This is a genomic window from uncultured Comamonas sp. (assembly GCF_964277875.1).
Lineage (GTDB): Bacteria > Pseudomonadota > Gammaproteobacteria > Burkholderiales > Burkholderiaceae_C > Comamonas > Comamonas sediminis.
In genome coordinates this window covers 57,672-113,778 of record NZ_CAXYJV010000009.1, presented here as the reverse complement: position 1 = coordinate 113,778, position 56,107 = coordinate 57,672, and the positions used below count along the sequence as shown (strand labels likewise).

At 65.5% G+C, this 56,107-nt stretch carries 49 protein-coding genes (1 of these 49 running past the window's edge); 29 read left to right on the top strand and 20 right to left on the bottom strand.

Going from position 1 to position 56,107, the window contains the following annotated elements; genetic code table 11:
- Nucleotides 1–357, top strand: the end of a protein-coding gene (gene dnaB, locus ACHWUQ_RS04445) for a replicative DNA helicase (RefSeq protein ID WP_133855424.1). Its footprint begins 1,056 nt before the window's first position; only the last 357 of its 1,413 coding nucleotides appear in the window; the start codon falls outside the window, past its left edge; it ends in the stop codon at nt 355–357.
- Nucleotides 358–390: 33 nt separating this feature from the next.
- Here dnaB and ACHWUQ_RS04440 read toward each other — a convergent pair whose 3' ends face one another.
- A complete protein-coding gene (locus ACHWUQ_RS04440; protein WP_230775087.1) occupies nt 391–1,293 on the bottom strand; it encodes a LysR substrate-binding domain-containing protein in 903 nt (300 codons plus the stop codon).
- 289 nt (nt 1,294–1,582) lie between these two features.
- Here ACHWUQ_RS04440 and ACHWUQ_RS04435 point away from each other — a divergent pair, with 289 nt between their 5' ends.
- Nucleotides 1,583–3,115, top strand: coding sequence for an aldehyde dehydrogenase family protein (locus ACHWUQ_RS04435; protein WP_394680453.1), 1,533 nt, complete (start codon nt 1,583–1,585; stop codon nt 3,113–3,115).
- A gap of 361 nt (nt 3,116–3,476) precedes the next feature.
- On the top strand, nt 3,477–5,168 hold the full coding sequence (locus ACHWUQ_RS04430) for a thiamine pyrophosphate-binding protein (RefSeq protein ID WP_394680452.1): 1,692 nt from the start codon (nt 3,477–3,479) through the stop codon (nt 5,166–5,168).
- A gap of 115 nt (nt 5,169–5,283) precedes the next feature.
- Here ACHWUQ_RS04430 and ACHWUQ_RS04425 read toward each other — a convergent pair whose 3' ends face one another.
- The 3 genes from ACHWUQ_RS04425 to ACHWUQ_RS04415 form a co-directional block, all read right to left on the bottom strand.
- The gene (locus tag ACHWUQ_RS04425) at nt 5,284–7,062 is read right to left on the bottom strand and encodes a PhoH family protein (RefSeq protein WP_394680451.1); all 1,779 of its coding nucleotides are present in this window, start codon (nt 7,060–7,062) and stop codon (nt 5,284–5,286) included.
- A gap of 288 nt (nt 7,063–7,350) precedes the next feature.
- On the bottom strand, nt 7,351–7,839 hold the full coding sequence (locus tag ACHWUQ_RS04420; RefSeq protein ID WP_239809163.1) for a peroxiredoxin: 489 nt from the start codon (nt 7,837–7,839) through the stop codon (nt 7,351–7,353).
- 154 nt (nt 7,840–7,993) lie between these two features.
- On the bottom strand, nt 7,994–8,374 hold the full coding sequence (locus tag ACHWUQ_RS04415) for an Mth938-like domain-containing protein (protein WP_312461984.1): 381 nt from the start codon (nt 8,372–8,374) through the stop codon (nt 7,994–7,996).
- A gap of 198 nt (nt 8,375–8,572) precedes the next feature.
- On the opposite strand from ACHWUQ_RS04415, the gene ACHWUQ_RS04410 reads away from it, so the two are divergent.
- The 7 genes from ACHWUQ_RS04410 to ACHWUQ_RS04380 all read left to right on the top strand — a co-directional run bounded on the left by ACHWUQ_RS04410 (nt 8,573) and on the right by ACHWUQ_RS04380 (nt 17,646).
- Complete coding sequence (locus ACHWUQ_RS04410; protein WP_239809161.1) at nt 8,573–9,868, top strand: pyridoxal phosphate-dependent aminotransferase; 1,296 nt, start codon at nt 8,573–8,575, stop codon at nt 9,866–9,868.
- 79 nt (nt 9,869–9,947) lie between these two features.
- The gene (locus ACHWUQ_RS04405; protein ID WP_239809160.1) at nt 9,948–11,282 is read left to right on the top strand and encodes a homoserine dehydrogenase; all 1,335 of its coding nucleotides are present in this window, start codon (nt 9,948–9,950) and stop codon (nt 11,280–11,282) included.
- Nucleotides 11,283–11,525: 243 nt separating this feature from the next.
- Nucleotides 11,526–13,706, top strand: a complete 2,181-nt coding sequence (locus tag ACHWUQ_RS04400; RefSeq protein WP_394680450.1) for a M48 family metalloprotease — start codon at nt 11,526–11,528, stop codon at nt 13,704–13,706.
- Nucleotides 13,707–14,006: 300 nt separating this feature from the next.
- Complete coding sequence (gene thrC / locus ACHWUQ_RS04395; protein WP_394680449.1) at nt 14,007–15,431, top strand: threonine synthase; 1,425 nt, start codon at nt 14,007–14,009, stop codon at nt 15,429–15,431.
- A gap of 72 nt (nt 15,432–15,503) precedes the next feature.
- On the top strand, nt 15,504–16,064 hold the full coding sequence (gene mobB / locus ACHWUQ_RS04390) for a molybdopterin-guanine dinucleotide biosynthesis protein B (protein ID WP_312835352.1): 561 nt from the start codon (nt 15,504–15,506) through the stop codon (nt 16,062–16,064).
- Nucleotides 16,065–16,124: 60 nt separating this feature from the next.
- A complete protein-coding gene (gene glp, locus ACHWUQ_RS04385) occupies nt 16,125–17,357 on the top strand; it encodes a gephyrin-like molybdotransferase Glp (RefSeq protein WP_394680448.1) in 1,233 nt (410 codons plus the stop codon).
- A gap of 28 nt (nt 17,358–17,385) precedes the next feature.
- Nucleotides 17,386–17,646 carry a MoaD/ThiS family protein gene (locus tag ACHWUQ_RS04380; RefSeq protein WP_373449965.1) on the top strand — a complete coding sequence of 87 codons (261 nt, stop codon included), beginning with the start codon at nt 17,386–17,388 and terminating at the stop codon, nt 17,644–17,646.
- Nucleotides 17,647–17,652: 6 nt separating this feature from the next.
- Here ACHWUQ_RS04380 and ACHWUQ_RS04375 read toward each other — a convergent pair whose 3' ends face one another.
- A complete protein-coding gene (locus ACHWUQ_RS04375) occupies nt 17,653–17,991 on the bottom strand; it encodes a hypothetical protein (RefSeq protein ID WP_239809155.1) in 339 nt (112 codons plus the stop codon).
- Nucleotides 17,992–18,031: 40 nt separating this feature from the next.
- Nucleotides 18,032–18,283 carry a hypothetical protein gene (locus tag ACHWUQ_RS04370; protein WP_394680447.1) on the bottom strand — a complete coding sequence of 84 codons (252 nt, stop codon included), beginning with the start codon at nt 18,281–18,283 and terminating at the stop codon, nt 18,032–18,034.
- 199 nt (nt 18,284–18,482) lie between these two features.
- On the opposite strand from ACHWUQ_RS04370, the gene moaE reads away from it, so the two are divergent.
- The 7 genes from moaE (at nt 18,483) to ACHWUQ_RS04335 (ending at nt 27,138) form a co-directional block, all read left to right on the top strand.
- Nucleotides 18,483–18,953 carry a molybdopterin synthase catalytic subunit MoaE gene (gene moaE / locus ACHWUQ_RS04365; protein ID WP_394680446.1) on the top strand — a complete coding sequence of 157 codons (471 nt, stop codon included), beginning with the start codon at nt 18,483–18,485 and terminating at the stop codon, nt 18,951–18,953.
- Nucleotides 18,954–19,186: 233 nt separating this feature from the next.
- Nucleotides 19,187–21,793 carry an ATP-dependent chaperone ClpB gene (gene clpB / locus ACHWUQ_RS04360; RefSeq protein ID WP_239809152.1) on the top strand — a complete coding sequence of 869 codons (2,607 nt, stop codon included), beginning with the start codon at nt 19,187–19,189 and terminating at the stop codon, nt 21,791–21,793.
- A 150-nt stretch (nt 21,794–21,943) separates the two neighbouring features.
- Entirely contained in the window at nt 21,944–22,285 is a 342-nt protein-coding gene (locus ACHWUQ_RS04355) for a hypothetical protein (RefSeq protein WP_239809151.1), read from the top strand.
- A 45-nt stretch (nt 22,286–22,330) separates the two neighbouring features.
- Nucleotides 22,331–23,806, top strand: coding sequence for an aldehyde dehydrogenase family protein (locus ACHWUQ_RS04350; protein ID WP_394680445.1), 1,476 nt, complete (start codon nt 22,331–22,333; stop codon nt 23,804–23,806).
- Between the two features lie 387 nt (nt 23,807–24,193).
- Nucleotides 24,194–24,724 (top strand): GNAT family N-acetyltransferase, encoded by a 531-nt coding sequence (locus ACHWUQ_RS04345; protein ID WP_021025922.1) that lies wholly within the window; start codon nt 24,194–24,196, stop codon nt 24,722–24,724.
- A gap of 141 nt (nt 24,725–24,865) precedes the next feature.
- Nucleotides 24,866–26,086: a methyltransferase gene (locus ACHWUQ_RS04340; RefSeq protein ID WP_394680444.1), complete on the top strand. Its 1,221-nt coding sequence runs from the start codon at nt 24,866–24,868 to the stop codon at nt 26,084–26,086.
- 56 nt (nt 26,087–26,142) lie between these two features.
- Nucleotides 26,143–27,138, top strand: coding sequence for a tRNA dihydrouridine synthase (locus tag ACHWUQ_RS04335; protein WP_394680443.1), 996 nt, complete (start codon nt 26,143–26,145; stop codon nt 27,136–27,138).
- Here ACHWUQ_RS04335 and ACHWUQ_RS04330 read toward each other — a convergent pair.
- Nucleotides 27,135–28,967, bottom strand: coding sequence for a phosphatidylserine/phosphatidylglycerophosphate/cardiolipin synthase family protein (locus ACHWUQ_RS04330; protein ID WP_239809147.1), 1,833 nt, complete (start codon nt 28,965–28,967; stop codon nt 27,135–27,137). The two genes, ACHWUQ_RS04335 and ACHWUQ_RS04330, sit on opposite strands and share 4 nt — an antisense overlap.
- A gap of 250 nt (nt 28,968–29,217) precedes the next feature.
- Between ACHWUQ_RS04330 and ACHWUQ_RS04325 the strand changes: the two genes are divergently transcribed.
- A complete protein-coding gene (locus tag ACHWUQ_RS04325; RefSeq protein WP_394680442.1) occupies nt 29,218–29,469 on the top strand; it encodes a hypothetical protein in 252 nt (83 codons plus the stop codon).
- A 129-nt stretch (nt 29,470–29,598) separates the two neighbouring features.
- Here ACHWUQ_RS04325 and ribD read toward each other — a convergent pair whose 3' ends face one another.
- Nucleotides 29,599–30,723, bottom strand: coding sequence for a bifunctional diaminohydroxyphosphoribosylaminopyrimidine deaminase/5-amino-6-(5-phosphoribosylamino)uracil reductase RibD (gene ribD, locus ACHWUQ_RS04320; RefSeq protein ID WP_394680441.1), 1,125 nt, complete (start codon nt 30,721–30,723; stop codon nt 29,599–29,601).
- Between the two features lie 181 nt (nt 30,724–30,904).
- Here ribD and ACHWUQ_RS04315 point away from each other — a divergent pair, with 181 nt between their 5' ends.
- Genes ACHWUQ_RS04315 through ACHWUQ_RS04290 form a run of 6 tightly spaced genes read left to right on the top strand, consistent with a single transcriptional unit; the run spans nt 30,905 to nt 37,958 of the window.
- Entirely contained in the window at nt 30,905–31,483 is a 579-nt protein-coding gene (locus ACHWUQ_RS04315; protein WP_394680440.1) for a GspH/FimT family pseudopilin, read from the top strand.
- Between the two features lie 20 nt (nt 31,484–31,503).
- Nucleotides 31,504–32,190 carry a type IV pilus modification protein PilV gene (gene pilV, locus ACHWUQ_RS04310; protein ID WP_394680439.1) on the top strand — a complete coding sequence of 229 codons (687 nt, stop codon included), beginning with the start codon at nt 31,504–31,506 and terminating at the stop codon, nt 32,188–32,190.
- 1 nt (nt 32,191) lies between these two features.
- Entirely contained in the window at nt 32,192–33,091 is a 900-nt protein-coding gene (locus ACHWUQ_RS04305; RefSeq protein WP_394680438.1) for a PilW family protein, read from the top strand.
- Nucleotides 33,088–33,879, top strand: a complete 792-nt coding sequence (locus ACHWUQ_RS04300) for a pilus assembly protein PilX (RefSeq protein ID WP_312835364.1) — start codon at nt 33,088–33,090, stop codon at nt 33,877–33,879. Before ACHWUQ_RS04305 ends, ACHWUQ_RS04300 begins: the two co-directional genes overlap by 4 nt.
- A gap of 9 nt (nt 33,880–33,888) precedes the next feature.
- A complete protein-coding gene (locus tag ACHWUQ_RS04295; protein ID WP_394680437.1) occupies nt 33,889–37,518 on the top strand; it encodes a pilus assembly protein in 3,630 nt (1,209 codons plus the stop codon).
- Nucleotides 37,519–37,529: 11 nt separating this feature from the next.
- Nucleotides 37,530–37,958, top strand: coding sequence for a type IV pilin protein (locus ACHWUQ_RS04290; RefSeq protein WP_394680436.1), 429 nt, complete (start codon nt 37,530–37,532; stop codon nt 37,956–37,958).
- A gap of 43 nt (nt 37,959–38,001) precedes the next feature.
- Here the strand turns inward: ACHWUQ_RS04290 and ACHWUQ_RS04285 are convergent, their stop codons facing one another.
- From ACHWUQ_RS04285 to ACHWUQ_RS04275, 3 genes are read right to left on the bottom strand one after another with little or no spacing between them, the layout of a single operon-like run.
- Complete coding sequence (locus tag ACHWUQ_RS04285; protein ID WP_239809138.1) at nt 38,002–38,427, bottom strand: RNA-binding S4 domain-containing protein; 426 nt, start codon at nt 38,425–38,427, stop codon at nt 38,002–38,004.
- Complete coding sequence (locus ACHWUQ_RS04280) at nt 38,414–39,883, bottom strand: sensor histidine kinase N-terminal domain-containing protein (RefSeq protein WP_312527743.1); 1,470 nt, start codon at nt 39,881–39,883, stop codon at nt 38,414–38,416. Before ACHWUQ_RS04280 ends, ACHWUQ_RS04285 begins: the two co-directional genes overlap by 14 nt.
- Nucleotides 39,873–40,568: a response regulator transcription factor gene (locus ACHWUQ_RS04275; RefSeq protein WP_394680435.1), complete on the bottom strand. Its 696-nt coding sequence runs from the start codon at nt 40,566–40,568 to the stop codon at nt 39,873–39,875. The genes ACHWUQ_RS04280 and ACHWUQ_RS04275 overlap by 11 nt, the downstream gene beginning before the upstream one ends.
- A 134-nt stretch (nt 40,569–40,702) precedes the next feature.
- On the opposite strand from ACHWUQ_RS04275, the gene ACHWUQ_RS04270 reads away from it, so the two are divergent.
- The 4 genes from ACHWUQ_RS04270 (at nt 40,703) to ACHWUQ_RS04255 (ending at nt 45,051) form a co-directional block, all read left to right on the top strand.
- On the top strand, nt 40,703–41,662 hold the full coding sequence (locus ACHWUQ_RS04270; RefSeq protein ID WP_369460823.1) for a Bug family tripartite tricarboxylate transporter substrate binding protein: 960 nt from the start codon (nt 40,703–40,705) through the stop codon (nt 41,660–41,662).
- Between the two features lie 156 nt (nt 41,663–41,818).
- Nucleotides 41,819–42,403, top strand: coding sequence for a tripartite tricarboxylate transporter TctB family protein (locus tag ACHWUQ_RS04265; RefSeq protein ID WP_312527750.1), 585 nt, complete (start codon nt 41,819–41,821; stop codon nt 42,401–42,403).
- Nucleotides 42,403–43,917: a tripartite tricarboxylate transporter permease gene (locus ACHWUQ_RS04260; RefSeq protein ID WP_313335384.1), complete on the top strand. Its 1,515-nt coding sequence runs from the start codon at nt 42,403–42,405 to the stop codon at nt 43,915–43,917. The genes ACHWUQ_RS04265 and ACHWUQ_RS04260 overlap by 1 nt, the downstream gene beginning before the upstream one ends.
- A 192-nt stretch (nt 43,918–44,109) precedes the next feature.
- Nucleotides 44,110–45,051: a rhodanese-like domain-containing protein gene (locus tag ACHWUQ_RS04255; RefSeq protein ID WP_394680434.1), complete on the top strand. Its 942-nt coding sequence runs from the start codon at nt 44,110–44,112 to the stop codon at nt 45,049–45,051.
- Nucleotides 45,052–45,070: 19 nt separating this feature from the next.
- Here ACHWUQ_RS04255 and ACHWUQ_RS04250 read toward each other — a convergent pair whose 3' ends face one another.
- The 6 genes from ACHWUQ_RS04250 to ACHWUQ_RS04225 all read right to left on the bottom strand — a co-directional run bounded on the left by ACHWUQ_RS04250 (nt 45,071) and on the right by ACHWUQ_RS04225 (nt 50,689).
- Nucleotides 45,071–46,318: a putative Na+/H+ antiporter gene (locus ACHWUQ_RS04250; protein WP_394680433.1), complete on the bottom strand. Its 1,248-nt coding sequence runs from the start codon at nt 46,316–46,318 to the stop codon at nt 45,071–45,073.
- 220 nt (nt 46,319–46,538) lie between these two features.
- Nucleotides 46,539–47,582, bottom strand: coding sequence for a transporter (locus ACHWUQ_RS04245; RefSeq protein WP_394680432.1), 1,044 nt, complete (start codon nt 47,580–47,582; stop codon nt 46,539–46,541).
- Nucleotides 47,583–47,684: 102 nt separating this feature from the next.
- The gene (locus ACHWUQ_RS04240) at nt 47,685–47,849 is read right to left on the bottom strand and encodes a hypothetical protein (protein WP_239809129.1); all 165 of its coding nucleotides are present in this window, start codon (nt 47,847–47,849) and stop codon (nt 47,685–47,687) included.
- Between the two features lie 15 nt (nt 47,850–47,864).
- Nucleotides 47,865–48,962 carry a YeeE/YedE thiosulfate transporter family protein gene (locus ACHWUQ_RS04235; protein ID WP_394680431.1) on the bottom strand — a complete coding sequence of 366 codons (1,098 nt, stop codon included), beginning with the start codon at nt 48,960–48,962 and terminating at the stop codon, nt 47,865–47,867.
- 83 nt (nt 48,963–49,045) lie between these two features.
- Nucleotides 49,046–50,005 carry a rhodanese-like domain-containing protein gene (locus ACHWUQ_RS04230; RefSeq protein ID WP_312413245.1) on the bottom strand — a complete coding sequence of 320 codons (960 nt, stop codon included), beginning with the start codon at nt 50,003–50,005 and terminating at the stop codon, nt 49,046–49,048.
- A 141-nt stretch (nt 50,006–50,146) separates the two neighbouring features.
- On the bottom strand, nt 50,147–50,689 hold the full coding sequence (locus tag ACHWUQ_RS04225; protein WP_312527764.1) for a DUF4256 domain-containing protein: 543 nt from the start codon (nt 50,687–50,689) through the stop codon (nt 50,147–50,149).
- A gap of 106 nt (nt 50,690–50,795) precedes the next feature.
- Between ACHWUQ_RS04225 and ACHWUQ_RS04220 the strand changes: the two genes are divergently transcribed.
- Nucleotides 50,796–51,686, top strand: coding sequence for a plasmid replication/partition related protein (locus ACHWUQ_RS04220; protein ID WP_239809125.1), 891 nt, complete (start codon nt 50,796–50,798; stop codon nt 51,684–51,686).
- Nucleotides 51,687–51,716: 30 nt separating this feature from the next.
- Here ACHWUQ_RS04220 and ACHWUQ_RS04215 read toward each other — a convergent pair whose 3' ends face one another.
- The 3 genes from ACHWUQ_RS04215 to hemH all read right to left on the bottom strand — a co-directional run bounded on the left by ACHWUQ_RS04215 (nt 51,717) and on the right by hemH (nt 56,085).
- Nucleotides 51,717–54,437, bottom strand: a complete 2,721-nt coding sequence (locus ACHWUQ_RS04215; protein ID WP_394680430.1) for an AAA family ATPase — start codon at nt 54,435–54,437, stop codon at nt 51,717–51,719.
- A 94-nt stretch (nt 54,438–54,531) separates the two neighbouring features.
- The gene (locus ACHWUQ_RS04210) at nt 54,532–54,999 is read right to left on the bottom strand and encodes a GNAT family N-acetyltransferase (protein WP_394680429.1); all 468 of its coding nucleotides are present in this window, start codon (nt 54,997–54,999) and stop codon (nt 54,532–54,534) included.
- Between the two features lie 36 nt (nt 55,000–55,035).
- Nucleotides 55,036–56,085: a ferrochelatase gene (gene hemH / locus ACHWUQ_RS04205; protein ID WP_394680428.1), complete on the bottom strand. Its 1,050-nt coding sequence runs from the start codon at nt 56,083–56,085 to the stop codon at nt 55,036–55,038.
- Between the last annotated feature and the right edge of the window lie 22 nt (nt 56,086–56,107).

The following is a 56,107-nucleotide window of genomic DNA, read 5'->3' as shown; positions in this document are numbered from 1 at the left end:
AGCTCGGACAACCGGGCGACCGAGCTGGGTGAGATCTCGCGGGGTTTGAAGATGCTGGCCAAGGAGCTGCAATGCCCGGTGATTGCGCTGTCGCAGCTCAACCGCTCGGTGGAGCAGCGCACCGACAAGCGCCCGATGATGTCCGACTTGCGGGAATCGGGCGCCATTGAACAGGATGCGGACATCATCATGTTCATCTACCGCGATGACTACTACAACAAAGAGAGCAACGAGCCCAATGTGGCCGAGGTCATCATCGGCAAGCAGCGTAACGGCCCGACCGGCACGGTCAAGCTGTTCTTCCAGAAGAACCAGACCCGCTTTGAAAACCTGGCGGTGGGCGGCGACGACTATTGATGCCGGGCAGGGCCGGGCAGGCTGGCGCAGCGCTCAGTCCTGCTGCCCCTGGCTTTGCTGGATCACCCACTGCTCGAAGGCCTGCAGCGCCGGCGAAGGCTCGCGGTACGTAGGGTAGCTGAACCAGTAGCTCTGCGTGCCCGGCAAGGTCTGTGTATGGGCGGGAATCACCTGGCCGGCGTCCAGCGCGGTTTGCACCAGCACCTCAGGCACCAGGCCCACGCCCAGGCCGGCGGCAGCGGCCATGATGACCATCGAGAACAGCTCATAGCGCGGACCGCGCGAGGCCTGTACCGAGTAATCCCAGCCCAGGCCGCTGTACCAGTCGCGCCAGGCGGCGGGGCGGCTTTCCAGGCCGATGTGCACCAGTTGCTGCCAGTCCTCCTGCGTGGCCAGTGCATGCTGCGCCGCAAAGGCGGGGCTGCAGATGGGGATGCAGGCACCATCGCGTGCAATGCGCTGGCCCTGGGTCTTGGACCAGAGGCCGTCGCCCGAGTAGATGGCGCCGTCAAAGCCGCTTTCCTCGAACGCAAACGGCTCGGAGCGCACCGACAGGTGGACGTGGATGTCCGGGTGCTGCTGCGCAAAGGCCGGCAGGCGCGGCACCAGCCACTGCGTGGCAAAGCTGGAGACGACGGCCAGGTGGATCGCATAGCCCTGCGCGCGGCTGTTGGCGATCTCTTGCGTATCGCGCTCCAGGCCATTGAGGTGCACGCGCACGCGCTGCGCATATCGTTTACCCGCATCCGTCAGCATGACGCGGCGTTTGTGGCGCACAAAAAGCGGCACGCCCAGCCGGTCCTCCAGCGCCGCCACATGGCGGCTGACGGCACTGGCGGTCAACGCTAACTCATTGGCAGCGCGGGAGAAATTGCCGTGCCGGGCCGAGGCTTCAAAAGCCATCAACAGGCCGATATTGGGAATCGCGTTGCGCATGGATGGAGACTTTGTTCAAAAAACGCACTATGTCTCACCATTTTCTCATTTTGTTGTTCCTGATAGTTCACATAGTATTTTTAAGTTCGGCACTTCAGCCCGCGCGCCGTGCTTGCTGACTGCCGCATGCCCCGATGTGCCGCCCTGTCACCGGCGGGGTGTACCAAGGGCTGTGCCTGCGTCTGTGCCTGCCGCGCCTTAAGCTGCAGGGCAGCGCCCCCATCATGGTTCGGGCCCGCCGAGTGGACCGGACAGTTTCTGTTGTGATAGTGAATAGGAAAGACGAGCGATGACGCAATCCACCCAACGTTTGAACGATATCCTGAAGGCGCTTGCGCTCGATCTGAAGCCGCTGGCAGGCCAGGACATCACCAGCCGCTCGCCTGCCGATGGCGCCACCCTGGCCGTGTTGAAGGCCCACAGCGCGCAGCAGGCGCAAGACGCCATTGCCGCCGCCCACCAGGCATATCTGCAGTGGCGCACCGTGCCCGCACCGGTGCGTGGTGAGCTGGTACGCCGCTTTGGCCAGACCCTGCGCCAGCACAAGGCCGCGCTGGGCGCGCTGGTGTCGATCGAAGCGGGCAAGATCACCTCCGAAGGCCTGGGCGAAGTCCAGGAAATGATCGATATCTGCGACTTTGCCGTTGGCCTGTCGCGCCAGCTCCATGGCCTGACGATTGCCAGCGAGCGCCCTGGCCACCGCATGATGGAAACCTGGCACCCGATGGGCGTCGTGGGCATCATCTCGGCCTTCAACTTCCCGGTGGCCGTCTGGTGCTGGAACAGCGCGCTGGCGCTGGTCTGCGGTGACTCGGTGGTCTGGAAGCCGTCCGAGAAGACCCCGCTGACCGCCGTGGCCTGCCAGCACCTGCTGGAGCAGACCATTGCCGCCTTCAACCAGGAGCAGCCCGGCGCCGTGCCGGCCGGCCTGGCCCAGCTGCTGATTGGTGCCCGTGAAGTGGGCGAGGTGCTGGTGGACAGCCCCCTGGTACCCGTGGTCAGCGCCACCGGTTCGACCCGCATGGGCCGCCAGGTCGGCGTCAAGGTCGCCGAGCGCTTTGGCCGTTCCATCCTGGAGCTGGGTGGCAACAACGCGATGATCGTCACACCGTCGGCTGACCTGGAACTGGCCGCCCGCGCCATCACCTTTGCGGCGGTGGGTACCGCTGGCCAGCGCTGCACCACATTGCGCCGCCTGATCGTGCACAAATCGGTGGCCGACCAGCTGGTGGCCCGCCTGGAAAAGATCTATGGCAGCGTCACCGTCGGTGACCCGCTGACTGACGGCACCCTGGTGGGTCCGCTGATCGACAAGGCCTCGTTCGACGGCATGCAGGCCGCACTGGCCCAGGCCAAGGAAGAGGGCGGCACCGTCATCGGCGGCCAGCGCGAGCGCGAAGACCTGGGCCAGGACGCCTACTACGTGCGTCCCGCGCTGGTGAAGATGCCGGCGCAGACCAAGGTGATGGAGCACGAAACCTTTGCGCCCATCCTCTACATCGTCACCTACGAAGGCAGCGCCGACGATGCGATCGCCGTGCAGAACGCCGTGCCCCAGGGCCTGTCGTCGGCCATCTTCACCAGCGACCTGCGCGACGCCGAGCGCTTCATGTCGCCGGCCGGCAGTGACTGCGGCATTGCCAACGTCAATATCGGCACCTCGGGTGCGGAAATTGGTGGCGCCTTCGGCGGCGAGAAGGAAACCGGCGGTGGCCGCGAATCCGGCTCGGACGCCTGGAAGGGCTATATGCGCCGTGCCACCAACACCATCAACTACAGTGGCGCGCTGCCACTGGCGCAAGGCGTACGCTTTGACGTGTGATGAGCGGGCAGCTGCCGTCTGGCACAGCGGGCATGCAGCCCGCTGCCCGGGCTGGCAGCGCTCCCAACCGGGGCGGCCGCTGCGCCGCCGGGTATGTGCTGCCAGCGCAGGCCACTGATATGCCTGTGCCCGGTGCGGCTTCCCGCCCATACAGGGGCTCGGCGCTCCTGCCTCCTACCACTCCAGCATCCGCCAAGGGCTGGCCTGCCACTGCTGCAGGCCAGCCCTTGGTGCATCCGATGCTGCCGTTTTTTGCGGCGCTGCGCAGCCTTTTGCTGCGCTGGCGCAATGTGTATCCCGGCCAGATGCGGTCCAATCCCCCGCTTCTGGCGCATCGATGACAAAACCAAGGAGACAAGACATGGCAGACAAGCAACAAGCACGCACCGGTGGCCAGCTGGTGGTAGACCAGCTGCTGATCCACGGCGTGCAGCAGATTTTCACGGTGCCGGGCGAGAGCTTTCTGGCGGTGCTCGATGCGCTCTATGACGCGCCCATCGAAACGACGATCTGCCGCCAGGAAGGCGGCGCCGCGATGATGGCCGAAGCGCAAGGCAAGCTTACCGGCCAGCCCGGGATCTGCATGGTCACGCGGGGGCCTGGCGCGACGAACGCCTCGGCCGGGCTGCATATCGCGATGCAGGACTCGACCCCAATGATCCTCTTCGTTGGCCAGATCGAGCGCTCGGCGCGCGGGCGCGAGGCCTTCCAGGAGCTGGACTACCGCGCCGTGTTTGGCAGCATGGTCAAGTGGGCCACAGAGATCGATGATGCGGCGCGCATCCCCGAGACGATTGCCCGCGCGTTTGCAGTGGCCACCAGCGGCCGCCCCGGCCCGGTGGTGATTGCGCTGCCCGAGGACATGCTGCGCGATGCCGTCATGGTGCCCGATGCCCGCCGCTACCAGCCCGCGCCCGCGCACGCCGCCGATGCCGATGTGGCCGCCGTGGTGGCCCAGCTGGCGGCGGCACAAAACCCCATCATCATTGCTGGTGGCTCGCGCTGGAGCGCGCAGGCCCATGCGGATATCGCCGCCTTTGCCGCGGCCCATGCGGTGCCGGTGGCCTGCTCGTTCCGCCGCCAGATGGTGTTTCCCGCGCTGCACGGCAACTATGCCGGCGATGTGGGCCTGGGCGTCAATCCCAAGCTGATCGAGCGCATCAAGCAGGCCGATCTGGTGCTGCTGCTGGGCGGCCGCATGTCCGAGGTGCCATCGCAGGGCTACAGCCTGCTGGGTATTCCGGCCAGCAGCGGCCAGCGGCTCATCCATGTGCATCCGGATCCGGACGAGCTGGGCCGGGTCTACCAGGCCGACCAGGCGGTCGTGGCCGCGCCCGACTCCTTCTGCGCGGCGCTGGCCCGCCAGCCCGCCGCTGCCCCGCGCCCCGAGCGCCAGGCGCTGGTGCAGCAGGCCCATGCCGACTACCTGGCCTGGAGCAACCCCGCGCCGATCCAGGTGCCCGGCGCGCTGCAGATGGGCCAGCTGATGGCCCATCTGCGCGAGGTGCTGCCGGCCGATACGGTCTGGTGCAATGGCGCTGGCAACTTTGCCACCTGGGTGCACCGCTTCTGGCCGTTTACCCACTACGGCAGCCAGCTGGCCCCCACCAGCGGCAGCATGGGCTATGGTCTGCCGGCCGCTGTGGGCGCCAAACGGCTGAACAAGCAGCGCAGTGTCGTCTGCATTGCCGGCGATGGCGACTTTCTGATGCATGGCCAGGAGTTTGCAACCGCCGTGCAGTACCAGCTGCCCGTCATCGTGCTGCTGATCGACAACGGCATGTACGGCACCATCCGCATGCACCAGGAGCGCGACTATCCGAACCGGGTCAGCGCGACCGAGCTGCGCAACCCCGACTTTGTCGCCTATGCCAAGGCCTTTGGCGGCAATGCGGCCCTGGTCGAGAAGACCGAAGACTTTGCACCTGCGCTGGCTGCCATGCGCAGCTGGGCGGATGCGCACCAGCTGCCGGTGATCCTGCACTGCAAGCTCGATCCGCAGGCCATCACTCCGGCCCGCAGCCTGGACCAGATCCGCGGCACCGGCATTTAAGCGCCGGCCGAATGCACAAAAAAAGGCACCGAGCTAAAACTCGGTGCCTTTTTGTTGGGCTTTTGGCCTGGGTGTTGGCGGAGACTGCGACGCCTCCGCTGCAGCTTAGATAGGTTTACAGCACATCGCTGGCAAAGTCGGCCAGGCGCGAGCGCTCACCCCTTGCCAAGGTGATGTGGCCGCTGTGGGGCCAGCCCTTGAAGCGGTCCACCACATAGGTGAGGCCCGAGGAGCCTTCGGTCAGGTAGGGCGTATCGATCTGCGCCAGATTGCCCATGCAGATGATCTTGGTGCCGGGGCCGGCGCGGGTGATCAAGGTCTTCATCTGCTTGGGCGTCAGGTTCTGTGCCTCGTCAATGATCACGTACTTGTTCAGGAACGTGCGGCCGCGCATGAAGTTCATGCTCTTGATCTTGATGCGGCTGCGGATCAGGTCATTGGTGGCAGAGCGCCCCCACTCACCCGGGTTGCCGCCGTCGCCCTTGGCCAGGAACTCCAGGTTGTCGTCCAGCGCGCCCATCCAGGGGCCCATCTTCTCTTCTTCGGTGCCTGGCAGAAAGCCGATGTCCTCGCCCACGCTGACAGTGGCGCGGGTCATGATGATCTCGGTGTAGCGGCGCTCGTCCAGTACCTGGTTCAGACCTGCGGCCAAGGCCATCAAGGTCTTGCCGGTACCCGCCGTACCGGCCAGCGTGACAAAGTCCACATCCGGGTCCATCAGCAGGTTCATCGCGAAGTTCTGCTCGCGGTTGCGTGTGGTCACGCCCCACACATTGTTCTTCTGGTGGCCGTAGTCCTTCAAGGTCTCCAGCACGGCGGTCTTGTCGCGGATCTCGATCACACGGGCGAACAGGCTGTTCTCGCCGGGTGCCTCGTAGTAGACGAACTGGTTGATGTGCAACTGCTGGGTGATGGCGCCGCTGATGCGGTAGCAGGTGGAAGCGCCCGATTGCCAGCTCTCGACCTTCTTGCCGACCTTGGCCCAGAAATCCAGCGGCAGCTGCAGCATGCCGGTGTAGAGCAGGTCGCCGTCTTCCAAGGTCTTGTCGTTCTGGTAGTCCTCTGCCTCCAGGCCCAGCGCACGCGCCTTGACGCGCATGTTGATGTCCTTGGAGACGAGCACCACAGGGCGGTCCGGATGGCGCTGGCGCAGTGCCTCCACGACGCCGAGGATCTGGTTGTCTGCCTTGCCCTGGGGCAGACTCTCGGGCAGTTGGTAAGTCAGCGGCTCGGTCTGGAAGAACAGGCAGCCGCTGGCGCCCTTCTGGCCGGTGGCATCAAGGCGAATGCCCTGGGCCAGATGGGCCTCCTGGCTGGCGACCAGCGCGTCGAGCGTGCGGCTGGCCTGGCGGCCATTGCGGGCCACTTCGGTCATGCCCTTCTTGTGGCCATCGAGCTCTTCGAGCACGATCATCGGCAGGTAGATGTCGTGCTCTTCAAAGCGGAACAGGCTGCTGGGGTCATGCAGCAGCACATTGGTGTCGAGCACGAAAAGCTTGGCCTTGTCGCTGCGCGGCTTGGCCGCCTTGGCAGGCTTGCTGGCCGGCACCGGGCTGGATTCCGCCACGGCAGGGCTGCGCGCAGCTTGCGCAGGCTTGGCGGCAGCTGGCGCCTTGGCGTTTGCGGCCACCGGCGCAGGGGCATGCACCGGGGCAGCGGCGGCCGCCCCTTTCTTGCTGCGGCTGCCGGCCTTGGGCGCGGCAGCGGCTTGTGCGCGGCGGGGTGCGGGCGCAGCGGCCACGGCGGCGGGCGCCGGGTCCAGGTCAAAAAGATCGTCGTCTTGTTCATCGCGCGCAGCGGCGGCGGATGCACGGGATTTGGCGTTGGTCTTGGCGGAAAAGTCACCAGCGGCAAGCTGGCTGCCACGGCGGGTAGGTGCGGGAGGCAAGGGCATGGAGCTCGGGGCCTTTATCTAAACACTCGCCAAATGGGCGAACTCACTCCGAACGCCTGCCACCCGGATGCAAAAAAGGCCATCTCGCAAGCAAGACAGCCTTTTTCATGGGGGATGACAGAACAATCCGGACTCACATACATATGGAGCCCATTATGCACATTCTGGACGTCTCGGAACCGGCAATCGCCGTCAGCGATAGCGGCACCCGGCCAGAAAGACGGAAACAGCAACGGCGCGCATCCGCAGATCGCGCGCCGCCGCACTGGTTCTGCCTGGCAGAAGGACTTAGGCAGCCTTCTTTTGCGCGGCCTTCATCGATTTGACGGCCTTGAGCACTTCTTCGACGTGGCCCAGTACCTTCAGACCGCGCCATTCCTGCACCAGCAGGCCATCAGGGCCGACCAGGAAGGTCGAGCGTTCGATGCCCTTGACCTTCTTGCCGTACATGATCTTGTTCTTGACGACGCCGAACATGTGGCACAGCTTTTCTTCGGTATCAGCGATCAGCTCGAACGGCAGCTCGAGCTTCTCCTTGAAGTCGTCGTGCGACTTCATGTTGTCGCGCGACACGCCGAAGACGGCTGCACCGGCCTTGACGAAGTCCGCGTACTTGTCGCGGAATTGCATGGCTTCGGTGGTGCAACCGGGGGTGTTATCCTTGGGGTAGAAGTACAGCACCAGAATTTGCCCCTGATGCGACGTGTTGGAGACCTTCAGGCCTCCGGTCGCTTGTGCTTCAAATTCTGGCAAGGGTTTGTTGACAACAACAGCCATAGCTCTCTATTTTCTCCGGAGTAATCGCAAAAAGGCCGCAGGAATCAAAGTATTCATCTAGTTGTTATTCAGGCCCGCGGCCGCAAGCGAGTATTTTAACCCGAATCGAAATATTTATCGAGCCCCCCTGATAAACACAGGCTATCGATTGTGGTTATAGCGCAGGTGCCTCTACGAGGGCGGCCAGTAACACCTTGCGTCCTTCACCCGCCAATACGTTGTAGGTACGGCATGCAGCGGGCGTATCCATCGTCTCAAAGCCGATACGTTTTGCAATCAGTGGAGCCAGCCAAGCCGGCGAAGGAAAACGTAACCGATTGCCACTGCCGAAAATGATCGTTTCCACATCGGCTTCTGCGAGCTGGGCGAAATGGGCAGGCCCCAGGTCTTCGAAGCATTTGCAGTCCCAGGCTTGCAGGCTCCCGCTGGAGCTGACGACGAGGCTGTGCGTGTAGGACTGCTTGTCCACCGCCAGCCAGCCCGGGCCGTAGCCTGTGATGGTCAAGGTGTCGGATTTGTCGGGCTGGAACTTCATGGCGCGGGCTTTCGGCAAACAGGGGGCAAACACGGGGCAGGGCGCGCTGCGGCAGGCACAGGGAGCCACTACAGGGCGATCAACGCAAGGATCTGTGGTCAAATTATAGTTTTCACCTAGTTGGATTGTGGGTTCGAGGTGTTGGCATGGTTGCCCACCGGCTGCAATCTCTTGTTTTCAGAGGTAGTGGTTTCTGTCATGAAGACGATTCAAAAATCCGCCAAGCTGGCCAATGTGTGTTACGACATTCGAGGGCCGATCATGGACGCGGCGAAGCGGATGGAGGACGAAGGACAGAAGATCACCAAGCTCAACATCGGCAACCTGGCGGTGTTCGGCTTCGATGCCCCTGAAGAGGTGCAGCAGGACATGATCCGCAACCTGCCCAATTCGGCAGGCTACTCGGACAGCAAGGGCATCTTTGCGGCGCGCAAGGCGGTGATGCACGAAACCCAGCGCCTGGGCATCAAGGGTGTGGGTCTGGACGACATCTACCTGGGCAATGGCGCGTCCGAGCTGATCAGCCTGGCCACCAATGCCTTGCTCGATACCGGCGACGAAATGCTGCTGCCGGCCCCCGATTACCCGTTGTGGACCGCGGCCACCAGCCTGTCCGGCGGCACGCCGGTGCACTATATGTGCGACGAAGAAAACGGCTGGATGCCCAATCTGGCCGACATCCGCGCCAAGATCACGCCCCGCACCAAGGGGATCGTCGTCATCAACCCCAACAACCCCACGGGCGCGCTGTATTCCGACGCACTGCTGCGCGACATTGTGCAGATCGCGCGTGAGCATGGCCTGGTCATCTTTGCCGATGAGGTCTATGACAAGGTGCTGTATGAAGACGCCAAGCACACGCCGATGGCCTCGCTGTCGCAGGATGTGCTGACCATCACCTTCAATTCGCTGTCCAAGGCCTACCGCAGCTGCGGCTACCGCGCCGGCTGGATGGTGATCTCCGGCGACAAGAGTGGCGCTGCCGACTATATCGAGGGCCTGAACATGCTCTCAAACATGCGCCTGTGCGCCAATGTGCCGGGCCAGTGGGCCGTGCAGACCGCGCTGGGCGGGCACCAGAGCATCGACGAGCTGGTGCAAGAGGGCGGGCGCCTCCGCAAGCAGCGCGACCTGGCCTGGGAGCTGATCAATGCCATCCCCGGTGTCAGCTGTGTCAAGCCCCAGGGTGCGCTGTACATGTTCCCCAAGCTCGACCCTGCGATCTACCCGATCGAGGACGACCAGGAGTTTTTCCTGCAGGTGCTCAAGGAGACCCGCGTGATGCTGGTCCAGGGCACCGGCTTCAACTGGCCACGGCCTGACCACTTCCGCATCGTGTTCCTGCCCCATGAGGCGGACCTGCGCGAAGCGATCAACCGCCTGGCCGCGTTCCTGGCCAAGTACCGCCTTCGCCATGGAACCGATCAGCTGGCGCAGGCCCATAAGGCCGATATCAAGCTGGTCAAGACCAAGGCAGAAAAATCCGCCGCCTGAGTCGACCCCTTCCCTGTCTGACAACAACGGGCGTCCTGCTGGGCGCCTTGTTGGTTATTCAACGTATCCAAGAGAATTTATGAAACCGATCCAAGTAGGCTTGTTGGGCATCGGCACCGTCGGTAGCGGTGTGTTCAACGTGTTGCAACGTAACCATGACGAAATTCGCCGCCGCGCGGGCCGCGATATTGCCGTGACCATGGTGGCCGACCTGGACGAAACCCGTGCCCGTGCCGTGGTGGGTGACCAGGTGGCCGTGGTCAAGGACGCCCGCGAGGTCATCGCCCATCCCGATATCGATGTGGTCATCGAATTGATCGGCGGCTACGGCGTGGCCAAGACGCTGGTGCTGGAGGCGATTGCCGCTGGCAAGCATGTGGTGACGGCCAACAAGGCCTTGCTGGCGGTGCATGGCTCCGAGATTTTCAAGGCTGCTGCCGACAAGGGCGTGATGGTCGCCTACGAAGCGGCCGTGGCAGGCGGCATCCCGATCATCAAGGCGCTGCGCGAAGGCCTGACCGCCAACCAGATCCAGTGGATCGCCGGCATCATCAACGGCACCACCAACTTCATCCTGTCCGAGATGCGCGACAAGGGCCTGGACTTTGACGTGGTGCTGAAAGAAGCGCAACGCCTGGGCTATGCCGAGGCCGACCCGACCTTCGATATCGAAGGCGTCGATGCGGCCCACAAGGCCACGTTGATGAGCGCCATCGCCTTTGGTGTGCCCGTGCAATTCGACAAGGCCTACGTCGAGGGCATCACCAAGCTGTCGTCGATCGATATCCGCTACGCCGAGCAGCTGGGCTACCGCATCAAGCTTCTGGGCATCACCAAGCGCACCGACAAGGGTATCGAGCTGCGCGTGCATCCGTCGCTGGTGCCCGCCAAGCGCCTGATCGCCAACGTGGAAGGTGCGATGAATGCGGTGGTGGTGCATGGCGATGCCGTGGGCACGACCCTGTACTACGGCAAGGGCGCGGGCTCCGAGCCCACCGCCTCGGCCGTGATTGCCGACCTGGTCGACATCGCCCGCCTGGAAGGCGCCGATGTGGCCCACCGCGTGCCGCCGCTGGCCTTCCAGAGCAGCACCCTGCGCGAAGCGGGCCAGGAGCTGCCGGTGCTGCCGATGGCCGACATCACCACCAGCTACTACCTGCGCATGCGGGTTGCCGATGAGGCGGGCGTGCTGGCCAAGGTCACCGGCCTGCTGGCGGGTGCGGGCATCAGCATCGATGCCGTGCTGCAGCGCGAAGCCGATGAAATCGGTGGTGAGGGCTCGACCCAGACCGACCTGATCATCCTGACGCACGAGACGCGCGAAGGCGACATGGACAAGGCGCTGGCACAAATCCAGGGCCTGCCGACCGTGCTGGCGCCGATCACCCGTATCCGCAAGGAAGAGTTGAACTAGATCTGCAGTGCGACGCTGCGGCCGCAAGGCCTGGCGTCTGCCGCTCCCTGAACCGCCTGTGGCCCTCCGGCCCTGGCGGTTCTCTTTTTTCTGCCTCCCGCTGCCGTAGCGGGACGCGCATCATTCTGTTACTTGTCGGTTTGTTTACATCATTATTTTTATAAATAATTGCCGCTCACAAATGCAGTGCCTCGGGCCCGGTCCCGCAGACGCTGACCATCGATAACAAAAGGAAGTTGCACTATGTCGGAGACCGACAAGAAATGGATGGCGCTGGCCAAGCGCTGGGGGGTGTTGTTCGGGATTCCGTTGCTGATGCTGGCCATCGGCGTCTGGCAGTGGTCGCGGGCGGATACGCCGGTCTCCGATGTGGGCGCGCAGATCGCCGAGTACCAGCAGGTGGTGCGCCAGCTCGAGGCGATCGAGGCCGAAAAACCGGGGCGCCGCGCAACGGTGCGGGACAGTGAGGGCAAGGAGCACCCGGTCTGGAAGGTGAAGAACGACTACCTGATGGCCATCAAGGACCTGCAAAACCAGGGTTTGAATGTCACTACCCGTAACTTGCAGCCGGTGCTGGCGGGTTGCACCATCGCGTTCAGCGTGTTGGCGCTGCTGTGGTCGGCACTGGGCGTGGTCTACCAGCGGGGCATGGGCGCCAAGGCGATGCAGTCGCGCGAGCAGCTGCTTGCCACGTTCCAGAAGGGCCGCAAGCTCCTGCCCACCTATATGGTGGTCATGGTGCTGCTGCTGTTTGGTGCAGCCATCCCGCTGCTGGTCTACGAGATGATGCCTATCCTGCGCCACCGCAACTACAGCAAGGGTGACATGAAGCTGATGTTCATCCTCGGCGGCCTGGCGCTGTTCCTGCTGTACTCGGGCTGCAAGGTGCTGGTCGATGTCTGGAAAGCTTCGCGCAAGCCGCTGGAGAACGAGCCCATCGACGTGATGGGCCAGACCGTCAGCCGCCAGCAGGCGCCTGAGCTGTGGGCCTTTGTCGACAGCGTGGCGGCCAAGACCGGCGCAGGCCTGCCCGATACCTTGGTGGTGGGTTTGAACGAGGGCTTTTTTGTGACCGAGCATCCGGTGCAGCTGGCCAGCGGCGCCTTGCTGCCCCAGGGGCGGGTGTTGTATTTGCCGTTGCCGTACCTGGCCTTTCTCAATGCCGGCGAAGTTGCGGCGGTGATCGGCCATGAACTGGGCCACTTCATCGGCGAAGACACGCTCTACAGCCAGCGCTTCTCGCCGATCTACAGCGCCACCATCCACCACCTGGTGGCCATCAGTGGCGGCGAGCGTTATGAGGAGTCCTGGATGGACATCCTGCGCCGGCCTGCCACCTTGTTTGGCGAGATGTTTCTGGACAGCTTCCACGAAGCGGTGCGCTACTGGAGCCGCAAGCGCGAGCTGGCCGCCGATGCCGTGGGCGCGCAGGTGGTCAGCCCGCAGGCCGTTGCCTCATCGCTGCTGCGCATCAGCGCACTGGCTCCGCTGGTGGAGGAGGCGTTGCAGGCCAATTGGGACCGGGGTGAGACGGTCGAAGGCGGTGTGCTGGGCCATGTGCGCCAGCTGGTCGCTGCCAAGGGCTTGACCGACCCCAGCGAGCACCTGGACCAGCACCAGGCCCACCCCACCGACACCCATCCCGAGTTGGCCGAGCGCCTGGCGGCGCTGGGAGTGCCCGTCAGTCCCGAACTGCTGGCCCGCGCGATGGACGCCCAGGGCAGCCCGCTGCTGCAGGAGTTTGGGCTGGAGCAGGGCGCGCCTGCGGCTGGCAGCCGCACCTTGGCCGGCGCGGTGGCGCCCGCTGCCGTGGTCGATATGAATGCCGCATTGCAAAACGAGCTCAGCAGTGCGGCAGCGGCCAACCGCAGCGCCAAGCTGGTGGAGCTGCGCGAGATCGCGGCCCTGGCGACGCCCGAGACGGTGATCCATGAGCGCTCGGTCTTCATGATGGGTTTGTTCTGCTTTCTGGCCCTGGCCTGCTTTGGCGGGGCGGTGGCCTTGTTCATCGCGGGCCTGCATACCGCCGTTGGTGCCGGGGTGCTGGCCGGTGGTGTTGTCTGCCTGTGGGTCGCGCGGCTGTTCTGGCGCGATGGCCAGAGCCCGGCGATGGTGCTGCAGCCCGCAGGTGTGCGCCTTTTCAACGCGCAGCAGTTGCTGCCCTGGTCGGCGATCGATGACTTTCAGTTCAACCAGGCCAACCATATGCTCACCGTCATCATGGCCCTGGAGCCCGGTGTGCAGCCGCCTGCCATGGGTGTGGGCAAGCGCCGCGCCCAGTTCCAGAAGAAAAAGCAGCGGGTCGTGGTGATGCTCAAGGGCGTCAAGAAGATGAAGAACCAGGCTTTTGCCGAGCTGCTGGTGAACCAGTGGCGCGCCTACTACGCCCGCCAGGAGCTGGCGCGCATGGGCGAGCGGGTCTAGGAATCATCTGCAAGACGCCCCGCCATGGTCAGAAAATGGACTCGGTCGATCCGCGTCCAGCCCATTGGGCGAGGGTTGTGCAGTGGATCGCTGACAGTTGCGCCACCACCGAGCCAGGCCCCGGACCTTGTCCGGGGTTTTTTATGCCGGCGGCTGCCATCAGGATCGCAGCCTGGGCGCTGCTCCGCGCTGCAGTGGCCCACATTCCTGCGCAAGCTGTGCCGGTACTGGCGACTGCAGGATAATAGGTGGTTGCTCCTTGCCCGCGAGCGGGCTGTGTCCACTTATTTCGCACCCTCCATGCTGTATCTCTCCACGCGCGGCCATGCCGAACAAAAAAGTTTTTGCGACATTTTGCTCGAGGGCCTGGCGCCCGATGGCGGTCTGTACATGCCGGTGCAGTACCCGCAGATTGACGATGCCAAGCTGACCGCGTTGCGCGAGACGCTCCGCAACCAGGGCTATGCCGCGCTGGCGTTTGAGATCCTGTCGCTGTACATCGACGACATCCCGGCCGAGGACCTGCGCGCGCTGTGCAACAAGACCTATACCGAGGCGGTGTTCGGCACGGCGGCGATTGTGCCGGTGCGCCAGCTCAAAGGCCAGTTGATGATCGAGGCGCTCTCCAATGGGCCCACCTTGGCCTTCAAGGACATGGCCATGCAGCTGCTGGGCAACCTGTTCGAGTACGAACTGGCGCGCCGTGGCGAGGAGCTCAATATTCTGGGTGCCACCAGTGGCGACACCGGCAGCGCGGCGGAATACGCGATGCGCGGCAAAAAGGGCGTGCGCGTGTTCATGACCAGCCCGCATGGCCGCATGAGTCCCTTCCAGCAGGCACAGATGTTCAGCCTGCAGGACGAGAACATCCACAACATCGCCATCGAAGGCGTGTTTGACGATTGCCAGGACATCGTCAAGGCGGTCAGCAATGACCACGCCTTCAAGGCGCAGTACAAGATCGGCACCGTCAACTCGATCAACTGGGCGCGCCTGCTGGCCCAGGTGGTCTACTACTTTGCCGGCTACCTGCAGGTCACCACCCAGAACAGCGAGAAGGTGAGCTTCACGGTGCCGAGCGGCAATTTCGGCAATGTCTGCGCCGGCCATGTGGCGCGCCAGATGGGCCTGCCGATTGCCAAGCTGGTGGTGGCCACCAACGAAAACGACGTTTTGGACGAATTCTTCCGCACCGGTGTCTACCAGGTGCGTGGCGCTGCCCACACCTTCGAGACCTCGAGCCCGTCGATGGACATCTCCAAGGCCAGCAACTTCGAGCGCTTTGTGTTCGACCTGGTCGGCCGCGATGGCGCCCGTCTGCAGCAGCTGTTCTCGCAAGGCGTGGCCAAAGAGGGCCGCTTTGACCTGCAGGCCGATCCGGCCTTCAAGGATGCGGCAGGCCGCTATGGCTTTGTCAGCGGCAAGAGCAGCCATGCCGACCGCCTGGCCACCATCCAGGACACCTACCAGCGCCTGGGCCAGATGATTGACACCCACACCGCCGACGGCGTGAAGGTGGCGCGTGAGCACCTGGGGGCCGAGCCGATGATCGTGCTGGAAACTGCGTTGCCGATCAAGTTCGCCGCGACCATCGAAGAGGCGCTGGGCCGCCTGCCCGAACGCCCCGCCAAGTTCGACGGCATCGAAGCGCTGCCCAAGCGCGTGGTGGTGATGCCTGCTGATGTGGACCAGGTCAAGACCTACATCAAGGACCACTGCCGCTGAACCGGCTAAGCTGCCGCCATTGCCTCGTGCCTGGATGCCGAGGCCGGCAGTGGATTCATCAAGGAGGCGGGTATGCAGGTGGTGTGTTTTGCAGGCTATTCCGGCAGTGGCAAGACGACCTTGATCGAGCAGGTCATCCCGGTGCTGATCGCGCAGGGCCAGCGGGTGTCGGTCATCAAGCATGCCCACCACCGCTTTGACATCGACACGCCCGGCAAGGACACCTGGCGCCACCGCCAGGCTGGCGCCTACGAGGTGCTGGCCGCCTCCGACCAGCGCGTGGTGCTGATGCGCGAGCTGCCCCGGACACAGGAGCCCGATGTGCATGCGCTGATCGCCCAGCTCGACGGCCAGGTGGACTGGGTGCTGGTGGAAGGCTTCAAGGACTGTGACCTGCCCAAGCTGGAAGTGCTGGCCAATGCGCCGGAAGCCAGTGGCAAGGCGCCGCTTTACCCGCAGGATGCGGCCGTACAGGCCGTGGTGCTGTCGGCGGCCCGGCAACTGCTGCCCGCCACGGCCTTGCCGCAGCTGCCCCGCGATGCGCCCGGCGCCGTGGCACAGTGGCTGCTGGCACACAGCGCCCGCTTTGTCTATACGCCGCCCTGTGTCTTTGCGATCAATAGCGCCGGCTGAGCGGGCCGTATCGATGTTCGGCCTGCCTGAAGGAGGCCGCCAACCCAAGGAATGATTGAGATGAACAGCCAGCCCCGTCCCCCGTTGAAATCGCTCGATGCCGCGCTGGCCGAGCTGCTGGCGCATGCCCAGCCGCTGGAAGGCCATGAGCTGCTGAATACCTTTGATGCCGACGGCCGCGTGCTGGCGCAGGACCTGGTCGCTGCGCTGCAGGTGCCGCCTTTCGACAACAGCGCGATGGATGGTTATGCGCTGCGCGCCGCCGACCTGAGCGGGCCAGAACAGGCCTTGCCGGTCAGCCAGCGCATCGCGGCAGGCAGCCTCGGCCAGCCGCTGGCTGCCGGCACCGCCGCCCGTATCTTTACCGGGGCGGCCGTGCCAGCGGGCGCCGATGCGGTGGTGATGCAGGAAGAGTGCAGCGTGCTGGACGATGGCCGGGTGCAGATCCATGCGTCGGTCAAAGCAGGGCAGAACATCCGCAGAAGCGGCGAGGACATGCAACTGGGCAGCACGGTGCTGACTGCCGGCACGCGCCTGGGCCCTGCCGAGCTGGGCCTGGCCGCCAGCATGGGCTGTGCCCGCTTGCCGCTGGCGCGCCGCCCGCGCGTGGCCCTGTTCTCCACCGGTGATGAGCTCGTCATGCCCGGCGATGTGGCACCCCAGGACCTGCCCGCCGGCAGCATCTACAACAGCAACCGCTTCTTCTTGCGTGCCATGCTGCAGCGCCTGGGCTGCGAAGTGCGTGACATGGGCATCGTGCCCGACAGCTACGAGGCGACGGTGGCAGCACTGCAGGATGCGGCGCAGCACAGCGACCTGGTGCTGACCAGCGGGGGCGTGTCCGTTGGTGAGGAAGACCATGTCAAGCCGGCCGTGCAAGCGCTGGGCAGCCTCGATCTGTGGGCGATCGCGATCAAGCCGGGCAAACCCTTTGCGTATGGACGCGTGGGCCAGACCCATGTCATCGGCCTGCCGGGCAACCCGGTCTCCAGCTTGGTGACCTTTGCGCTCCTGGTGCGGCCTTTTCTGCTGCGCTTGCAGGGTGTGCAGGCGCTGGCGCCGCAGGCGATCGATATGCGCGCGGACTTTGACTGGCCACGTGCCGACAAGCGCCGCGAGTTCTTGCGGGTACGCATCAATGCGCAAGGGGGGCTGGACCGGTTTGCCAACCAGGGCTCGGGCGTGCTGACCTCGGCTGTCTGGGCCGATGGCCTGGTCGACAACCCGCCCGGCCAGACGATTGCGCAGGGCGATACGGTGCGCTTTGTGCCCTTTGCCCAGCTGCTGGGCTGAGCCCAGGCCTGCCCACGGGGAGAACGCGATGACCATGAAAACCGTACAGCTGCGCTATTTTGCAAGTATCCGCGAGGCCATTGGCAGCGGCAGCGAGGCCTTTGTCACCGGCGCCAGCACCGTCGCCGAGCTGCGTGAGGCCCTGCTGGCGCGGGGCGAGCCCTATGCCAGCTGCCTGGCACGGGGGCGCGCGGTGCGCACCGCCGTCAACCAGGTGCTCAGCGACGAAAGCGCGGTACTGGAAGCGGGTGCCGAGGTGGCGTTTTTTCCGCCGGTGACGGGCGGTTAAGAAACCTTAAGCAGCGCCATCTTCTGCGGGGCTGGGCAGCAGCAACTCGGGCGCTTTCCATTCCAGCAGTTCGGACAGGCGCAGCACCACCCAGCGGGCTTCCTCGGCGCTGATGCCGGCGTCCGGTGTCTGCAGACCGCTGTAGATGGTCTGCAAAATGGCGCTCTCCGACGGCGCGCTTTGGTGGTAGAGGATCTGCGCCTGCTCGACCAGCATCTGCGCCAGGTCTTCGCAGAGCTCATAGCGCTGGGCGATCTCGTCGAGCGGCTGGCGCAGGCGCTGGTTGCGGCCCTGGAACAGGGCGATGAAGGAATCAGGGACAAAGATCTGGCTGCCGTCTTGCATGGGTGTCCGTGTGGTGGGTGGTGGGCGCGCCGGCGCGTTCTCAGGGCGTGAAACGCTTTTCAAAGCGGACCACGTCCTCCAGCAGTTCGAAGGTCACGACCTGGCCCATCTTCTGATCGCTCTCTCGGCAGGCGGCATAGACGCTGGTCTTGCCGACCAGGTCCATCGCGGGAATGTCGATGATCGCGTAAGGGTAGGGCACGAACACATGGTGCTCGAACACGATGCGGTGCTGGTTGCGCGGATTGGGGTAGAGCAGGAAGCCGTGGGCCTGCAGGGTCTGACTGGGCATGGAAACCATCCAAATAAAAAACGGGCCTTGCACCATGGCGGGCCGGGAGCGGACTAGGGAATCCGTCCAAGCCTTGCCGGGTGCAAAAGCATTAGTGTGCCGCAATCGCAAAGCGGCCGTCGCCTGCGCTGGTTTGTGCAAGGCGCCGGATGGCCGTGCTAGGCTTGGGTCCTGTTGCCTTTTTTGCCGAGACGCTGCCATGCTGCACACCCATATCGCCGTACAGTCCGCTGACTTTGATGTGAGCGAGGAGCTGCGGCTGCTGCGCGCCGCCGATGGCCGCATCGGCGCCGTTTGCAGCTTTGTCGGCACCGTGCGCGACCGCAATGCAGGCAGCCAGGTGGCGGCGATGGAGCTGGAGCACTACCCCGGCATGACGGAAAAATCGATTGCCCGGATGGTCGAGGCCGCCAGCCAGCGCTTTGACATCTTTGGCGCCCGCATCATCCACCGCGTGGGGCTGCTGGCGCCAGGTGACCAGATTGTGCTGGTTGCCGTCTCCTCCGCGCACCGGGGCGAGAGCTTCCAGGCCTGCGAGTTCTTGATGGACTACCTCAAGACCGAGGCGCCGTTCTGGAAGAAGGAAGACACGCCCGAGGGCGCACGCTGGGTTGATGCCCGCGTCAGCGATGAGGCCGCGATGGCGCGCTGGGGGTGGCCCCAGCGCTGACAGCGACCGGCCTGTTTGCGCCGGTCTTGACCGGGCGCAAGCAATTGGGGGCACATTGCTGCTGCAATGGATGCGGGGAGCAGGGCCGCCATGGGTACCGTTGCTGCCGTAGGAGCAGGCGTACAGCATCTGGCGATGTGCGCTGGCACGACCTATATGTGCGGCGAGGTTCTTGAAAATTCGAGGTCCAGCGCAAAATATTCCCCAGTAACAATTGTTGAGTGGGAACATTCATGCGAATCGACAAACTGACAACCAAATTTCAAGAAGCGCTGGCCGACGCCCAATCGTTGGCCCTGGGCAATGACAATGCCTATATCGAACCGGTCCATGTGCTGGCGGCCATGCTGCGCCAGCCCGATGGCCCCAAATCGCTGCTGGCGCGCGCAGGCGCCAATGCCACGGCGATGAGCACAGCGGCAGAAAACGCGATCAAGCGCCTGCCGCAGGTGCAAGGCCAGGACCAGGTCACCGTGGGTCCCGATCTGCAGCGCGTGCTGCAGGCCACCGAGAAGGAGGCCATCAAGCGCGGCGACCAGTTCTATGCCAGCGAGCTGTTTTTGCTCGCGCTCACCGATGACAAGGGGGAGGCGGGCCGCATCGTCAAGGAAGGCGGCCTGAGCCGCAAGGCGCTGGAAGCGGCGATCGACGCCGTGCGCGGCGGCCAGGCCATGGACAGCGCCGATGGCGAGAGCCAGCGCGAAGCCCTGAAGAAATACACCTTGGACCTGACCGAGCGCGCCAAGCTGGGCAAGCTTGACCCGGTCATTGGCCGCGATGACGAGATCCGCCGCACCATCCAGGTGCTGCAGCGCCGCAGCAAGAACAATCCGGTGCTGATCGGTGAGCCTGGCGTGGGCAAGACGGCCATCGTCGAAGGCCTGGCCCAGCGCATTGTGGCCGGTGAAGTGCCGGACACCTTGCGCGACAAGAAGGTGCTGGTGCTGGACATGGCCGGCCTGCTGGCCGGTGCCAAGTACCGGGGCGATTTCGAAGAGCGCCTCAAATCCGTGCTCAAGGAAGTCGCGCAGGAAGAGGGCCGGGTGATTCTCTTCATCGACGAGATCCACACGATGGTGGGCGCCGGCAAGGCCGATGGCGCGATGGATGCGGGCAATATGCTCAAGCCTGCGCTGTCGCGTGGCGAGCTGCACTGCATTGGCGCCACCACCCTGGACGAGTACCGCAAATACATCGAGAAGGATGCGGCGCTGGAGCGGCGCTTCCAGAAGGTGCTGGTCAACGAGCCCTCGGTGGAAGACACCATTGCGATCCTGCGCGGCCTGCAGGAAAAGTACGAGGCCCACCATGGTGTGGACATCACCGACCCGGCCATCGTGGCGGCGGCCGAGCTGTCTGCACGCTATATCACCGACCGCTTCCTGCCCGACAAGGCGATCGACCTGATCGACGAGGCTGCGGCCAAGATCAAGATCGAGATCGACTCCAAGCCCGAGGTCATGGACAAGCTCGAGCGCCGCATGATCCAGCTCAAGATCGAGCGTGAGGCGATGAAGAAGGAAAAGGACGAGGCCTCGCAAAAGCGCCTGTCGCTGATCGAAGAGGACCTGTCCAAGATCGAGCGCGAATACGCCGACATGGAAGAGATCTGGAAAGCCGAGAAGGCCGACGCGATGGGCTCGGAGCAGCTGCGCAAGGAGCTCGACCAGGTGCGCTTCCAGATCCAGGAAGCCACCCGCAGTGGTGACTTCAACAAGGTCGCCGAGTTGCAATACGGCAAGCTGCCTGCGCTGGAAAAGCAGCTGGCTGAAGTACAGGCCGATGAGAAGAGCGAAGGGGCCAAGGACAAGGGCCACAAGCTGCTGCGCACGCAGGTGGGTGCCGAAGAGATTGCCGAAGTGGTCAGCCGCGCCACGGGGATTCCTGTGTCGAAGATGATGCAGGGCGAGCGTGACAAGCTGCTGCGCATGGAAGACAAGCTCCATGAGCGCGTGGTGGGCCAGGATGAGGCGATCTCCGCCGTCTCCAACGCGATCCGCCGTTCGCGCTCGGGCCTGTCCGATCCGAACCGCCCCACCGGCTCCTTCCTGTTCCTGGGCCCTACCGGCGTGGGCAAGACCGAGCTGTGCAAGGCGCTGGCGGGCTTCCTGTTTGACAGCGAAGACCACCTGATCCGCATCGACATGAGCGAGTTCATGGAAAAGCACTCGGTCTCGCGCCTCATCGGTGCGCCTCCGGGGTATGTCGGCTATGACGAAGGCGGTTACCTGACCGAGGCCGTGCGCCGCAAGCCTTACAGCGTGATCTTGCTCGACGAGGTGGAAAAGGCCCATCCGGACGTGTTCAATATCCTGCTGCAGGTGCTGGACGACGGCCGCCTGACCGATGGCCAGGGCCGCACGGTGGACTTCAAGAACACCGTCATCGTGATGACCAGCAATATCGGCTCGCAACTGATCCAGGCGATGGTCGGCGAATCGTATGAGGATGTAAAAGATGCGGTCTGGGGGGAACTGAAAAACCATTTCCGTCCCGAATTCCTCAACCGCATCGATGAGACCGTGGTGTTCCATGGGCTCGACGCCCAGCACATCGAGTCGATTGCACGCATCCAGCTGAAGCAACTCGAAAATCGCCTGGCGAAGATGGACCTGCATCTGCAGGTCTCCGATGCGGCGATGGCGGAACTGGCCAAGGTGGGCTTCGATCCGGTGTTTGGTGCCCGGCCGCTCAAGCGGGCGATCCAGCAGCGCATCGAGAATCCGTTGTCCCGGCTGCTGCTCGAGGGGGTTTACCCGCCCAAGAGCAATATCCCGGTGACCGTGGATCCGGTGCAGGCACCTGGCGAGTTCCATTTTGGCAAGGCGCAAGTGCAGTAATGTGCTGAGTGAGGGGCCATGCATAACCATGCATGGCCCAGCATCTTTACGCTGCGATATGCTTGTTGACAGTGCGGCGGGCTTGAAAAAGCCCGGCATCGGCATAACATAGATAGCATGCGCTGTCATACGGCGATGAAAGGAAGTGCGTTGAACGAGTTGTTGGCAACTGTGGTGAGCTGGACTTTGCGAATTGCGATGGTGCTGGCGGGTCTGGTGTTTTTTGCCAGTCTGATGGTGGTGGCCGCGATCGCCGCCATGCTGTGGGCCGTGCGCCTGCTGTGGGCCAAGGTCACCGGCAAGCCTGTGGTGCCGTTCGCGTTCAAGATGAACCCCGCCTCGGGCTGGACCACGGTCTACCGCAGCACAGCGCGCTGGTCGGCCAACAAGGGCGCGCGCGCCGCTGAGCCCGCTGCCAGCCCTGCGGGCATGCGCGCTTCCGTGATCGATGTCACGGATGTGGAGCCCCGCGAAATCCGTTCACAGCACTGACTGACCTGATGCAGGCGTTGGCCTGCTGGTGTGCAAAGCCCGGTTGTGCCTGATGCAGACCGGGTTTTTTTATGGGGCCAAGCTATGGATGTGAGCGAGTTGCACAGCCGCTTTGAGGCCATGCGTGCGGCCAGCCGCGCGCAGGCCGATACGCCGCTGCTGCTGCGGCGCGAGCGCTTGCTGCGCCTGCAAAAGCTGTTGCAGGACAACGAAGCGAGGCTGTGCGCCAGTGTGCAGGCCGATTTTGGCCAGCGCTCGGCCCGGGTGACCACGTTGACGGAGCTGCTGCCGCTGCACAGCCAGTTGCGCCAGGCGCTGGGTTCCCTGCGGCGCTGGGCAGCGCCCCGGCCCGAGGCCACGCCCTGGCATTTCTGGCCTGCGCGCGCCTGGGTGCAGGCCATGCCGCTGGGGGTTGTGGGGGTGATTGCCCCTTGGAACTACCCGTTGCTGCTGTCGTTGGGCCCGCTGGTGAGCGCGCTGGCCGCCGGCAACCGCGTGATCCTCAAGCCCAGCGAGTACACCCCGGAGGCCATGCACCTGCTCGCCGAGTTGGTGCCCAGCTATTTTGCCGATGACGAGGTGGCCTTGCTCGCGGGGGACGCCGGGGCCTCCGCCGAGCTGGCTGCGTTGCCGCTGGACCACCTGCTGTTTACCGGCTCGGCCGCTACCGGCCGCAAGGTGGCGCTGGCCGCCGCCAACCAGCTGGTGCCCACGACCTTGGAGTTGGGCGGCAAATCGCCCTGCCTGCTGGAGCAAAGCTGCGATATCCAGGATGCGGCGCGCAAGATTGCCCATGCCAAGCTGCTCAATGCCGGCCAGACCTGCATTGCGCCAGATTATGTGTTGCTGCCGCGCGGCAGCGCTGCCGCCTTTGTCGAGGCCTATGCCCAGGCGGTGCAGCACATGTACCCGCAGCAGCAGGGCAATCCCGATTACACCTCGGTCATCCATGCCGCCCATGCGAGCCGCTTGTTGGGCATGCTGGCCCAAGCCGAGCAGGCGGGTGCCCAGGTGATCCGGCTCGAAAGTGGCGGAGCAGAGGTCTCCCAAAGCCGCATCGGCGATGGCATCAGCCGCCAGCTGGTGCCGTCACTGGTGCTGGGCGTCAGCGCGCAGATGCAGCTGATGCAGGAGGAGATCTTTGGGCCGGTGCTGCCGGTGCTGCAGTACGACGACCGCGAGGAAGCAGTGGCCGCGATCAACCAGGGCGAGATACCGCTGGCGCTGTACTGGTTTGGCCAGGACCGCCGCCAGGGCCGGGATGTGGCCCAGCGCGTGCGCGCCGCTGGCATGTGCATGAACGACTGCCTGCTGCAGTTTGCCCATGGCGGGCTGCCGTTTGGCGGATGGGGCAGGAGCGGTTGGGGTGCACTGCATGGCTACCATGGATTCATGCGCTTTTCGCATGCCAAACCTGTCTTGCGTCAAGGCGGCCGGTCGGCCGCTGCCTGGCTGTACCCGCCTTATGGCAGGCGCTTTGATCTGCTGGTGCGTTGGCTGAGCCGCAGCTTTATGCGCTAAGCCTTTGATGGATATGGGGTGTTGAGGTTCGGGTAAACGCCTAGCGCAAATGCAGCCATTTGCAAACCCCTGCACAAATTGACCTACAAGCGGGTTGTGGGGCTACCCAAATGATGTCAGGAGTGAGACAATGGCGGGCTTTCGCGCACCATATCTCTGCAGCGCGCTGTTCACGCGCTGACTCTTCCATATGCCCTTAAAAAAGCCCTCAGCAGTGCCTTGTTGCCTGCTGATGCTGCGTGAGCCATGGTGTGTTGCAGGTGGGAGGATGTTGAGCCTCAGGGTGCTCCATCCCCACTTGACACCCGGCCGGGCGTGATGGTCGCAGTGTACGACGAGATATGCGTGCTTTTTGGTTAATTCATTGATTTTTGTTTTCGGTTATCCATGTCTGAAACTATCCAGGTTCGTCCCGCAACTCTCCGTGATGCCAAAGCCATTGCCCAAATCCATGCCGCCGCTTCGGTGGAGAGCTATCGCGGCGTTTTGCCCGATGACCAGCTGAAGTCCATCTCTTCCGTCGAAAAGCGCCAGGCTTACTGGCGCGAAGCCATCGAATACTGCGAGCCGCAGGTGCAAGTGGCCGTTGAAAACGACAAGATCGTCGGTTTCATCGGTTTTGACCGTTCGCGCGATGCCAAGACCCGTCCCACCACCGGTGAGATCTGGGCGATCTATGCAGCCCCCACCCACTGGGACCAGGGTGTGGGCGTGGCGCTGTGGGATGCGGCGCGTGATGGCCTGTCCGAAGAGGGCTGCACCTCGGTGACCGCCTGGGTGCCGCTGCGCAACGAGCGCGCGCTGCGTTTCCATGAGTCTGCCGGTTTCAAACGCGAGATGTCGACCGCCAAGACGGCGACCGTCGGTGCCATCAAGATCGAAGAAGTGCGCATGCAGCGCTCGTTGATGAACCGCTGATCCTTGCTGGCCAGGCATGCACCGGCGCTGCGTTGGCAGGGCGGTGATGCCTCGCTCTCAAGAGGCCGTCCTGGACGGCCTCTTTGTTTTTTTCCCCCTTGGCAGCCGGCACCGCGCTGGTCTGCCCCAGAAAGCATTTGTATGACCACTGCCCAGCCAGAGAGTTTTCCCACCATCCACTGGGAGGAAGGCGGCGAGTCCCGCAGCGCGCGCTGGCGCAGCGAGCGGGGCGCTGCCGCTGCTACCCGCGTGGTGCTGGCCGATGACACCCTGCCCGCCGATGTGGCCTACCGCATGGCCTGCGAAGGCACGGGGCTGTTGTGGCGCGGTGACTTTCAAAATGCGCGCATGCTGCTGCAGTCGCTGACGCGCCGGCTGGACAAGACCGGAGAGCGCAAGGCCAAGAAAAAGCCTGCCGCCCCTGCCGTGGCTGGCATGCTCACGCCGCAGCTGGCATTGCCCTTCCACCAGCAGCGCCAGTTGCAGGCGCAGCGCGCCCGCGTGCTGTCGATGGTGCTGATCGAGCTGGATCCGCAGTACACCATCCACCTGCGCAGAGCGCCACAGGTGCAGGCCGCCTGCGCTGATGCCTGGGGCGCGCCTGAGGGCGATGTGGCCCAGGTGGTGTCCTTGCGCGAACTGCAGGCGCTGGTGGGCGCCCATGAATGGCGCAAGAAGGGGGTGGACATCCCTGCGCTGGCGAAGCTGGCGCCCAAGGCCTATGACCGCATCCATCCGCACTATGGTGTGTTTTCGCCGGTGCGGGGGGAGTATGTGGACCTGATTGCCCAGGCGCCGCTGCCGACCGCACTGGCCAAGCAGTCGCTGGCCTATGACATCGGCACCGGGACGGGCGTGATCGCTGCCGTGCTGGCGCGCCGTGGCATCCAGAAAGTGCTGGCCACCGATACCGATCCGCGTGCACTGGCCTGCGCCAAGGAGAACCTGGAACGCCTGGGGGTGGACACGCGTGTGGAGCTGGCGCAGACCGATCTGTTCCCCGAAGGCAAGGCGGCTCTCGTGGTCTGCAACCCGCCTTGGGTGCCCGCCAAGCCCAGCGCGCCGGTCGAGCGTGCGGTCTATGACGAAGGCAGCCGCATGCTGCGTGGCTTTCTGACAGGCGTGTCGGCACACCTGGTGCCGGGGGGCGAGGCCTGGCTGATCCTGTCCGATTTTGCCGAGCACCTGGGCCTGCGCAGCCGCGAGGAGCTGCTCACCTGGATCTCCCAAGCCGGCTTGCAAGTCGTTGGCAAGAACCACATTCGCCCCCGCCACCCCAAGGCCCAGGATGCCGCCAACCCGCTGCACCAGGCCCGTGCGGCCGAGATGACCACGCTGTGGCGCCTGCAGGTGGCCTGGTGATCTGCCGGATGATGCCAGTGGCCCCATCCTTGGGCGCTTGCTGAACGGGGCCAGCCATGCGCTTGTTGCTTGCGCCCATGGAGGGCCTGCTCGATTTCGTGCTGCGCGACGTGCTCACCAGCATTGGCGGTGCCGACCGCTGCGTCTCGGAGTTCATCCGCATTACCGGCAGCTTGCTGCCTGACAAGGTCTACCTGCGCACGATGCCGGAGTTGCACAACGGCAGCCGTACTGCTGCGGGCACACCGGTGCGCGCCCAGCTGCTGGGCAGTGATGCCGCCAGCATGGCGGCCAATGCCGTGCAGCTGGCGGCGCTGTCGCCCGAGGGCATTGACCTGAATTTTGGCTGTCCGGCCAAGGTGGTCAACCGCCATGGTGGCGGTGCCGCGTTGCTGCAAGACCCGGCCGCCATCCATGCGGTGGTCAGCGCCGTGCGCGGGGCCGTGCCTGCGGCCATGCCGGTCTCGGCCAAGATGCGCCTGGGCTTCAACGACCGGGCGCTGATGCTGGACTGCGCCTTGGCGATGCAGGAGGCGGGTGCCTGCGAACTGGTCGTGCATGGCCGCACCAAGCTCGATGGCTACCGCCCGCCTGCCTACTGGGACCAGATTGCGCGGATCCGCGAGGCCGTGCGCATCCCCGTCATCGCCAATGGCGAGATCTGGACCGTGGAGGACGCGTTGCGCTGCCAGGCCGAATCCGGTTGCCAGGACCTGATGCTGGGCCGTGGCATTGTGGCTGACCCGGGCCTGGCCTGGCGCATCCGCAAAGCGGTTGCCGAGCGTGATGGCCAGCCGCTGCCCGCCGGTCTGCGCGATGTGCAGTGGCCGGACCTGCTGCCGGCGTTGCTGCGCTTTTGGCACCTGGTCTGCGAGGACCTGGAGCCGCGCCAGCACGCCGGCCGCTTGAAGCAATGGCTGAATCTGATGCGCCGGGCCTTTCCTGAAGCCGAGGACGCCTACCAGCATGTGCGGGTGATGACGGACCAGGCGGCGATCACCGTCTGGCTGAACGGCTTGCAGCAGCACGCCTCGACGGGCGTGGCTGCTTAGAGCAAGGAATCGGGCGTGAAGGGGCTGATGATCTTGAGCATCAGCCGCAGTGGCAGGCTGGCATCCGGCTCGGTGGTCTGGTCCTTCAGGCGGCTGTTTTGCGGTGCCTGCCACACCAGGTCGCCATCTTTCAGCACCACATGCCAGGCGGCGCTCTCCAGCCCTTTTTCAATCATGTCTGCCGCCTGGGCAGATAGCTTGCGGCTGCGCACCAGCACCGCGATCTCGGTGTTCTGCAACTTCGAGCGCTGGTCCAGGTTCATCGATCCGACGACCAGCAGTTGGCCATCGAGGACCAGCACCTTGCTGTGCAGCATGACGCGGCGCCCTTCGCGGAAGCTGTTCTGCCCGCTGCCCAGGCCAAAGGCGGCGCGCAGGTCACTCTCGTCGCTGACCAGTTCATACAGCTCGACACCATCACGCAGCAGGTTTTCGCGGTGGCGGGCATAGCCGATGTGCGCAATCGGCGCGTCGTTGGAGGACAGCGAGTTGGTCAGAATGCGCACCCGCACGCCGCGCTGCACCGCATCCTTGAAGGCCTGGCGCATCGTTTCACCGGGCACGAAATACGGCGAGACGATCAGCAAATCCTTTTTGGCATAGCCCAGCAGCTGCACCAGGCCATCCACCACCGAGTCTGCGCTGGGGCTGTGGCCGGGGTTGCGGGTTTCGGCCAGCACGCGCAGTTGTGCCAGGCGCTTGTTCTCCAGCACGCCCGGTGCGGCGCTCAGCGGGTTGGTCTGGCCATCGGAATCGACTGACGGTATCTTGCTGGGGGCGTCCGCCATCACCACCGAGTGGGCCCAGACCAGCGGAACACTGCGCAGGTCCATCGGCTGCATATCCCAGGCACGTTCACGCTGCTCTTCGGAGATGGCGCCGCCCGGGCGCGGTTCGCCATCCGGCGGGGAAGGCAGTGCGCCACCGGTCGCCGCGCGCGCTGCCGGCGTAGAAGGGCTGTCGGCTGCATCGTTGTCGCCGCCTTTGCTGGGCCGGGCCAACAAGGTCTTCTGCATGTCCTCCAGCTCCTGCTTGCTGATGAGCGACTGCACCGGGTAGGCGCGCTCATTGTTCCAGTAGGTGTCGAAACTGCTGGACAGGTCCTGTACCGCCTGTCCCACGACGAGGACATCGGTGTCGAGGAAATTGGAGCTTTCGTCGTTGTCGAAATAGGCATCGCCGAGATTGCGCCCGCCCATGATGCCCATCGTGTTGTCGGCAAGGAACAGCTTGTTGTGCATGCGCTGCTGCGCGCGCTGGAAATCGGTGGCCGCATTCCACATGCGGCTGATCGGCGAGTCGCGGTCGCCGGGTAGCGGATTGAACATGCGCATCTCGATATTGGGCTCGAAGGCCAGCCGCATCACCTGGGCGTTGCGCCCGGTGCCGTGGAAGTCATCGAGCAGCACGCGCACGCGCACGCCCCGGCGCGCTGCGTTCACCACCCCTTCGAGCAAACGCGCGGTGCTGGCGTCGGCGTGGATCGCGTAGTACTGGACATCCAGCGTGTACTTGGCGCCTTGCACCAAGGCCAGCCGCGCGCCGTAGGCCGCTTGCGCACCGGCCAGAATCTCAAAACCCGAGGCGCCAGCGCCTGCCTTGCTTTCCGCCTTCTGGCGCTGCTGGCTGATCTGCACCAGCGGGCTGCTGGCCGCCGGGGGCTGGGCTGATGACGCGGGCCGATCCACCTGGGCCGGCAGCTTGCTGGCGCATGCGCTGAGCAGAAAGCTGGTGCACACCCATACCAGCCCGGACCGCAGCTTGCGCCATGATGAACTCGGGACAGAACTTGACGGGGACAGGGTGGAGGTCGGCAGAGCTATCGGCATGGCAGCAGGGTTCAATCAGTGGGCTGGCGCTATTGTGCGTGAGCGGCGGCCATTGCGGGTGCCGCCGCTGTGCTTTGGCGGCGCTGTCGTACAGCGGCAGGCGGCTGGGGCGTCGTGGCGCCGCAACGTGCTGGTACCGGTGCGTTGATCCCCAGCAGGGTTTGTGCCCAGGTGGTTTCTGCAAGCATCTCGCTAGGATTGCAGAAAACATCCGAAATCTTATTTGCAATAGCCAAGAGGAGGGCTGCTGATGCACCGATCACTGCGTTTTTACACCATCGCCCTGGTGCTGGCGGCCATCGCGATGCCACCCTCCCATGCCTGGGCAGCGCGCCCCAAAAAGACCGAGGCAACGCAGGCGCCCAAGAAGCCGGCCAAAGTCAAGGTCAAGCGCCAGCGCAGCAGCAGTGCTGAAACCCCGGCCGAGCGCGACCGCCGCCTGCTGCGCGAATGCCAGGGGCTGCCCAATGCGGGCGCCTGCCTTGGCTACACCACCCGCTGACACCACCCGCTGACACCAGCGGTGGCAGGTCGCTGCCAAGCCTGGTCGCACGCCTGGACGGCCTGGGGTTTGGCAAGCGCCAACCTTCGGTTTGCCGGGCCGAGTCAGCGGCGCTGCAGCAAGCCTGACTCAGAACGCCCCATGGCCCTGTACACGGGCCAGCACGCGCCAGTCGGCGCCCAAGGGCTCGATGGAGCGGATGTCCAAGGCCGGCGCCTGGTCCAGCTGCTGCAGTGCCATACCGGCAAACGCGGGCAGTCCCTGGCCGACCAGCTTGGGCGCCAGGTAGAACAGGCATTCATCGACCAGCCCCGCCTGCAGTAGCGCGCCATTCAGGATGCCACCCGCTTCCACATGCAGTTCGTTGACTTCCCGTTGGCCCAGGTCCTGCATCAAGGCCGCCAGGTCGATGCGGGCGTTGGAATCTGCTGAGGCTTGACCCGGCAGTCGCACGATGGTCGCGCCAGCAGCCTCCAGTGCGGCCTGGCGGGCGCTGTCGTCGCTGCGGGTGTAGATCAGCACCTCGCGTTGCGCCGCAAAGATGCGGGCCTGCGCAGGCGTGCGCAACTGGCTGTCGAGCACCACCAGCCGGGGCTGGCGCGGGGTGTCCACATAGCGCACATCCAGCGCCGGGTCATCGGCCAGCACGGTGCCGACGCCGGTCAGGATCGCGCAAGCCCTGGCCCGCCAATGGTGGCCATCGGCCCGGGCGGCCTCGCCGGTAATCCACTGGCTGCTGCCATCGGGCAACGCGGTGGCACCGTCGAGCGACATCGCCGCCTTGAGCCGCACCCAGGGTTGCCTGCGCACCATGCGGCTGAAAAAGCCAATGTTCAGCTCGCGCGAGGCCTCCCCGCCGTCTTGCGGCGCACACACCACCACCTCGACACCGGCAGCCCGCAAACGGCCAAAGCCATTGCCGGCGACCAGCGGGTTCGGGTCCGTGATGGCACCTACGACCTTGGCGATACCGGCTGCAGCCAGCGCTTCACAGCAAGGGCCCGTGCGGCCATGGTGGGCACAGGGCTCCAACGTGACATAGGCGGTGGCACCCACGGTGCTGTGGCCCCGAGCAGCGGCATCGCGCAAGGCCATGATTTCTGCATGGGGCCCACCGGCACGCTGGGTGTGGCCCTGGCCGATGACCTGGCCATCGGCAGCCACCAGCACGCAACCGACGCGGGGATTGGGGGAGGTAATGAACAGGGCGCTGGCAGCCAGGTCCAGCGCGGTTTGCATCGATTGATCAGTCATGGAGCTTTGTCGCAATAGGGGCCATACCTAGACGCATGGCAGTCAACGGCAGGCCGGCTTGGCGATTATCGGCGCAAGACCGCGCCAGCGCTGCATGGCCTGGTTTTCAACGCGAGCGAATTTAATTTTTTAATGGAAAGAGGGCTTTACGCGGTGGCATGAAATATAAATAATCAAAACTATGAATTCAATAGTTTTCATTAATTTATGGAGATATCGATGTTTGCGCAGGCATCGGGGGCTGACCGCTGTTGAGCTGATGGTCGTCATCAGCCTGTTGGCGATTATCGCGGGGCTGGCCGCGCCCAGTTTCAGCGGCCTGCTGCAGCGCTGGCGCGTGCAGCAGTCTCTGGAGGCCCTGCATTCGGCGATCCATCTTGCACGCTCCGAGGCGGTCAAACGCAGTGGGCGGATCGCGTTGCAGCGCATCGCCGCCAGCGGGCACTGCCAGGCGCGCGCACGAACCAACGATTGGAGCTGTGGCTGGCAGGTCTGTGCGCATGAACTGGGCCAGCAGCAATGTGCGCCGGATGCCCTGGTCCTTCAGCGTTATGAGGTGCCGCCAGGTCTGCAGGTGCAGCGCAGCAGCTTGGGGGAGGGCATCCGCTTTGACCGCTGGGGCATGCCGGTGGCGGGTTTCAGCTTTTCGCTGCTCCCCCAGGGCAAAGGCCTGCAGGATGCCGCGGCCAAAGGGCTGTGCACCAGCCGAGGCGGCCGCGTGCGGGTTGCCGACAGGCCGCCCTGTCCTGTACGGGGCTGAAAGGGCGCCTGCCTATGTTCATGCCATCCCATCCCCAAGCCTCCTTCTCGCGCGGCATCAGCTTGCTGGAGTCGATGGTGGCCATCGTGGTACTGGTCCTCGGGGTGTTGGCGATGCTGGGGATGCAGTTGCGCACGCTTGCAGATACGCAGACCAGCACCCGGCGCGTGCAGGCCCTCCGCTTGATCGAAGACCTGGGTGAACGCATACGTGCCAACCCCCATGCCTGGGACCAGCTGGACCGCTACGTCAGCGACTGGCAGGACGCGGCGGAGGCGCCTCCGGCCTCTGCATGCAGCGCCCGGCCCTGCAGCGCTGCGGAGCTGGCGGACCACGAACTGGCGCAGTGGCGGCTGCAGGTGGCACGCAGCCTGCCGCTGGGGCAGTCCCGGATTTTTCTGGCACCGGGCGAAAACCAGGCCGCCAACCGGCGCCAACTGGGCGTGATGATCCGCTGGGCCGAGAGCTCGCATGCCATGCGGGGCTCGCCCGACCCCGCGCCGTACCGCAACCCGGTCGATAGCACCCGAAGTGTCGGCGAAGGAGCCCGCGCCGACGCGGTAGCGGAACGCGGCGGCGAGGTGGTCTGCCAGGATGACGATGGTGATCTGCGCTACACCTGCCATTTGCAGTACCTGGCCCTGAACGCACGCTGTGCGGTGGAGCGCATGGGCAGCAACGTGCACTACCACTGCGGGGGGACTTGATATGCCGCGCCACATCCGTCCGGCCGGGGCCTTTGCGCTGACTTCCGTGCCGTGCCGCTTAACGGAGAGCAGGCAGCAAGGCTTCAGTCTGGTCGAGCTGATGGTGGGCATGGCGCTGGGCTTGCTGGTGATCGCCGCTGCCAGCATGGCCATGCTGGCTTCCCGCAGCCTGTCGCTGACCGTCAGCGATGCCAGCCACTTGCAGCAGCAGGCCAGCTATGCGTTGCGCATCATCGGGCTGCAACTGCGCCAGGCGGGCGGTTTGTACCTCAACCTGAACCTGCCCGCCGGCGCCGGTGCATCGGTCAGCGCCGCGCTGGCGCCAGCAGCGTTCGAGACCACGGCACCAGCCTCAGGCAGCGCCCGTGGCTATGCCCCTCGAATGGATGCGCTGCGCGGCAGCCATAACAGCCTGGTGACCGGCTACCGGCGCTACAAGGAGCCGGTCTTTGCCCAGCCCGGCCTGGCTGCGCAAGCGCGCAACTGCCTGGGCGGGCCGGTGGATGCCAGTGCCGATCAGCGCCTGGAATCGCACTTCAGGCTGCGCGGCCATGTGCTGCGTTGTGGCGGCAACGATACCGCTGCGTCGCCCCAGCCGCTGGTCGACAACGTAGCGGCCTTTGAGCTGCGCTATTTGCGCATGCAGGCAGCGGGCACGGCGCAGCCGCAGCTCCAGTATGTGAATGCGCAGCAGGCGGGCCGCGACTGGTCGGAGGTGGTGGCGGTGGAAGTGTGCCTGGTGCTCTTTGGCAGCCGGCCCACCTCGTTGCCGGCAGGCAGCGGTTATACCGGTTGCGATGGCGAATGGGTGGCCGTCGCCGATCTGCCGGGGCCGCGCAAACAGCGGATGCACCGCGTCTTTCGCAACCTGTTCCAGTTGCGCAGCCAGGGCAGCCTATGAGACGCCCTCACTACCTTCATCCTGGCAGCCTTGCGCAGCACGCACGGGGTGCCGCGTTGCTGACAGTGCTGGTCTTCAGCATGCTGTCGATGCTGCTGGCCTTATGGGCGGCGCGGACCGCCTGGTATGGCGAACTGGTGGTCGGCAACGATGCCGATTACCAGCGGGCCTTTGAAGCTGCAGAAGCCTTGCTGTTGGACGCCGAACTCGATATTCGCGGAGAGCGGGCCGATGGCCGACCCTGTGCTTATGGCGGCCTGCCTCATGGGGCGGCAGCCAGTGTGTGCCGCAGCGGGGGCACCACCAAGGTACCGATGGAGAACGCCGACCTGCCTGCCTTCTTGGCAACGCTCAGCGCCCAGCCGCAACGCTGCATCGATGCGCTCTGTGCCAAGCGCGTCGGGCGCCAGGATATCTGGAATGCGCCTGCCGCAGGTACGCCGGCCCGGCAAGCCGGCGAGCAGGATTTGTTTGCGCTGATACGCGCTGGCACGGGCGCACGCTATGGCCAGTACACCGGCGCGCAGCTGGGCGATGCAGACCGGCCGGCCCATCCCATTCTGGCTGAGCGGGGTGACGCACAGGCCGGTGGCTGGTACTGGATCGAGGTCATCCCCTATATCGACAGCCAACCCGGTTTGATCAGCAATGCGCCTGCGCAGCAGCTCGAACTGGTGGGCCTGTCTCCGCATGTGGTCTACCGCATCACCGCCGCCGCCTTTGGCCGCAAGCCGGACAGCTTGGTGGTACTGGAGCAAAGCTACGCCCGGCCCCGGCGCAAAGACTGAGAGGCAGCTATGAATGGCAAGCACACCGGCAGGGTTTCACGCCGCAACTCCACCAGCGCTCGGAGCCTGGCACTGGCGTGGGCGGCTCTGGTACCGGCTGCGGCCGCGTCATTGGAGCTGGCCACCGAGCCTGCCGGTGGCGCCAGCGCCGTCGTGGCACCGAATGTCATTGTCTCCGTCGATGACTCGGCAGCGATGCAGCGCCGCATGGGCAGCACCGAGCCCGGTCTGGCCAGCATCACCGCCCCCGGTGGCGAGGGCATCTGGGACGCGCGCGCGCAGCGCATCGCCGTGCTGCGCCATGCGCTCAAGGACGTATTGGGCGATCACCAGCAACTGCCCGATGGCGCGATACGCCTGGCCTGGCAGGCGATGTGGAACCATGGCGCAGCGCCCGGTGGCGGGCCGGCGGGCATGGTGCAAGGCCAGCGCCGCCGGTCTGGCGCCAGCTCGGTCAACAGCCCGCGTCTGGCCAGCAACGGCATGCAGGCGCTGCAAGGCCGGCATCGCCAGCATGCTCTGGCCTTTGCCGGCTCGCTCCGTACCGGCCACAGCAGCGACCTGCACCACCTGTTCGGCCAGGCCGATGCGTACCTGCGCAGGCCGCTGAGCCCGCAAGGCCCCTGGTCCAGCCAACCGGGCGCTGGCACTGCTGCCAGCAGTAGCTACCTGGGCTGCCGCCGCAACTACCACATTGTGCTGGCCGGCAGCCGCTGGGATGGCCCGGCCACCGGCGGCGCGCAAGACGACCACAGCCGCGCAAAAGTCCTGCCCGATGGCCAGGTCTATGGCGGTGGCAGTGCCGCGCAAAGGGCCGCCACCCAGCTTTACAGCGATGCGGTGCCCAGCACCTTGGCGGACTGGGCTTTTCACAGCTGGGCCGACCCTTTGCAGCGCGCAGGCCTGAGCGGCAGCCTGCTGCCTGAAGCCGATTACCGCGATGCGCCGCGCAGCGAGCGTTTTGCCGATGGCCTTGGCCCGCCTGCCGAGCTGGAGCGCTACTGGAACCCCCGCTACAACCCCGCCAGCTGGCCCCATATGCAGACCTATACGGTTGGCATTGGACGGGAGGCCAGCACCTGGCCCGGCGCGCCCCACATCCTGGCGCCTGCGCAGCACATGCCATTGGGCTATGACGGCAGCTTTGCAGCGCTGGCCAAAGGGGAGGCCGTCTGGCCCGATATGCATGCGCAAGGCGAGGGCGTGCGCGCGCTGGACCTGTGGCATGCGGCCCTCAATGGGCGAGGGCGCTTTTATGCAGCAACCGAGGCGCCCGACGTGGCAGCAGCGCTGCGCCGAATCTTCGCAGAGATACAGGCCCAGAACACGGGCGGCGCGCAGCGCGCAGCGGCTGCCAGCACAGGCGCGGTCAGCGCCAGCCAGGCCATTGCGCAGGATGCCCTGTTGGTCACGGCCAGCTACGACCCCGGCCGTGCCTGGGCTGGCGCCATTCAGGCCCAGGCGATGGCCAGCGATGGCCGCTTGCAGCCGGCACCCGGCTGGGGCGGGCAGACAACGGCGGACAAGCTCGATGCGATTGCCTGGCAGCAGCGCCTGGTGCTGACGTGGGGCGATGTGCAGCAGCGCGGCGTGCCTTTTCGCTGGGCTGCGGATGACAGCTACTTGAGTGCGGTGCACAAGCTGGCCCTGCAAGGCCACGCCGATGGCGCGCAGGGCCAGGCCAGCGGCGAGCAGTGGCTGAACTACCTGCGGGGCGAGCGCCGGCATGAGGCCCAGCACGGCGGCCGCCTGCGCAACCGGCATTCGCGCCAAGGCGATATCGTGCATTCGCAGATCTGGTACCTGGGCAGGCCTTCTGCGCGCCATACCGACGCGGGCTATCTCGACTTTGTGCTGCGCCACCAAAGCCGCTTGCCAATGCTCTATGTCGGTGGCAATGACGGCATGCTGCACGGCTTCTCGGCCCGCAGCGGCGAAGAAAAGATCGCCTATGTGCCCCGGGGCGTGATCCCCGGTCTGCGTGCTTTGACCAGCCCAGGCTACGATGGCCAGCACCGCTATTTTGTCGACGGCTCGCCACTGGCTGGGGATGCCAACCTGGGCAGCACCAGCAGTCCGCGCTGGCGCACTTTGCTGGCAGGCACCTTGGGTGCGGGAGGCAAGGGCTACTTTGTGCTCGATGTCACCGAGCCCGAGACCGGGTTTGCCGAGGCGCAAGCCGCCGGTCTGGTGCTGATGGACCGCAGCTGGCATGCGACGGAATCCGCACCGCGCTGCGATGCGGAGACGGGCGCGGCATGGCAGGCTTGCACACAGCTGGCCGAGGCCTTTGCCGATATCGGCCATATCACTGCCAGCCCCTCCCGCGACGACATCGACCCGCAGCGCACGACGCAAATCGCCCCGCTCAACAACGGCCGCTGGGCGCTGGTGCTGGGCAATGGCTACAACAGCACCAACGGCAGGCCGGTGCTGCTGATCCAGTACCTCGACGGCGCGCAAGAGCTGCTGCGTTTGGTGGCGACCGGCGCCACCACGGCGCAGGCCTGCCGGCAGCAGGCCGCGCCGCAGGCAGCGTGCCGCTTTGTGCAAGACAACGGCCTGTCCGCGCCCAGGCTGGTCGATATCAATGGCGATGGCCGGCCCGATGTGGTCTATGCCGGTGACAACCAGGGCAATCTCTGGAAGTTTCTGATCAGCGCCGACAACGATGCTGCATGGGGTGTGGCGCAGTGGGGCGCGCTGTCGGCAACGACCAGCAACCAGGGCACAGCGGGCGTACCGCTCTACCAGGCCCGGGGCGGCACGCGCAGCGCGCCCGGGCAGCGCAGCCGGCCCCAGCCCATCAGCACGGCGCCCCTGGTGCGCAGCAACGACCGCCTGCGCACGCTGCAGCAGGCGGGCGGCCAGCGCCAGGTGCCCGTCGGCGGCTTGATGGTGGCCTTTGGCACCGGCCGCAATGCCAGCCGCCAGGACCCGCAGGATGACAGTGTGCAAAGCCTCTATGCCGTGCTCGATACCAGCCGCTACAAGAGGGTGGGGGCGCACGGTGAGCGGGTCGAGGTCTGCGCCTCGGCCGCCGATGCGCAATGCCAGTCGGCACTGGGCAGCGATGCCGATTTGCCCAGCCCGGTGGCGCAGAGTCAGCTGCTGCAGCGCCGCATCAACCCGAGCGCCGTCAATACCCGCAGCAGCGATGGCCGCCAGTTCTGGGCGATGGACGAAAGCGAAGGCGCCGACGCGCTGGATTGGAACCAGCACCGAGGCTGGTACCTTGATCTGCCCGAAGCAGGCGAGCGCCTGCTGCAGCCTCTGGGTTTTTACAGCGGCAGCAACCTGCTGGCAGTGATCAGCGAGGTGCCCGCGCATGCCCGTGATAGCGACCCTGGCCCGGAGCGTTGCGAGCCGGCGGAAGGCACTGCCGCACGCCAGTATTTCAGCCTGGTTAATGCCATCGATGGCTCGCGGCCGCGCTTGCAGCTGCTGGATGCCGATGGCGATGGGGTGTTTGATGCGCAGTCCGACGGCCGGGCATCGCGCATGTCGCTGGGCGCCGGCCCGCATGCAATGCTGCGCGTGCGCGATGATGAGGGGCAGCAGCGCATCCGCCTCGACGGCGAATCGCTGCGTGATCTGCCCGAAGTGCCGATCCGGCCCACCTGGCGCCAGGCGCGATGAAAAGGGCCGGCATGCAGATTCGGTCCTCGCCGGCCAACGCGGGCTTGACCCTGGTGGAGCTGATGGTTGTCGTGGCCATCATCGGCATCCTGAGCGCGGTGGCCTTGCCCAACTACAGCGAATATGTGCGCCGGGGGCACCGCACCGACGCACGAACGGGTCTATTCCAGGCTGCGCAATGGCTGGAGCGCGCTGCCACTGCCAATGGTGTCTATCCGCTGGAGCTGCCCGCCGCGCTGACCTGGCAGGACCTGCCGGACAAGCGCTACACCATTGGTTTTGCCGAAGGCAACAGCCCTGCGCGCTATACGCTGGTGGCAACTCGTAAACCGGGAGCGCAGCAGCGGGACCGCTGTGGCAACTACACCTTGACGCAGGATGGGCGGCAAGGCAATCTGCAGCTGGCGCAAGGCAGCAGCACGGCGGAATGCTGGCGCTGATGCGCGGATTGCATAGGTCAGAAGAGGCTGCAGATGCAGACGCTTACTGCGCGCTCCAGCGGTCGTTCCAACTGCGCAGCTCCTGCATGTCGCGCCGGTCTTTCTTCGTGGGGCGGCCGGCCTGCAGGCTGTTGGCAGGCTCGGGCGCCAGGCGGCGCTGCTCGCTGAGCACTTCGCGCTGGCGGATGCTGTCGGCGGTCTCCTCGTACATCTGCTGGGCTACCGGGGCGGGGCCGCGCGTAGCGGCCATGCCCAGCACGGCGACGGTGCGCGGTGTCTGCGCCTGCAGCAACTCGACCGTGTCCTGCGCCCGCACTTCCTTGGAGGGTTTGGCGACGGTGCCATTGACCTTCACATGGCCCTTGTGGATGGCCTCGACCGCAATGGCGCGGGTCTTGTAAAAGCGGGCGCACCACAGCCATTTGTCGATGCGCATCGTGGGTGTCTGGTCGGTCTCAGTGTGGGCCATCTTCGGCAGGTGGTTGGACATTCGGTTTGAACTCTACTACAGCATCAAAACCTTGGATATGGCCATGGTGCAGGCGGTTGTGCAACGACAGGCGCGCGCCCAGCGCCGTCACGATGGAGTGGCAGATCGCCAAGCCCAGGCCCGAGCCGTCGCGCAGGTTGCCGGTGACAAAGGGCTCGGTCAGCCGCGCCTGCATCTCCGCGCTGACCCCGGGGCCCCAGTCGCTGATGCGCAAGCTGGCAGCCGGGCCTTGCTGCGTCAGCTGCAGCAGCAGTGGCGCATCGGGTGGCGAGTGCTGGATGGCATTGTGCAAAAGGTTGCGCACCAGCTCGCGCAGCATCCAGGGGTGGGCGGCCAGCAGCACCTCATCGCTTTGCAGCTCGAACTGCAGGTTCTTGTCGGCCAGCAGCGGAGACAGCTCGATCACCATGTCCCGCACGATGGCTGTCAGGTCGACGGTCTGCGTGTGTTCGGACTGGTGCAGCTGCTCGACCTTGGCGAGCGACAGCATCTGGTTGGCCAGCAAGGTGGCGCGGTCCACGGTGGCGGCGATCTCGCTGAGCGCCTGCTCGGGCTCCACATCGCCGCGCTGGGCCGACTGCACCTGCACCTTCAGCACCGCCAGCGGCGTGCGCAGCTGGTGCGAGGCATCACGCACAAAGCGCTTCTGGTGCTGCACCAGGTGCGACAGCCGCGCCATCACCCGGTTGGTAGCATCGACCAGGGGCAGCACTTCCGAAGGGGTGGCGGCCGGGGTTTTGAGTGGCTGCAATGCATGGTCGCTGCGCGCATTGAGCTGGTCGCTCAGCTGCAGAATCGGCAAGGTGGCGCGCCGCACCACCACCACCACGACAACGGCAATGCAGCCAAACAGCAAGGCCTGCTGCACCAGGGTGCCCCAGAGCATGTCGCGGGCCAGCGATTCGCGGATCTCCAGGGTCTCTGCCACCTGGATCAAGGCCATGCCCCGGCCCGTGGCGCTGGCCACCGGCTGCAGCAGCGCGGCCATGCGCACCGGCATGCCCCGGAACTCGGCATTGTAGAAATCAACGAGCGCGGCGTAGGGTGGCTGCTGGGCGATGCGCCCGCGCCAGATCGGCAGCTCGGCAAAGCCGCCAATCAGCTCCCCGCTCATGTTGGAGACGCGGTAGAACAGCCGCGACTGGTTGTCGGCCTCGAAGGCCTCCAGCGCCGAATAGGGCACGGCCGAATCGACAATCGCCAGGTCGTCGTAACCGGCGACGGTCAGTTGCTCGCCAATCACCTTGGCCGATGCCAGCAGGCTGCGGTCGTAAGCGGTGTTGATGGCCTGCAGCGACTGCCGGTAGAGGCTGCTGGTGTTGTAGATGATGAACACCACAACGGGCAGCAAGATGCCCAGCAGCAGGTTGCGGCGCAGCGAGCGGATGCGCGGCGGCTGGGACCGGCCCGGGGCCTTGCTGCTGTCAGGCACCATCGGCGGCACCGGGCTTGAGCAGGTAGCCCAGGCCGCGCAACGTCATCAGCTGCATATGGGTGGGCGCCAGCTTTTTGCGCAGGCGGTAGGCCACTACCTCGACCGCCTCCAGCTGCACATCGGTCTCGCCCGCAAAGACGGCGCTGAACAAGCGCTCCTTGGTCACCGCCTGGCCCATGGGCTGGCTCAGCACGCGCAGAAAAGCCACCTCGCGCGGCGTCAGTTCAAACAGCTTGCCGCGCCAGTAAAACGATTCGGACGCCTTGTCATAGCGCAGCGCCATGCCGGGCGCCACAGCCGGTGCTGCTGGCTCGGCCACCAAGGGTTGTGCGCGCCGCACCAGCGCGCGGATGCGCGCTTCCAGCTCGTCCAGGTCAAAGGGCTTGGCCAGGTAGTCATCGGCGCCCGAGTTCAGGCCCAGAATGCGGTCGCCGACGGTGCCACGCGCAGTCAGGATCAGGGTGGGGGCGGCCAGGCCTTCGCTGCGCGCCTGGGCAATGATCTCCAGCCCGTCCATCGTCGGCAGGCTCAGGTCCAGCACCACCACATCGGGCTCGAGCTTGCGCCAGGCTGGCAGCGCCGCACCGCCATCGGTGATGGGCGTGACCTCCATGCCCCGCCGGCGCAAGGTGCGCTGCAAGGTGGTCTGCATCGTGGGGTCGTCTTCGATCAGCAAGAGGTGCATGGCGGGAGTGTGCACCAATTCCTCGGCGCCTCCAGACTCGGTGTTTTCCCTAGCTCTGGACCGCCTGGCTGACAGCCATTTGACAGCTAGGGCCGCGATGATTCAGGCACTAACAACACGATCAGGAGACAACCATGCGCCGTGATGCATTCCTCAAATCCATGCTTGCGCTGGCCGCTGCCGGCAGCCTGCCGATGCAGGCCTTTGCTGCCACCAATGTCAAGATGCTGCTGCCGGCCAACCCCGGTGGCGGCTGGGATACGACCGGCCGTGCGCTGGGCAAGGCGTTGCAGGATGCCGGCGTCGCTGGCACTGTGACCTATGACAACAAGGGCGGCGCCGCAGGCGCCATCGGCCTGGCGCAGTTCGTCAATGGCAGCAAGGGCGATCCGAACGCGATGATGGTCATGGGCGCCGTCATGCTGGGCGGCATCATCACCGGCAAGCCACCGGTGGACCTGAACCAGGCCACGCCGCTGGCGCGCCTGACCAGCGAATACAACGTCTTCGTGCTGCCCGCCAACTCGCCCTACAAGAGCATGGCCGAAGTGGTCGCCCAGCTCAAGAAGGACCCTGGCTCGATCAAGTGGGGCGGCGGCTCGCGCGGCTCGACCGAGCACATTGCTGCGGCGATGATTGCCCGTGCCGTGGGTGTGGACCCGGCCAAGATCAACTATGTCGCCTTCCGGGGCGGCGGTGAGGCGATTGCTGCCGTGCTGGGTGGCAATGTCACCATCGGCGGCAGCGGCTTCAGCGAGTTTGCCGAGTACATCGCCACCGGCAAGATGCGCCCGATCGCCGTCACCTCGGCCCAGCGCCTGGAAGGCTCGACCGTGCCCACGCTCAAGGAGCAGGGCATTGATGTGGAAATCGGCAACTGGCGCGGCGTCTATGGCGCGCCCGGCATTTCGGCTGACCAGCGCGCGCAGCTGATCGCGATGCTGGAAAAAGCCACCAAGAGCGCCAGCTGGGCCGAGTCGATGAAGAAGAACGACTGGACCTCGGCATGGCTCGCCGGCGATGCCTTCAGCCAGTTCGTCACGGCCGAGTTCGCCAATCTCAAGGACACCATGACCCGCGCAGGCATGGTCTAAGCGCAGCCGGCATGGCCCTTGGCGGCCATGCGCTGCGCATTGCGCACCCCCTTTGTCATTTGTCTAAGGAACCGGCCTGGCCCGGTGCCCGGCTGGGCTGTTGCCGCCTGATCGGTGGCATGAGGGAGGCGCCGTCATCTTTTCAGGAGTTTCGATATGAGCAACACCGCAGATTCTTCGGGGCCCGGCGCCAACAGCGCCGCCGCGCCTGCGCCGGAGGCTTTCGAGCATGCGCACACGCCGCGCACCACCTCGCAGCTGCTGGTCGGCATAGCGGTCCTGGTGATTGCCGGGCTGCTGTCCTGGGGGGCATTGCACATCCCCTCGCAAGCGGGCTACAGCGGCGTGGGGCCTGATTTTCTGCCCTGGCTGTCTGCCAGCGTGCTGGGCCTGTGCGGCATCTGGCTGTGCTGGGAGGCGCTGACCGGCGGCTTCCACCACCTCGATGCCCCCGATGGCGCCCAGCATGGTGACTGGGGCGCGCTCACCTGGGTCTGCGCAGGGCTGATCAGCAGCGCGGCGCTGATCACTACGTTGGGCTTCATCCTCAGCTGCAGCCTGTGCTATGTGCTGGCCACGCAAGGCCTGCGCCGCGCAACCGGCCAAACGCAGGCGGGCTCGTTCAAGACCATGGGCAAGGACCTGGTGACGGGTCTGCTGATTTCTGCGCCCGTGTTCTGGGCCTTTACCCAATTCCTGGCAATCAACTTGCCCGGACTGACCGAGACAGGGTGGCTGTGATGGAAATTTTCAATGCACTGATTCAAGGCTTCATGACGGCGGCCACGCCGGTGAACCTGCTCTGGGCCCTGGTGGGCTGCGCGTTGGGCACGGCCGTGGGCGTGCTGCCCGGCATTGGCCCTGCGGTGGCGGTAGCGATGCTGCTGCCGATCACGGCCAAGGTCGAGGTGACCGCCTCGATGATCTTCTTTGCCGGCATCTACTACGGCGCCATGTATGGCGGCTCGACCACCTCGATCCTGCTCAACACCCCCGGTGAGACGGCGAGCATGGTGACGGCGATGGAGGGCAACAAGATGGCTAAGAGCGGCCGCGCCGGTGCGGCGCTGGCGACCTCGGCCATCGGCTCCTTTGTGGCCGGCACGATTGCGACCGTGGTGGTGACCTTGTTTGCGCCCACCGTGGCCGAGTTTGCGGTGCGCCTGGGCCCGCCCGAGTACTTCATGCTGATGGTGCTGGCCTTCACCACCGTCAGTGCGGTGCTGGGCAAGAGCAGCCTGCGCGGATTGACCGCCTTGTTCCTGGGCCTGGCCGTGGGTTGCATCGGCATGGACCAGATCACCGGCGCCGCGCGCTACACGATGGGCAAGCCCGAACTGCTCGATGGCATCGACATCGTGCTGGTCGCCGTGGGCCTGTTTGCGGTGGCCGAGGTGCTGTACTTTGCGCTCTACGAAGCCAAGACCCGCGATACGCAAAACAAAATGGGCCGCGTGCACATGACGCGCCGCGACTGGAAGCGCTCGGTACCTGCCTGGATCCGTGGCACGGTCATCGGCACGCCGTTTGGCTGTATCCCTGCGGGCGGCACCGAGATCCCGACCTTTCTGAGCTATGCGGCCGAGAAGAAACTGGCCAAGGGCGATGACAAGGCCGAGTTCGGCACCTCGGGCGCTATCGAAGGCGTGGCCGGCCCCGAAGCGGCCAACAATGCGACGGTGACGGCGGCGCTGATCCCGCTGCTGACCCTGGGCATTCCCACCAGCAACACCACGGCGGTGCTGCTGGGTGCGTTCCAGAACTACGGCATCAACCCCGGCCCCCAGCTGTTCACCAGCTCGGCAGCGCTGGTGTGGGCGCTGATTGCCTCGCTCTACATCGGCAATGTGATGCTGCTGGTGCTGAACCTGCCGATGGTCGGCATGTGGGTCAAGCTGCTGAAGATCCCCAAGCCGCAGCTCTATGCCGGCATCCTGATTTTCGCCACTGTTGGCGCTTATGGCATGCGCCAGAGCACCTTCGATCTGTTCCTGCTGCTGGGCATTGGCGTGCTGGGCGTGGTGATGCGGCGCTTTGACTTCCCCACCGCCCCCGTCGTGGTGGGCATGATCCTGGGCCCCCTGGCCGAGGCCCAGATGCGCAACGCGGTCGCCATTGGCGAGGGCAGCTGGACCATCTTCCTGCAGCGCCCGATGTCGCTGACCTTGATCATCATCGTGCTGGCGGTGCTGATCGTCCCCCGGGTTTTGAAGTGGATGGGCAACAAAAAGGCGCTGCAAGCTGCAGCGGCCTGATGCCCGGCACCTCAACCGGTCCTTCTCTTGGCACCCTGCGGGGTGCCTTTTTTATGCCTTTGCCATGCGCGTCGTTCCCGTGCTGCAACACTGTATTGCCCATTTGCGGGCTAGGCAGTGGCGGTGCCATGGCCTACCATTTGAAGATTACCAACTGGTGCTGCCAAGGCAGCGTGGAAACGGCCTGCGTTCATGGATTTCATTGTTGCCCTGGTGCGCGAATACGGTGTTGGCATCGTCTTTCTCAATGTGCTGATCGAGCAGTTGGGCGCGCCTATTCCCGCGTATCCGGTGCTGATGGTCACCGGTGCCATCCACGGCGGTTCGCTGTCGCAGCAGTTGCTGCTGATCGCGGTGGCGGTGTTGGCGGCGTTGATCGCAGATGGCGTCTGGTATGCGATGGGGCAGCGCTACGGCAGGCGGGTGCTGGCCCGGGTCTGCAAGATTTCGCTGTCGCCCGATTCCTGCGTGCAGAACACCGAATCGCTCTACGGCCGCTGGGGCGCCAAGTCGCTGCTGATCGCCAAGTTTGTGCCCGGCTTTGCGTCGATTGCCAGCGCGCTGGCCGGCGCTGTAGGCACCACGCCGAGCCGCTTTGTGCTGTTCGATGGCCTGGGCGCCTTGCTCTGGGTGGGCTCGGCCGTGCTGCTGGGGGGGCTGTTCAGTTCCACAGTCGAGGACCTGTTGGCCGTGCTCGCGCAGCTGGGCCAGTGGGGTTTGCTGCTGCTGGGCCTCGTGTTTGCCATCTTCATTGCGCGCCGCTGGTGGAGCCGCCGCCAGGTGATCCGCTCGCTGCGGATGGAGCGGCTCACCGTCGATGAGCTCAATGACATGCTGAGCGGCGATGAACTGCCCGTCATCCTCGATGTGCGTGCCGGCACGGCGTTCGAGGCATCGCACATCCCCGGCGCGCATTCCTATGACCCGCATGACAAGGGCGCGCGGCTGCCGGCCATCGACCCCGAGGCCTCGGTGATCATCTACTGCGCCTGCCCCAATGAGGTATCGGCTGCCCGCATGGCCCAGTTGCTGCGCCGTGCCGGCATCCAGCGGGTGCGGCCGCTGCTGGGCGGTATCGATGCCTGGGTCGATGCGGGCTACCGGGTGCAGGGCAGCAGCGCTGCGCCTGCGTGACAGCTTTCAAGGCCGGGTTTTACAGGCAGAGAAAAGCTAGTGCTGCAATGGCCGTGGGCAGCAAGGCGCCCAGCAACAGGCCGCCAATGCTGATGGTGGCGTTGCTGAAGCCGTGCTTGAGCAGGGCCACACCGGCGGGGTTGGGCGCATTGGCAATCACCGTCAGGCCGCCACCGGCGACGGCACCGGCCATCAGCATGTACTTGGCCGCGTCGCTCATGCCTTCGATCTGCGAGCCCAGGTAGGTCAGCGCCGCGTTGTCGGTGATAGCGGTCAGCCCCAGCGCCCCAAAGAACAGCACCAGCGGTGCCATGCTGGCCACCAGTGGCTGCAGCCACCAGCTTTGCAGGCCTCCGAGCACCACCAGGCCGGCCAGGAAAAAGCCCACCAGCAGTGCCTCCTTGAGGATCAGCGGGCTTTGGTATTTGGCATAGGCATGGGTGTAGCCCAGAAACAGCAGAAACACGCCCAGGAACAGCACCGGGTGGTGGGCCAGCACCACCACCGCCGCCAGCAGGGCCGCATGCACGGCCACCACACCCAGCGGCATAGCCGGCTGCGCATCGTCGCTGGGCGGTGCTGCTGCCAGATGGCCGCGCATGCACCAGGCGGCAATGCTGGCGTTGACCAGCACGGCAATCACCGCTTTCCAGCCAAACTGGCTCAGCATGAAGGCGCTGTCCCAGCCCCAGGTGGCCGCCACCATCAGCACCGGCGGGGCGGCATAAGAGGTGAGCGTGCCGCCAATCGAGATGTTGACGAAGAGCACGCCCAGCGCCAGGTACTTGAGGCGGGTGGGCATGCGCGGGGTAAAGACCAGCGGGGCCAGGGTCAGTGCGGCAATGGTCATCGCTGCTGGCTCGGTGATCAGCGAGCCCATCAGCGGCACGGCGGCCAGGCCCAGCCAGGCCAGGCTCAGGGCGGTGGGCAGCGGCGTGGCACTGGCCAGTGCGGCCAAGCTGCGCTGCACCGTCGACACGATGGGGCGGGACGCCGCCATCACCATGACGACAAAGACGAACAGGGGTTCGGTGTAATTGCGCGACTCGGCGTAGTCAATGGCCTGGGATGGCCCGCTGGCAAAGGCCATGACACCGATCAGCACCATGGCCCAGAAGCCGAAGACGATCTCGACCTCGCCCAGCAGATGGAAGACACCCGCGTGGCGCGGGTAGCGGTGCGACAGGCGCTCGAATTGCTTGGCAAGAAAGGTGTGGGCCAGCGCGATGGCAAAGATGCCAGCGGCCAGGTGCTCGATCGCAAACATGAAGGTGCTCCGATGCGAAGCATGCAAGCGTTTGCAGGCGGCCGGGCGTGCACGTGGGTGGCAGCGGCCGCAGGCAAAAGTGTGCAGGCAACAGGGTTCCAGCGAGGCGGCCCGACCTTCGCTCACAACCTGCCGCTACACCCTATGTGACGACACCCAAGCCTTCCATTTTACAAAAAAATAATCAGATATGGGTTTTCAATGTCTTTTTGCCACCGACTCAGGCCGGTGGATTGCGCCGCTTGCTGCGCAGCCACCAAGCGGCGATCAGCGAGAACAGCACGATCACGCCGACCAGCAGCCAAAAGCCCAGCGGATCCTGGCTGAGCGGAATGCCGCCTACGTTCATGCCGAACAGACCGGCCATCATGTTCACCGGCAGGGCCAGCACGGTGATCATCGTCAAGGTGTAGAGCGAGCGGTTGGTGTCCTCGTTGATGCCGGCGGCAATCTCTTCCTGCAAGAGCTTGATGCGCTCTTCGAGCGACTGCATGTCGCGCAGGAAGACAGAGAACTCTTCGCTGGCGGCGCGCAGCGCATGCAGGTCTTCGTCGCGCATCCACTGCGGCGGCGTCTGCAGCAGGCGGAACATGGCTGATGGCTCAGGCGCCAGCAAACGCTTCAGCCGCACCAGCAGGCGGCGCAGGGCGCCCAGCTGGCGCGGCTGCATGCGCGTGCGCCCGCTCAGCATGGTGTCTTCGATCTGGTCAACGCGGTGGGTCACATCGCGCACGATGCGCACCAGCACATCGGCCTGGGCGCGCAACAGGCGCTCCAGCAGCTGCGGGCTGGAGCCGGGCGTGTCACCCTGGCGAATCTGCTGGCGCAGCGCATCGACCGAGCGCAGCGGGTGGGTGCGCGCCGATATCACCCACTGGGGCGAGGCCTGGATCCACATCGTGTGGATGTCGCTGGACTCGAACTGGAAGTCGAAATCGATGTCGTTGATGACGGCGAGCAGCGCATCATCCATGCGCTCGATACGGGTCGAGGCCAGGCCATCGCGCAGCGCCTCGAAGTACTGCTCATCGAGCGCCGCATACTGCTGCAGCCAGCGCAGGCAGTGGGCATGGGAGAGGTTGAAATGCAGCCAGATAAAGCCCGTGCTGCTGGGCGGCGCGGCCAGCCAGGCCTGCGCTTGCCCGGCATTCAGCGCGGTGGCGGGGCCATGGCCGTCGAGGGCATAGCCCCAGATCAGGCCGCTGTTGTCGTGGGGGGAGACCAGCGGGAGCGGGTCGGGCTCCCGCGGCAGGGGTTCGTTCAAGATAGCACTCCGGGGACGGGCGGTAGCCCCTCGCCAAACCCGGTATTTTTGGCCGCTATCGTGACTTTTTCATGACAAAGCCATGACGCGCCCCGGGCGCACTCAGTCGGGCATCGAGCAGTGGCCGCCGCTGGCGTGCTGGCCAGAGCCCGCTGCGATCAACGGGGCCTCGTAGCGCAGGTCAACGGGCTGGCTGTGCACATAATCCCAGGCGATGAAGGCGACCAGCAGCACCCAGAACGTGCTGCGCAAAACGGTGGTGTTCATATACGGCTCCTGTGCTTAAAAACCAAAATGGCGGCGAATGCGCAGCCCGAAGATCGTGCCGGCAAAGGCCAGCGGCACCCAGATCCAGCCATGGATGCTGCCGGTGCTGATGCCCGAAAGCATCGCGCCGACATTGCAGCCGAAGGCCAGGCGCGAGCTATAGCCCAGCACCAGGCCGGCGGTCAGGGCCACCAGCCACTGCGTGCCGGTCAGCGCCTTGGCGGCGGCGGGCTTGCCAGCTGCCATCCACAGCGCACCGGCCAGAATGCCGATGTTGGTGATGCTGGTGATGTCCAGCAGCACGGTCTCGTGCAGACGCTGGGCATTGCCCGGCTGGCTCCAGAACCAGTTGCCTGCCAGGTCCACGATGCCGGTGCCATTGGCGACCTTGGCGGCCCAGAGGCCAAAGCCATAGACGACGCCCCATGGCTGGCCGGCAATCACCAGGTTCAGGGTCGCGAAGATGGCCAGGCCGATCGCGCCCATCACCCATTTGCGCTGCCACAGGCCGGGCATGCTGCGCTGCTGCGCCGCATGAGCCCTGGCGCAATAGGCCTGGACCGCAAAGCCGATGACGGCCAGCGCTGCCAAGGTGGCAAGCAGCGCAGGCAGCCAGCCCCAGGTGCTGACCAGGCCCACGGCCGGCATGCGGCCCAGGTCCAGCCACCAGCCCAGGTGCAGCGATCCCAGAAAGCTGCCGATGGCAAACATCGGCAGGATGGCCGTGTTCATCGGGATGCCCATGCCCGCCTTGTACAAGGTGCCGCTGCCGCAGCCATCGGCAATCTGCATGCACAGGCCAAACACAAAGGCCCCCACCAGCAGGCTGATGCTGGGCGGGCCCAGCGCGGCCGTCAGCTCAGGGTAGTGGCCCAGCAGCGGCATGGCCATGGCGGCGGCCAGCGCCAGCAGCAGCAACTGGCCAAACACGCCGCGCGGGTCCTTGTCCTCGACCAGCATGCGCCAGCCGGTGGTAAAGCCAAAGCGCTGGCCGGCCAGGATGGCACCCAGGCCGATACCGACCAGGAACAGCGCCGCCTGGCGCAGCGATACCGACCACAGCAGCCAGCCAAAAAAGGCCGCCATCAGGATCGACAGGGGAAGTCGTTTCATCACGATCACCGTTGAGAGTCAATACAACAAAAAGCTGCCAGCACCTTTGCGGGAGTGCTGGCAGCCGAAGCACCGGGTCAGGCTTACTTGAACTTGCGCTGCCACCATTGCTTGGCGTCATAGGCCAGCGATTCGGCGCGCCCGGGCTGGTTCTCCATCGCCGGGGCACCGGGCTGCTGGGTCCAGTCCACCATCGAGCCGGCGTACAGCTTGACGTTGGGCAGGCCGGCCATCTCGCTCAGGCCAAACCAGTCGGTGGCGGCCCAGTGGCCGGTATTGCAAAAGGCGACGGTGTCCTGGCCGTCCTTGCGGCTGACCTTCTCGGCGATCTGCCGGGCGGTGGCCGGGTCGACAAACTGGGCCGTGCCCTTGACAAACCACTGGTTGAAATCCAGCTGCTGCGCGCCTGGCAGGGTGCCCGAGAGCTTGGCCGCTGGCGCCCGGGTCTTGCCCTGGTAGAAGGCATCGGGGCGGGAATCGACCAGCGCGGCATTGCTCAGATCCACATGGGAGCGCACCTGGTCGCGCGTGGCGATCAGGCTCTCGTCCAGCACGGGCTGATAGCTGCTGGCCTGCACCTGGGGCGCCTCGGTGCTGACGGGCTTGCCGTCGGCCACCCAGGTCTTCATGCCCCCGTTGACGATGGACAGCTCCTTCAGACCCAGCACCTTCAGGCTCCAGTAGACCCGTGCCATCGCGCCAAAATCGGTGGCATCGGCGCCAGTGGATACGACCACCGCATGCGTGGCCGGGGTCAGGCCCAGCGACTGCACCAAGGCCGTGAGCTTGGGCAGATCGGGCAGCTCCCCGGGGTTGGTGGCCGGGCCGCGCCACTTGCCATAGGGCGCATTAAGCGCGCCGGGGATATGGCCTTCGGCATAGAGCTTGGGCTCGCGGATATCGATGACGACAGGCGCAGCAGCGCCTTGCTGGGCGCTGGCCAGTTCGGCCGGGCTCAAGAGCGGTTGCGCGGCATGGGCTGCCGTGAGCCAGCTGCTGGCCAACAGGGCGCTGGCCACAGCCAGATGGCGAAAGGTTGTCATGGCAATAGCTTGTAGAGGCAAATCAATGGGCTCTATTGTCCCGCGATTGCAGTCTGCGAGCAGGTTGTGCGCAGATTGAATATATGGCGGTAAGGTTATATACCCTGAGGGAATAAAGGCCGCGCTGCCTGCCTGGTTTGCCTATACCCAGAGCCCGGCGCGGAAGCCGCGTGCCGCGTAATAGGACTGCACGCCATTGTGGTAGCTGAACACGCGCTCATAGCGCCGGTCGCCAAACAGCGCGCCCCCAAGGCGGCGCATCTCCTGGGGCGTGGCCAGCCAGCTGGAGGTTTTGCAATCAAACGCGCCCAGGGTCTGCAGATGGCGGTACTGCTGCTCGTCGAGCAATTGCACACCCATCGCATCGGCCATGCCCTGCGCGCTGCCGGCAGGTTTGTTTTCCTTGCGGGCGGCCAGTGCCTGCTCGTCAAAGCAGAGGCTGCGCCGGCCGCTGGGGCTTTCGGCGGCGCAATCGGCAAACAGCAGCCGGCCGCTCGCGTCCTGCAGGATGACATCGGGCTCGCCGCCGGTGGCCTCCATCTGGGCCAGCGCTTGGTGGGCGGCCGTGTTCTTGTCCAGGCGCTGCTGCACCTGCGCCCATGCCAGATTGGGGTGACGCGGCATGTGGGTTTCAAAGCGTGCTTGCAGCACGGCCACCAAAGTCTGCAGTTCGGTCTTGTTCATGGCTGTCAAATCCTTGTCAAGCGGCTGCCACTTTTGCGCACTTCTACAATCGGCGCAAGCTTTTTGAAGGATTACCCAACGGCGGCACCTGCCGCCGCGCTGCATTATGGATATTGTTGTCAACGAAGAACTCAAGGCCTACATCGACCCGCTGACCCCTGACGAGCATGCCTCGCTGGAGCGCAGCATTCTGGCCGAAGGCTGCCGCGATGCGCTGGTGCTCTGGGGCAATGTGCTGGTCGACGGCCACAACCGCTACGGCATCTGCCAAAAGCATGGCCTGCCCTTCAACACGGTGCAGAACACCCAGTTCCAGTCAATGGAGGATGTCTACCTGTGGATGATCGACCAGCACCTGGGGCGGCGCAGCGTCTCGGATTTTCAGCGTGGCGTGCTGGCGCTGCGCAAGCGCGAGATTCTGGAGCACCGCAAGCTGGAGAAGGCCCACCCGGTGGCTGCACAGCCGGCCGAAGGCGAGGCGCCTGCGGTCAGCAACGCCGACGAGGCTTTCTCGCCGGTCGATGCTGCCGAGCTGGAAAAGGTAGCCACCCGCGAGGCCATTGCCAAGGCGGCCCGGCTGTCGAGCAGCCAGGTGGCACAGATTGAGAAGATCCAGAAAAGCGCCGCGCCGGCGCTGGTCGAGGCCTTGAAGGCCGGCGATATCTCCATCAATGCTGCCGCCGTGGTGGCCAGCCTGCCGCATGACGAGCAGCAGGCCGCTGCCCAAGGCGGCAAGGATGGCTTGAAGCAGGTGGTCAAGCAGGTGCGCGAGGCCAAGCGCAAGCCCAAGGAGGAGGCCCCCGAAGCCCAGGAACCGGCCAGCGCACCCTCGGCCGCGCATGGCGCCGAAGCGGTCGATGCCGCGCTGGACAAGGCCCAGCAGCAGATCAGCGACCTGCGCGCCCGCGTGCAGGAGCTGGAACTGGAAAACGCCCAGCTGCGCCTGCAGCTGGCGGCAGCGTCGTCGCAGGATCTGCCGGTCCCCGACGAAGCCTGATCGAGGCTTTCTGCCTTTCGCCCTCCGCCTTTAATCCAGCGGCGGGCGCTTGGCCGGCTTGGGCAGCAGCCGCTGGCGGGAACGCTGCGCACGGGGCCGCACAGCGTCGGCACGCTGGCAGGCCAGGCGGTATTGCAGCAGGCTGGCCTCGGCCGCCTGCACCAGCGCAAGCGGCAGGCGCTGAGCCTCGGGCATCGGATGCGGGGCGCTCGCGGGCAGGTCGCACTGGTCCATCAACAGCGCCAGGCCCTGGCCCACATGCGCGGCCGTGTAGACATGGAACTGCCCGGCCTCCACCGCCTGTACCACCCGCTCGGCCAGCATCAGATGGCGCTGGTTGCGTGCGGGGATCAGCACGCCGTGGCTGCCATCCAGGCCTTGCTCGGCGCAGAGGTCAAACCAGCCTTCGATCTTTTCATTGAGGCCGCCCACGGGCAGTACCTCGCCATGCTGGTTGAGCGCGCCGGTGACGGCAATGCTCTGGCGCAGCGGCAGGCCCGACAGCGATGACAGCAGCGCATAGAGCTCGGCGCAGCTGGCCGAGTCACCTTCGACACCACTGTATTCCTGCTCGAACACGACCGAGGCATTGAGCGCGAGTGGCGCCAGATGGCCAAACAGGGCCGTCAGATAGCCTTGCAGAATCAGCACACCCTTGTCGTGGATGGGTCCGGACATGGCCACCTCGCGCTCGATGTTCATCACCCCTTCCTGGCCGGCATGGGTGCGCGCGCTGATGCGCACCGGCAGGCCAAAACGGTGGTCGCCGGTGTCGATCTGCGACATGCCATTGATCTGGCCGACCTGGCTGCCGGCAAAGGAGATCAGGTGCTCGCCGTCGCTGACCGCCGCATGCAGGTCCTGCTCCATCGCGTTGTGGCGCAGGCGCTGCGCGGCCAGCGCGGCTTCCACATCGGCGGCCTGCACCAGACGGTCCTGCCCTGAGCGCCGGGCGCGCTGCGCGCTCTCCAGCAGCAAGGCTTCGAGCTGGTTCAAGCGGCCGCTTTGGCGCTGCTGGTCATCGGCCTCGCGGTGGGATTGCTCCAGCAGCCGGGCGACCGCACCGGCGTCGCAATGCGGCATCTGGTAGAGCTTGCAGCGCTGCGCCATCAGTGCAGCGGTGGCGCGGTAGGTGGCGGCCGAGGCCTTGAACTGCTCGGCAAAATCGACCTTGACCCGAAAACGCCGCGCCATGTCGGGGTCGCTCTCCTGCAGCTGGTAGTAGGCCTCTTCGGAGCCAACCAGCACCAGCTTGAAGTTCAGCGGCAGCAGCTCGGGCAGCATCGCGCCACTGCTGCTGGGGCCTTGCGCGGCATGGGCATCCTCGATGCGCAGCTGGCGCGTGCGCAGCACCCGGCGCAGCGCCTGCCAGCTGTCCTCGTCGCCCAGAAGGTCGCGCAGGTGCAGCATCAAAAAGCCGCCATCGGCACGCAGCACGCTGCCCGCGCGGATGCAGGAGAAATCGCTGCGGCGCTCGTCCTCCTCGGGCGGGTCGATGGTGCCAAACAGGTTGCGCAGGCTGGGCTGGTCCTCCAGCACCACGGGGGCATGGGCCTCGCTATGGTGGTCGACGATCAGGTTGAGCTGGCTGAGTGCGCGCAGCGCCTTGCGCTTGGCCTCCAGCAGGGCGCGGGCATCGTCGCGCGCATCCTGGCTTTCGCCTTCGCCCTCGATGCTGTCGGTCTGGTCGAGCAGCGCATCGGCATCCTGCGCAATGCTGCCCGGCACCCACAGCGCCATGTTCTTGAGCCACTCGGCCTGCATCTGCGACAGCCAGCGCTGCAACGTGGCTGCATGCTCGGCGCTGGGGGTCAGGCCATCGAGCACCTGCGCCGATGCGGCTTGCCAGAGCGGCGTGGCCAAGGATTGGTAGAACAGGTTCAGCGCCGCATCGCGCGCCATCTGTGCCTGCCGCACCTGGCCCCGGAACTGTGCCAGCTGCACGCGCAGCTGGTATTCCAGGTCTTCGGCGGGTGCTGCAGTGCTGGGGGCCTCTGCGGCGTCCTCGCCTTCTCCGGGCGCCAGCAGCAGTGCAGGGTCGGCCTCGGTATCTGCCTGGGGCGGGGTGGCATTTTCCAGCACAGGCGGCTGCTCTTGCTGCACACCCGCCGCAGGCGGGCCGGCATCCGGGCCGGTGGGGTCGCCAGGCGCGTTGTCCTGGCTATCCACCACCAGCTGGCCTTCCTCGCGGCGAATGCGCAGGCCGGCGCCCTGCGCCCAGTCGTGCAGCGTGCCAAAGGCGGCTTCTTCCGCCTGGCGGGCCTGGTTGTACAGCTGCTCGATCTGGCTGCGGTGCTGCGCTTGCTGCACGGCCTTGTCAAGCTGCTCGGGCAGCTTGTCCACCATGGCCTCGATGCGGCGGCGCAGGCTGCGGCCCTGGCCGGCGGGCAGGCGCAGCGCCTGGGGGCGCTCGGGCACGGCGAAGTTGTGCACAAAGGCGATATCTTGCGCAGCGGGGCGGCGTTGCGCCTCCGCCTGCATGGCCTGGCGCAGCAGCGATGTGCGGCCACTGCCTTCCTCGCCCAGCACAAACAGGTGGTAATCGGGCGGGTCCATCGCCAGGCCAAACTCGGCCGCCGCCTGCGCGCGCTGCTGGCCGATCCAGGAGAAGGGCTCCTGCACCAGCTCGGCCGTGCTGGCAAACCCCAGCTGGGCCGGGTCAATGCGCAGGCGCAGCTGGTAGGCCTGCAGCAGCTCGGCGCAGAGCAGGGTGGGGGCAGGGCGGGGAGGGGTCAGTGGCGTGTCGGACAAGGGAATGTTTTTTCTGGAGAGCCCCAGGGACGTAGCGCGCCTGGGGCCTTGTTGTGGGTCAATGTAGGTGTCTGGGCTAAGCGCAAGCGTGGGGCTAGAGCGCCAGCCGCATGATGTGCTGCGGGCCGTAGCCGCCATCCAGGTAGAGCTCGCCGGTGTCCTCAAAACCGCACTGGCGGTACAGCGGTATCGCAGCGGCATTCTTGCAGTTCACCGTCAAAAATACGTACGTAGCAGCCAAGCCCTGTGCCCGCAGGTAGTCGGGCAGCGCTTGCAGGCTGCGCTTGGCCAGGCCCTTGCCCTGAAAGCGCTGGTCGATAAAGAAGCTGCGCAGGCCCAGGCTGTCTGCCGAGGCAAAGGGGTAGTGCTGCGCGTAGTCCTGGTCGATCAGGAAAAAGCCGGCAATCTGCTCTCCATCGCCAATCAGATGGGCGCCCAATCGGGGGTGCAGCTCGGCCAGGGTCTGGGCAATCGGGGCGACAAAGGGCAGCTGCGCCTCGTGCAGCGACAGGCCCAGCACGCGCTCGCGCTGCTCGGGCCGGTAAGGGGAGAGGAGGGTCATGGTGGTGCGGTCTCTGGCAGCGTGGTGCGGGGCAGCTCAGCGGGGCTGGGATGGCGCCGTACCGGTGTCCCAGCCTTGCAGGTGCTGCAGGGCCAGCTCGCGCAGCGCCTGGATCCAGCGGGGCTGGTCGTTCAAACAGGCAATGTAGTCGAACTGCTGGCCGCCTGCATGCACAAAGGCTTCGCGCACCTCCTGGTTGATCTCTTCGAGTGTCTCCAGACAATCGGCGGGAAAGCCCGGGCACATGACCTGCACATGGCGCAGGCCTTGCTGGGCCAGCGCGACCAGGCTGGGTTCGGTATAGGGCTCCAGCCATTTGGCCTTGCCAAAGCGCGACTGGAAGGTCAGCAGGTACTCGCTCTCGGCCAGGCCCAGCTCGGCGGCCAGCAGGCGGGCCGTCTCCTGCGATTGCTGCTGGTAGGGATCACCCAGGCGCACATTGCGCTCGGGAATGCCGTGGAAGCTCATCACCAGCTTGGGCGCGCGGCCGTCCAGCTGCCACTGCTTGCGCACGCTCTGGGCCAGTGCCTGGATATAGCCGGGATCGCGGTGGTAGCTGCGCACAAAGCGGATCTCGGGGATGTCGCGCGCGCTGGCGCACCAGGCATTGACGGCATCGACGACGCTGGCGGTGGTGGTGGCCGAGTACTGCGGGTACAGCGGCAGCACCAGCACGCGGCGCACGCCCTCTGCCTTGAAGGCATCGAGCTGGCTCGCGATCGACGGGTTGCCGTAGCGCATCGCCGGCCGCACCAGCACCTGGTGGCCTGCTTCGCCCAGGGTGCCGCGCAGCAGCTTGGCCTGCTTCTCCGTCCAGACGGCCAGCGGCGAGCCCTCGGGCATCCAGATGCTGCGGTACTTGGCGGCCGATTTGGCCGGGCGAGTGCGCAGGATCACCCCGTGCAGCAGCGGCTTCCAGACCAGCGGCGGAATCTCGACGACGCGCTGGTCGCTCAGGAACTCGGCCAGGTAGCGGCGCGTGGCTGCCGTGGTGGGCGCATCCGGTGTGCCCAGGTTGCACAGCAGGATGCCGGTTCTGTCAGGAAGGGGTTGGCCAAGAGGCTCGGGTCGGAAGCGTGAAACCATGGCTGGGATTGTCGCAGCTTGG

Bases quoted from the DNA above. Each gene is read 5' to 3' on its own strand.
- ACHWUQ_RS04210 (WP_394680429.1), bottom strand. From the start codon at position 54,999: ATGACCCTCCTCTCCCCTTACCGGCCCGAGCAGCGCGAGCGCGTGCTG.
- ACHWUQ_RS04225 (WP_312527764.1), bottom strand. From the start codon at position 50,689: ATGAACAAGACCGAACTGCAGACTTTGGTGGCCGTGCTGCAAGCACGC.
- ACHWUQ_RS04235 (WP_394680431.1), bottom strand. From the start codon at position 48,962: ATGAAACGACTTCCCCTGTCGATCCTGATGGCGGCCTTTTTTGGCTGG.
- ACHWUQ_RS04325 (WP_394680442.1), top strand. From the start codon at position 29,218: ATGCACCGATCACTGCGTTTTTACACCATCGCCCTGGTGCTGGCGGCC.
- ACHWUQ_RS04280 (WP_312527743.1), bottom strand. From the start codon at position 39,883: ATGGTGCCTGACAGCAGCAAGGCCCCGGGCCGGTCCCAGCCGCCGCGC.
- ACHWUQ_RS04335 (WP_394680443.1), top strand. From the start codon at position 26,143: ATGCGCTTGTTGCTTGCGCCCATGGAGGGCCTGCTCGATTTCGTGCTG.
- ACHWUQ_RS04375 (WP_239809155.1), bottom strand. From the start codon at position 17,991: ATGCAAGACGGCAGCCAGATCTTTGTCCCTGATTCCTTCATCGCCCTG.
- ACHWUQ_RS04380 (WP_373449965.1), top strand. From the start codon at position 17,386: ATGACCATGAAAACCGTACAGCTGCGCTATTTTGCAAGTATCCGCGAG.
- ACHWUQ_RS04315 (WP_394680440.1), top strand. From the start codon at position 30,905: ATGAATTCAATAGTTTTCATTAATTTATGGAGATATCGATGTTTGCGC.
- ACHWUQ_RS04260 (WP_313335384.1), top strand. From the start codon at position 42,403: ATGGAAATTTTCAATGCACTGATTCAAGGCTTCATGACGGCGGCCACG.
- mobB (WP_312835352.1), top strand. From the start codon at position 15,504: ATGCAGGTGGTGTGTTTTGCAGGCTATTCCGGCAGTGGCAAGACGACC.
- ACHWUQ_RS04425 (WP_394680451.1), bottom strand. From the start codon at position 7,062: ATGCCCTTGCCTCCCGCACCTACCCGCCGTGGCAGCCAGCTTGCCGCT.
- ACHWUQ_RS04230 (WP_312413245.1), bottom strand. From the start codon at position 50,005: ATGACAACCTTTCGCCATCTGGCTGTGGCCAGCGCCCTGTTGGCCAGC.
- ACHWUQ_RS04410 (WP_239809161.1), top strand. From the start codon at position 8,573: ATGAAGACGATTCAAAAATCCGCCAAGCTGGCCAATGTGTGTTACGAC.
- ACHWUQ_RS04440 (WP_230775087.1), bottom strand. From the start codon at position 1,293: ATGCGCAACGCGATTCCCAATATCGGCCTGTTGATGGCTTTTGAAGCC.
- ACHWUQ_RS04250 (WP_394680433.1), bottom strand. From the start codon at position 46,318: ATGTTTGCGATCGAGCACCTGGCCGCTGGCATCTTTGCCATCGCGCTG.
- ACHWUQ_RS04305 (WP_394680438.1), top strand. From the start codon at position 32,192: ATGCCGCGCCACATCCGTCCGGCCGGGGCCTTTGCGCTGACTTCCGTG.
- hemH (WP_394680428.1), bottom strand. From the start codon at position 56,085: ATGGTTTCACGCTTCCGACCCGAGCCTCTTGGCCAACCCCTTCCTGAC.
- ACHWUQ_RS04345 (WP_021025922.1), top strand. From the start codon at position 24,194: ATGTCTGAAACTATCCAGGTTCGTCCCGCAACTCTCCGTGATGCCAAA.
- ACHWUQ_RS04275 (WP_394680435.1), bottom strand. From the start codon at position 40,568: ATGCACCTCTTGCTGATCGAAGACGACCCCACGATGCAGACCACCTTG.
- thrC (WP_394680449.1), top strand. From the start codon at position 14,007: ATGCTGTATCTCTCCACGCGCGGCCATGCCGAACAAAAAAGTTTTTGC.
- ribD (WP_394680441.1), bottom strand. From the start codon at position 30,723: ATGACTGATCAATCGATGCAAACCGCGCTGGACCTGGCTGCCAGCGCC.
- ACHWUQ_RS04435 (WP_394680453.1), top strand. From the start codon at position 1,583: ATGACGCAATCCACCCAACGTTTGAACGATATCCTGAAGGCGCTTGCG.
- ACHWUQ_RS04420 (WP_239809163.1), bottom strand. From the start codon at position 7,839: ATGGCTGTTGTTGTCAACAAACCCTTGCCAGAATTTGAAGCACAAGCG.
- ACHWUQ_RS04240 (WP_239809129.1), bottom strand. From the start codon at position 47,849: ATGAACACCACCGTTTTGCGCAGCACGTTCTGGGTGCTGCTGGTCGCC.
- clpB (WP_239809152.1), top strand. From the start codon at position 19,187: ATGCGAATCGACAAACTGACAACCAAATTTCAAGAAGCGCTGGCCGAC.
- ACHWUQ_RS04295 (WP_394680437.1), top strand. From the start codon at position 33,889: ATGAATGGCAAGCACACCGGCAGGGTTTCACGCCGCAACTCCACCAGC.
- ACHWUQ_RS04255 (WP_394680434.1), top strand. From the start codon at position 44,110: ATGGATTTCATTGTTGCCCTGGTGCGCGAATACGGTGTTGGCATCGTC.
- ACHWUQ_RS04285 (WP_239809138.1), bottom strand. From the start codon at position 38,427: ATGGCCCACACTGAGACCGACCAGACACCCACGATGCGCATCGACAAA.
- ACHWUQ_RS04430 (WP_394680452.1), top strand. From the start codon at position 3,477: ATGGCAGACAAGCAACAAGCACGCACCGGTGGCCAGCTGGTGGTAGAC.
- moaE (WP_394680446.1), top strand. From the start codon at position 18,483: ATGCTGCACACCCATATCGCCGTACAGTCCGCTGACTTTGATGTGAGC.
- ACHWUQ_RS04220 (WP_239809125.1), top strand. From the start codon at position 50,796: ATGGATATTGTTGTCAACGAAGAACTCAAGGCCTACATCGACCCGCTG.
- ACHWUQ_RS04370 (WP_394680447.1), bottom strand. From the start codon at position 18,283: ATGCCCAGTCAGACCCTGCAGGCCCACGGCTTCCTGCTCTACCCCAAT.
- ACHWUQ_RS04405 (WP_239809160.1), top strand. From the start codon at position 9,948: ATGAAACCGATCCAAGTAGGCTTGTTGGGCATCGGCACCGTCGGTAGC.
- ACHWUQ_RS04270 (WP_369460823.1), top strand. From the start codon at position 40,703: ATGCGCCGTGATGCATTCCTCAAATCCATGCTTGCGCTGGCCGCTGCC.
- ACHWUQ_RS04265 (WP_312527750.1), top strand. From the start codon at position 41,819: ATGAGCAACACCGCAGATTCTTCGGGGCCCGGCGCCAACAGCGCCGCC.
- ACHWUQ_RS04290 (WP_394680436.1), top strand. From the start codon at position 37,530: ATGCAGATTCGGTCCTCGCCGGCCAACGCGGGCTTGACCCTGGTGGAG.
- ACHWUQ_RS04400 (WP_394680450.1), top strand. From the start codon at position 11,526: ATGTCGGAGACCGACAAGAAATGGATGGCGCTGGCCAAGCGCTGGGGG.
- ACHWUQ_RS04415 (WP_312461984.1), bottom strand. From the start codon at position 8,374: ATGAAGTTCCAGCCCGACAAATCCGACACCTTGACCATCACAGGCTAC.
- ACHWUQ_RS04300 (WP_312835364.1), top strand. From the start codon at position 33,088: ATGAGACGCCCTCACTACCTTCATCCTGGCAGCCTTGCGCAGCACGCA.
- pilV (WP_394680439.1), top strand. From the start codon at position 31,504: ATGCCATCCCATCCCCAAGCCTCCTTCTCGCGCGGCATCAGCTTGCTG.
- ACHWUQ_RS04330 (WP_239809147.1), bottom strand. From the start codon at position 28,967: ATGCCGATAGCTCTGCCGACCTCCACCCTGTCCCCGTCAAGTTCTGTC.
- glp (WP_394680448.1), top strand. From the start codon at position 16,125: ATGAACAGCCAGCCCCGTCCCCCGTTGAAATCGCTCGATGCCGCGCTG.
- ACHWUQ_RS04340 (WP_394680444.1), top strand. From the start codon at position 24,866: ATGACCACTGCCCAGCCAGAGAGTTTTCCCACCATCCACTGGGAGGAA.